We start from the raw sequence: 52,889 nt of genomic DNA on the forward strand, positions 1-52,889 counted from the left end.
CGTCGTCGCCAAGATCGTCGAGTAGTCAACACGACGGCCCGAATGGGCTGACTGAACGAGGCCCCGGAGCAATCCGGGGCCTTTTTCTTTGCCCTTCTCCCCCTGCGGGAGAAGGTGGCCGAGCGAAGCGAGGTCGGATGAGGGGTCACGCTGACGTCAGATGTCAGCGCTGCTCAGGCCCATTCCAGCCTCTGTACGACCCCTCATCCGTCAGCCCCCCGATCAAGTCGGAGGGCTGCCACCTTCTCCCGCAAGGGGAGAAGGGAACCTGCCATACCCATCAACGGATCGTCCGAATTCCCCAATCGAAACAACACTCGGCTCTATTGAGAGCCCTTATACCCATCACCCCCTGAAACGGCCTCACACTGTCCGGTCCTTGAGCGGAGGCGCGGATATGGATGATCAGGCGACAAACACCGGCCGACAGGTCGTTCCTGAGGAGGTCTGGGAGACGGTGAAGGCGGACTATCTCGCCGGTCTGTCTGGGCCCGACTGCTGCCGGCGGCACGGTGTGAGCCTGTCGGCCTTGCGCAACCGGGCGGCTCGCGAGGGTTGGCGGCGCTCGGACCAGCCCTGGATCCCGCCTCAGTCGCTCGATCCCTGGGACGAGGGCCGTATTCTCGAAGAGCGTATTTGCGGAAATCTCGACCTGATCGAATGGGGCGAACTGTCGGGCGTCGCCGAGGGGCGGATGATGCGCGCGGTCCTGCGCGGGGATTCGGCCGAGTTCATGCGCTGGCACAAGGTTGCCGAGATCATCGACGTGCGCGAGGCCGAACTGCGCCATCGGGCCGAGGAGGAAGAGGTCCGCAAATACCAGATCCGCCAGCGCGCCCGCGATATCGAGGCCGAGGAGGCCGAACCGGACTCTTGGGACTATCTGGACTCTGAATTCGCGGAGAGCCTGGAAGACCAGGGCCCGGTGAGGGGTTTCCACATTACCCGGGATGGCGAGTTGGTGCGCGTGAAGCCACGCGAAGTGGACGACGCGGATCTCTCCTCCCCATCGCTGCGCGACGAGGAGGAGACAGGGCCCGGGTAACGCCATCAACCGTTCGGCTTGCCCGTCGCAGGGTCCGTCGCCGTCTCGCCGGAGTTGCTCGATCCCTTCGATCCCACGGGTTCGGTCGCCGGACGCGGCGGCTGGCCGTCGCCGGCGGGGCGCTGGTTCTCGTTCTCGGTCTCGCGCGGCGGTCGGGCGGGGTTGGTCATGCTCAAGCTCCTGATGGCCGACACAACGCGCCAGACGCGCGGCGGCTCCAGGGCAGGCTTTTGTTCACCATGCCATTACACCGTCGCGAAACGGGAGGTGGGCTAGACCTGAGACAGGAACGCGCCTTGCTCATGGGCGTGGGTCGGAGACTTGCATGCCCGGAACGCTAAAGATCGAGGTCGTCAAGGCGGACCAGTTGACGGTCGCGGACCGGGTGCTGTGGCGCGCCATGGTCGAGGCCAACCCCGATCTCGCCAGCCCCTATTTCCGCTGGGAGTTCACCGAGATCGCCGCCCGGATCAGCCCCAACGCCGCCGTGGCGATCTTCAGCCGGGGCGGGCGCACCATCGGCTATTTCCCGCACCAGCGGCGCGGATCGGCGATCCAGCCGCTCGGGGCGCCCATGAATGACTATCACGGCGTCATCGCCATGCCGGGCGAGGCGCCGTCGCTGGCGACTGTCGCGGCCCTGCTGAATGCGCCCAGGCTGAACGTCTCGGCCTGGGTCGGACCGTCGGGCGCCGGTGAGCCGCGCGACACCCTGATGACGGTCACGCCCGAGGAGGGGTTCGACGTCTGGTACGTCGAGCGTCGCCAGACCTGGGGCAAATATTTCAAGGACAAGGAACGAGCGCGCCGCAGCCTCGAGGCCGAGCTGGGGCCGATCCGGGTCCAGCGCGGCCTGACCGATCCGGCCCTGCTGGATCAGCTGATCGGGCTGAAGCGCGACCAGTATGTCCGCACGGGTCGGCACGACATCTTCGCCTGCGGCTGGACGCGTGATCTGCTGAACGCCCTGATGGCCTCGAAGCATGAGGATTTCGGCGCCTCGATGGCGGCGCTGTGGGCCGGGGACAGGCTGACCGCCATTGAATATTCGCTGCACGCCGGCGACCGCTACCATTTCTGGTTCCCGGCCTATGAGCCTGCGCTGGCGCGCTGCTCGCCCGGCATCCTCCTGACCATGGACACCATGCGGCTGGGCTGTGACGCCGGGTTCCGGGTCTTCGACTTCGGCTTCGGCGGCGAGGGCTACAAGAAGTATTTCTGCAACGCGACCCAGACGGTGCGCGAGGCGGTGATCCTCAAGCCAGGCGTCGGCTCCATGCTGTCTGACGCGGCCGTGGGCCTTTTGAACACCGCGGCGGGCGGCAAGGGCGAGCGCCTGCGCACCAGCGTGCGGCGTCGCTGGGCCGCCATCGAGGCCTGCGAGACTACATCCGCCAACCGCCTGATGGGTGCGGTCGCCGCCGCTGGCGCGGCCATGAAAAAAGTTACGAGCGCCCCCCAGGCCGCCTGATCGAGATGAGCATGAGCCAGACCCCCAGCCAGACCCGGCGCACCCGCTATCCCGGCCCGATCGATCAGGCGAAGAAGCACCCGCACGCCCTCGTCGATCAGGGCTTCGCCACCGACGAGGCGCTGGCGGAGATCCTGCACCGCTATCCGGCCGAACTGTTCGACATCAATCTGTACGACTACGACGACGAGGGTCAGGTCAGCCTTCGCACCGGCGCGCGCGGCGGCCTGTCGGGCGACCAGCTTCTGGCGGCGATCCAGGCCGGGCGTCTTTGGGTCAACCTGCGTCAGGCCCAGGCCGGCTGTCCCGACCTGTGGAAGGCCGCCATGGGCGAGTTCGCCAGGATCCAGGCCACCTATCCCGGCATGAAGGCCGTGACCAACGCCGGCCAGCTGATCATCTCGTCGCCGGTCGCCAGGGTGCCCTATCATTTCGACGCCGCCGGGGTGGTGCTGTTCCACCTGCGCGGCAGGAAGCGCCTCTTTATATACCCGGGCGACGAGGCCCATCTGCCGGAGACGGCGATGGAGCAGGTCGTGGCCCGCCAGACGACCGAGGAACTGCCCTACACCCGCGCCTTCGAGGCGGACGCCCAGGTCATGGACCTGGAGCCGGGCGAGGCCCTGACCTGGCCGCTCTATGCGCCGCACCGGGTCGAGAATCTCGACAGGTTCTGCGTCAGCCTGTCCATGGATTTCCAGACCTGGCCGACGCGGTTCCGCAACGGCGCCATCTACACCAATGCCGTGATCCGCAGCCGGGGAGGGCGTCCGCGCTTTACCGACGCCATGTCCACGCCGGAACTGGCCGCCCGCTGGGCCGCCTCTCTGGCCCTGCGTCGCGTCGGTGGCCTCAAGAGCCGGATCGAGCATTTCGAGCGCGATTTCACCCCTGAAGTCGGCGCGGCCGACGGGGCGGGGGCCTTGCTGGCGTGACAGACTTCTCCCTCCCACTCGGGGGAGGGAAACCTTGGACCCGGATTAATTCGAGGTCATGACGTCGAGTTAAAATGACTTCCGTTCATCGCGGGATCAGGTTCGCCTCAACTTCAGGAGAGGAACCCACGTCATGAAAGCTTTCGTCACCGCCGCCGCATCCGTCGCCCTGCTGGCCGCCCTAGGCACCGCAGCCCCGGCCTCGGCCAAGGCCGACCGCGAAGTCCGCATTCGCTACGCCGCCGCCCGCGTGGTGGTGATCGTCGAGAACCGCACCGACATCGCCGTCGAGATCGAGCCGGGCTCTGGCGGCCTGCCCCTGCCGACCGTGACCCGCGCCGGCGACGAGGTCCGCATCAACGGCAACCTCGGCCGTCGCGCCTTCCGCCGCTGCGAAAGCGGCCCGGCGACCGCCCGTCAGCCGGGGGAGGGCGCGTCCGTGGAGGTGCGCGAGCACGGCCGGGTCAACCTGTCCGCCGCTCCGCTGATCGTCGTCCGCACCCCGCCGGCCGTGGACATCTCCATCGAAGACTCGGCTGTGTTCGGCTCGATCGGTCGCGGCGCCACCTCGATCGAACTGGGCAGCGGCGGTTGCGGCGACTGGACCGTGGCCAACACCGCGGGCTCGGCCGACCTGTCGATCGGCGGATCGGGCAGCATCCGCGCCGGGACCTCGACCAGCCTGGAAGCCTCCATCGGCGGCTCGGGCAACATCACCGCCGGCGCGACCGGCTCGCTCGACGCCTCCATCGGCGGTTCGGGCACGATCACCGTCGCCAGCGCCACCGGCGAGGTTGATGCGGCCATCGCCGGCTCGGGCGACATCTGGATCAACGGCGGCAGGCCCTCGTCGGTGGATGGCTCCATTGTCGGCTCGGGCGACATCACCATCACGGGCGATGCCGGCCCGCTGGACGCTTCCATCGCCGGCTCGGGCAACATCACGGTCACAGGCACGGTCGCCAGCCTGGACGCCAGCCTGTTGGGCAGCGGCGACGTCCGCGTGGGTCGGGTCACCGGCTCGGTCTCCCAATCCGTCAGGGGTGGAGGCCGGGTGAGAATCGGCAACTGAGCCTCCTGAACTCAGTCTGCTGAAAGCGACGGCCCGGGCGAGTGGAACCGCCCGGGCCGTCATACTGTCCAACGGGAGCTGACCGGCGAGAACTGCTCGTCTCCGAAACGAGAGAAAGTCGCCCGGATCGCCCCGAGCCGCTTGACCAAAACGGAATCAATCGTCATACACACCAACTCTTGTTGGACTGGCTGTGCGGGAAACCGCAGACGCAGTCCGCAGGAACGACCTCGGACCTGTTCTTTGCAGCGACCTGGGACTTTAACGGCTCTCGCGGGCGACTGCGTGGGCCGATCGTTTTTGCGGACGTGCGTACTCTGAAGGCATTCGTGCCTGAAGGCCTCCGGTCTTTGAAATGGTTCACAGGGACGCAGGTTCGCCTGCTTGGGAAACACGACCGATATGGATCAAAGCATCCGCATCAGGCTCAAGGCCTTCGATCACCGCGTCCTCGACTTTTCGACGCGCGAGATCGTGAATACGGCCAAGCGCACGGGCGCCACTGTACGTGGTCCGATCCCGCTGCCGACCCTGATCGAAAAGTTCACCGTGAACCGCTCGCCGCACGTCGACAAGAAGTCGCGCGAGCAGTTTGAAATCCGCACGCACAAGCGTGTCCTCGACATCGTCGACCCCACCCCGCAGACCGTGGACGCGCTCATGAAGCTCGACCTGTCCGCCGGCGTGGACGTCGAGATCAAGATTTAAAGAAACAAAGGCGGGATCCGATATGCGCACGGGCGTGATCGCCAAGAAGCTGGGCATGACCCGCGTGTTCGCCGAAGACGGCGCGCACGTTCCGGTCACTGTGCTTCAGCTCGACGACTGTCAGGTCGTCGGCCAACGCACTCAGGAGCGGGACGGCTACGTCGCCCTGCAACTGGGCGCCGGGGCCAAGAAGGCAAAAAATACGAATAAGGCTCAACGCACGACCTTCGCCACGGCGGAAGTCGAGCCCAAGCACGTTGTCATGGAGTTCCGCGTGTCGGACGACGCCATGATCGACGTCGGAGCGACCCTCACGGCGGACCACTTCGTGGTCGGCCAGAAGGTCGACATCCAGGGCGAGACGATCGGCAAGGGCTTCCAGGGCGGCATGAAGCGCTGGAACTTCAGCGGTCTGCGGGCGTCGCACGGTGTGTCCGTGTCGCACCGGTCGCTGGGTTCCACCGGCCAACGCCAGGACCCGGGCAAGACGTTCAAGGGCAAGAAGATGGCGGGTCAGCTCGGTAACGAGACGATCACCACACAGAACCTGACCATCGTCCGTGTCGACGCCGAACGCGGCCTGATCCTGGTCAAGGGCGCTGTCCCGGGCCACGAGGGCTCGTGGGTCAAGGTTCGCGACGCGCACAAGAAGCCGTCCGCCGACCTGCCGTTCCCCGGCTCGTTCAAGACCAAGGGCGGCGCTGCAGCCGCTCCGGCCGAAACGCCTGCTGAAGAGCCGGCAGCGGTCGAGACCGTCGAAGGCGGTGAAGCATGAAACTTTCGAGCATCAACCTCGACGGCAAGGCCTTGGGCGACGTTGAACTGTCGGACGCCGTTTTCGGCATCACCGACATTCGCGGCGACCTTCTGGCCCGTTACGTCAACTGGCAGCTGGCCAAGCGCCGCGCCGGCACCCACAAGGTTCAAACCCGCAACGAGAACTCTCGTACGGGCAAGAAGATGTACAAGCAGAAGGGCACCGGCGGCGCTCGTCACGGTTCGCGCCGCGCCCCGCAGTTCGTCGGTGGTTCGCGCGCCTTCGGCCCGATTGTCCGCGATCACGGCTTCGACCTTCCCAAGAAGGTTCGCGCCCTGGCCCTGCGTCACGCCCTGTCCTCCAAGGCGAAGTCGGGCGATCTGGTCGTCGTCGACGCCCTGACGGTCAAGGACGCCAAGACCGCCGCCCTGCGCGAGACCTTCGGCAAGCTGGGCTGGACCCGGACGCTGATCATCGCCGGTCCCGAAGTCGACGCGAACTTCGCGCTGGCCTCGCGGAACATCCCGCAGATCCACGTGCTGCCGAACGCCGGCCTGAACGTTTATGACATCCTGCGCGCCGACAAGCTGGTCCTCTCGAAGGCCGCCGTCGAAGCCATCGAAGCCCGCTACGCCGACTTCAAGCCGTCGCGTCGCGAGCAAGCCGAGAAGGACGCCGCGTAATGGCTGCCCAACCCACCGCCAAACACTACGACACCATCCTATCGCCGATCATCACCGAGAAGGCGACGATCCTGTCGGAGCAAAACAAGGTCGTGTTCCGCGTTGCCGGAACCTCGACCAAGGACGAGATCGCCGCTGCGGTCGAAAGCCTGTTCAAGGTCAACGTCCTGAAGGTCAACACCCTGGTTCAAAAGGGCAAGACCAAGCGCTTCCGCGGCATTATGGGCCGTCGGGTCGACATCAAAAAAGCGATCGTGACGCTGGCCGACGGCCAGTCGATCGACGTCACCACGGGGCTCTGATCAGATGGCCTTGAAAACATACAATCCGACTTCGCCGGGCCGTCGCGCCCTTGTGCTGATCGACCGTTCGGAGCTCTTCAAGGGCCGTCCCGAAAAGTCGCTGACCGAAGGCCTGACCAAGTCGGGCGGACGTGGTCAGGGCGGTCGCATCGCTGTCCGCTTCCGCGGCGGCGGCGCCAAGCGCCTGTATCGCAAGATCGACTTCAAGCGTCGCAAGTTCCAGACCGCGACCGTCGAACGGCTGGAGTATGACCCCAACCGCACCGCCTTCATCGCCCTCATCACCTATGAGGACGGCGAAAAGGCCTACATCGTCGCGCCGCAACGCCTGAAGGCTGGTGACACGATCGTGGCCGGCGAAAAGACGGACGTTAAGCCTGGCAACGCCATGCCGCTGCGCTCCATCCCCGTCGGCACTATCATCCACTGCGTGGAGATGAAGCCAGGCAAGGGCGCACAGCTGGCCCGTTCGGCCGGCGCCTATGCCCAGCTGGTGGGTCGCGATCAGGGCTACGCCCAGATCCGCCTCGGCTCCGGCGAGCTGCGCATGGTTCTGGACGGCTGCATGGCCACGGTGGGCGCCGTTTCTAACGCCGACCACATGAACCAGAACATGGGCAAGGCCGGTCGCGTCCGTCACATGGGCTTCCGTCCGCACGTTCGCGGCGTCGCCATGAACCCGGTCGATCACCCCCACGGCGGTGGTGAAGGCAAGACCTCTGGCGGTCGTACCCCGGTTACGCCGTGGGGCAAGGACACCAAGGGTTCGCGCACCCGCAAGAACAAGTCTACGGATCGTTTCATCATCCGTAGCCGTCACCTCAAGAAGGCTCGCTAAAGATGGCTCGCTCCTCCTGGAAAGGCCCGTTTGTCGACGGGTATCTGCTCAAGAAGGCCGACGCCGTTTCGACGTCGGGCCGCAAGGACGTGATCAAGACCTGGTCGCGCCGCTCCACCATCCTGCCGCAGTTCGTGGGCCTGACTTTCGGCGTCCACAACGGTCACAAGCACGTCCCCGTGCATGTGAACGAGGACATGGTTGGCATGAAGCTGGGCGAGTTCTCGCCCACCCGTTCGTTCCCCGGCCACGCCGCGGACAAGAAGGCGAAGCGGAAGTAAGATGCCAAAGACGAACAACACACGCCGCGTCGGTCCGACCGAAGCCCGCGCCAAACTGGTGAACGTCCGGATTAGCCCTCAGAAGCTGAACCTGGTTGCCCAGTCGATCCGTGGTCTGCCGGTGCAAAAGGCGCTGAACGAACTCGAGTTCAGCCGCAAGCGCATCTCGGACGACGTCCGCAAGGTCCTGTATTCGGCGGTTTCGAACGCCGAGAACAACCACAACCTCGACATCGACAACCTGATCGTGTCCGAGGCCTTCGTGGGCAAGAACCTGGTGATGAAGCGTTTCGCGAGCCGTGCTCGTGGCCGCTCGTCGCGTATCCTGAAACCGTTCAGCGAGATCACTATCGTGGTCCGTGAAGCCGGCGAGGCTGCCTGATATGGGTCAGAAAATCAATCCGATCGGTTTCCGCCTCGGCGTGAACCGTACCTGGGACAGCCGCTGGTTCGCCGACGGCCCGACCTACGCCCGTCTGCTGCACCAGGACCTGAAGCTGCGCACGTGGCTCAAGGAACGCCTGAACGCCGCCGGCGTGTCGCGCATCATCATCGAGCGTCCGCACAAGAAATGCCGCGTGACGATCTACGCCGCCCGTCCGGGTGTCGTGATCGGCAAGAAGGGCGCTGACATCGAGAAGCTCCGCAAGGACATCTCGGCCCGTACCGAAGGCGAAGTTCACCTGAACATCGTCGAGGTCCGCAAGCCCGAAACCGACGCCCAGCTGATCGCCGAGAACATCGCCCAGCAGCTGGAACGCCGGATCGCCTTCCGCCGCGCCATGAAGCGCGCCATGCAGTCGGCCATGCGTCTCGGCGCCAAGGGCGTCCGCATCAACGTGTCGGGTCGCCTCGGCGGCGCGGAAATCGCGCGGATGGAATGGTATCGCGAAGGCCGTGTGCCGCTGCATACCCTGCGCGCCGACATCGACTACGGCTTCATTCAGGCCAAGACGACCTACGGCATCATCGGCGTGAAGGTCTGGGTGTTCAAAGGTGAAGTGCTCGAGCACGATCCGATGGCCCAGGACAAGCGCTGGGCTCTGGAAGCCGCCGGTCCGTCGTCCAACGAAGGCCGCGAACGTGGTGGCCCGCGCGGTGACCGTGGTCCCCGCCGTGGCCGTGAGGGCTAGGGAAAATGCTGCAGCCTAAGAAAACCAAGTACCGGAAGGCCTTCAAGGGCCGTATCCACGGGGCCGCCAAGGGTGGCTTCTCGCTGAACTTCGGTTCGTATGGCTTGAAGACGCTTGAGCCGGAACGCATCACCGCGCGTCAGATCGAGGCGGCCCGCCGCGCGATCACCCGTCAGATGAAGCGTCAGGGCCGCGTCTGGATCCGCGTTTTCCCGGACGTTCCCGTCTCGGGCAAGCCTGCCGAAGTCCGAATGGGCAAGGGCAAGGGCGCCGTGGATCACTGGGCGGCGCGCTGCCACCCGGGCCGGATCCTGTTTGAAATCGACGGCGTCGCCGACGACGTGGCTCGCGAAGCCCTGCGTCTGGGCGCCGCCAAGCTGCCGGTCCGCACCAAGGTGGTCACCCGCCTTGACGCCGGCGTCGCCCATGTGGAGCACGTAGGCGCATGACCAAGATCGCCGACCTCCGGGTCCAGACCCCCGATCAGCTGGGCGACCAGCTGCTGTCCCTGAAAAAGGAACAGTTCAACCTGCGCTTCCAGGCCGCCACCGGCCAGATGGAAAAAACTCACCGCGTTGGTGAAGTGCGCAAAGACATCGCCCGCATCTCGACGCTTCTGCGTGAGAAGCGGTCGGCCTCGTAAGGAAACACTATGCCCAAGCGAATTCTCGAAGGCGTGGTCGTGTCCGACAAGGGCGACAAGACCGTCGTCGTCGTCGTCCAACGCACGCTGCTGCACCCGGTCATGAAAAAGATCGTGCGCCTCTCCAAGAAGTACCACGCCCACGACGAAGCGAACGCCTTCAAGGAAGGTGACATCGCCCGCATCCGTGAGTGCGCCCCGAAGTCCAAGCTGAAGCGTTGGGAGGTCCTCTCGAAGGACACCCCGGCCTCGGCGTCGTAATCAGAGGGATCTGACACTATGATCCAGATGCAAACTAACCTGGAGGTAGCCGATAATTCGGGTGCTCGCCGGGTCATGTGCATCAAGGTGCTCGGCGGCGCTAAGCGTCGCTACGCCTCGGTGGGCGACACTATTGTCGCCTCGGTCAAGGAAGCGATTCCTCGTGGCCGCGTCAAAAAGGGTGAAGTGGTTCGCGCCATCGTCGTGCGCACCGCCAAGGACATCCAGCGCAAGGACGGTTCCGTCATTCGCTTCGACAAGTCCGCCGCCGTCATCGTCAACAAGCAGAACGAGCCGGTCGGCACGCGGATCTTTGGCCCTGTTCCCCGTGAACTGCGCGCCAAGAACCACATGAAGATCATCTCTCTGGCTCCGGAGGTCCTGTAGTCATGGCCGCCAAGATCAAAAAGGGCGACCGCGTCGTCGTCCTCGCCGGCAAGGACAAGGGCCGCACCGGTGAAGTCACCAAGGTGCTGCCGACCGAAAATCGCGTCCTGGTCCAGGGCGTGAACATGGTCCAGCGCCACACGCGTCCGACCCAGGGTGACCCCCAGGGCGGCATCAAGAACAAGGAAGCCACGCTTCACCTGTCGAACGTCGCGATCGCCGATGCCAACGGCAAGGCGAGCCGCGTCGGCTTCCGCATGGAAGGCGACAAGAAGGTTCGCTTCGCCAAGACGACGGGAGACGTCATCTGATGGCCGAGACCAAATACACACCTCGTCTGAAGGACGAGTTCAACACCCGCATCAAGGGCGTGATGACCGAGAAGTTCGGTTACACCAACCCGATGCAGATGCCGCGTCTGGACAAGATCGTCCTGAACATGGGCATCGGTGAAGCTGTCGCCGACTCCAAGAAGGCCAATGCGGCCCTCAAGGATCTGACGGCCATCGCCGGCCAGAAGGCGGTGCCGACCAAGGCCCGCAACTCCATCGCCGGTTTCAAGCTGCGCGAAGGCATGGTCATCGGCGGCAAGGTCACCCTGCGCGGCGACCAGATGTACGAGTTCCTGGACCGTCTGATCACGATCGCCCTGCCGCGCGTGAAGGACTTCCGTGGTCTCAAGCCGACGTCGTTCGACGGTCGCGGCAACTACGCCATGGGCCTCAAGGAACACATCGTGTTCCCCGAGATCAACTACGACCAGATCGACCAGATGTGGGGCATGGACATCATCGTCTGCACCACGGCCAGGACAGACGACGAGGCGCGCGCGCTTCTGACCGAGTTCAAGTTCCCGTTCGTGAAGAACTGAGCGGGAAGGGAAAAGCAAAATGGCAAAGAAAAGCGCCGTAAACCGCAACGAGATGGTGAAAGCCCTTGTTGCGAAGTATGCCGCGAAGCGGGCCGCCCTCAAGGCGACCGCTAACGACGAGAGCCTGCCTCTGGAAGAGCGTTTCGACGCCCGCCTGAAGCTGGCCGAGCTGCCGCGTAACTCGGCGGCCGTCCGGATCCGCAACCGCTGCGAAGTGACGGGCCGTCCGCGGGCCTTCTACCGCAAGCTCAAGATGAGCCGGATCGCGCTGCGCGAACTCGGCAACCTGGGACAGATCCCGGGCCTGACGAAGTCCAGCTGGTAAGGGGAGCGACAGACATGATGATCAACGATCCCCTGAGCGACATGATCGCTCGCATGAAGAACGCGGCCATGCGCAAGCGTTCCAAAGTGCTCACCCCGGCCTCCCGTCTGCGCCAGCGCGTCCTCGACGTGCTGCAGGACGAGGGCTATATCCGCGGCTATTCGCTGGTTCAGAACCCCGGCGAATTCCCGCAGTTCGAGATCGAGCTCAAGTACTTCGACGGCCAGCCGGTCATCGCCGAGATCGCTCGCGTGTCCAAGCCGGGCCGCCGCGTCTATTCGGCGATCACTGACCTGAAGCCGGTCAAGAACGGCCTGGGCATCTCGATCCTTTCGACTTCGAAGGGTGTCATGTCCGACACCGCAGCCCGCGACGCGAACGTCGGTGGCGAAGTCCTCTGCAGGGTCTACTAAAGATGTCCCGTATCGGAAAACGCACCATCACGGTGCCCAAGGCTGTCACGGTCACCATCGACGGCCAGACCGTCTCGGTGAAGGGTCCCAAGGGCGAGCGCTCCTGGACTGTCGCCGACGAGATCGAGGTCAAGTTCGAAGACGGCGAGATCAACCTGGTCGCCCGTAACGACTCGCAACGCGCCAGCGCGATGTGGGGTCTGTCGCGCACCCTGGTCGACAACATGGTCGTCGGCGTCACGGACGGTTTCGAGCGCGTGCTCGAACTGGTCGGCGTCGGTTATCGCGCCGCCCTGAAGGGTTCGGACCTGTCGCTGCAACTGGGCTTCTCGCACGAAGTCGACGTCAAGGCCCCGGCCGGCGTCACCTTCACCGTGCCCAAGCAGACCGAAATCCGCATCTCCGGCAACGATAAGCAGGTCGTCGGCGAACTGGCCGCCAACATCCGCAAGCTGCGTCCCCCCGAGCCCTACAAGGGCAAGGGCGTCCGTTATTCGGGCGAGAAGGTGCGGCGCAAGGAAGGCAAGAAGAAGTAGGTCATGGCAACGACTCTCAAGCAAAAAGCCGTCCGCCGCACCGATCGCAACCGTCGGCGGCTCAAGGCGATGGGCAACGGTCGCCTGCGTCTGTCCGTGCATCGTTCGGACAAGAACATCTCGGCCCAGATCATCGACGATCTCAAGGGGATCACCGTGGCTTCCGCCTCGTCGCTGGAAGGCGACAAGGCCGGGACGTCAAAGGGCTCCAACGTCGAGGCGGCTGCCGCGATTGGCAAGCTGGTCGCCCAGCGCGCCATCGAGAAGGGCGTCACCGATGTGGTCTTCGACCGCGGTGGCTACATCTATCACGGACGGGTGAAGGCGCTGGCGGATGCCGCGCGTGAAGCCGGCCTGAACTTCTAAGGACCGCACAGATGGCGCAAGCACCTCAACGCGGCGGCGGCGGTAACGACCGCAATCGTCGTGACAACCGCAACGGCCCCGCCGCCGACGGTCCGGATTCGGACATCGTCGAAAAGCTGGTCCACATCAACCGCGTCGCGGCCACCGTCAAAGGCGGCCGTCGCTTCTCCTTCGCAGCCCTGATGGTCGTCGGTGACGGCAAGGGACGCGTGGGCTTCGGTCACGGCAAGGCGCGCGAAGTGCCGGAAGCCATCCGCAAGGCGACCGAAGAAGCCAAGAAGACGATGATCCGCGTTCCCCTGCGCGAAAACCGCACCCTGCACCACGACGGCAACGGCCGTTGGGGCGCCGGCAAGATCATGATGCGCGCGGCTCCTCCGGGAACCGGCGTGATCGCGGGTGGTCCGATGCGTGCAGTCCTGGAAACCCTCGGCGTCGCCGACGTGGTCGCCAAGTCCACGGGCTCGTCGAACCCCTACAACATGATCCGGGCGACGTTCGAGGCGCTGAAAGTTCAGTCCTCGCCCCGCCAGGTCGCTTCGAAGCGTGGCAAGAAGGTCTCCGACCTGATGGGCCGCCGCAACGACGGCGCCTCGACGCCCGAAGCCGTGGAGTCCTGAGCATGGCCAAGTCAGAAGCCAAGACGGTCACCGTCAAGCAGACCGGTTCGCCGATCCGCCGCAAGAACGACCAGCGCGCCACCCTGGTGGGCCTGGGTCTGAACCGTATGGGTCGCGAGTCCACACTTGAAGACACCCCCTCGGTTCGCGGGATGATCGCAAAGGTCGCCCACCTGACCGAGATCGTCGAAATGTAAGCCGTTTGTATCTCCCTCCCCCTCGGGGGAGGGCAGGTCGCCCTCGGGCGGCCGGGTGGGGGCGGCTCGGCGAGCCGCCTTTACTGGTGTCGGGGGAGCCGTTATAGCGCGCGTCCCTTAGAGATTCGGGTCCGGCTCGCCTTGCCGGTCCCACCCGGTCGGCTTCGCCGACCACCCTCCCCGGACGGGGAGGGAGACGACCGAGACCAACAAGCCGAGTCCGCTGATACAGCGGGCGCTAGAACCCGAAAGGATCAGGCACATGAAACTGAATGAAATCCGCGACAACGAAGGCGCCCACAAGAAGCGTATGCGCGTCGGCCGCGGCCCGGGTTCGGGCAAGGGCAAGACCGCCGGTCGCGGCGTCAAGGGCCAGAAGTCCCGTTCGGGCGTCGCCATTGGCGGCTTCGAAGGCGGCCAGATGCCCCTGTACATGCGTATGCCCAAGCGAGGCTTCAACAATCCCAACGCCCTGAAGCTGGCCGAAGTGAACCTGTGGCGCCTGCAGGACGCCATCGACGGCGGCAAGCTGGACATCAAGGGCGAGATCAAGGGCGACGCCCTGGTCACCGCCGGCGTGATCCGTCGCGTCAAGGACGGCGTCCGTCTGCTGGGTACCGGCGAGGTCAAGTCCAAGCTGAACCTGGTTGTCTGGTCGGCCTCGGCCGGCGCCGTGAAGGCGATCGAAGCCGCCGGCGGCTCGGTCGTTCAGGAGCGGATCGCTGCTGAAGCCAAGGCCGCTGCTCGCGTCGAGAAGCGCAACCTCGCCAAGGGCAAGGTTCCGGCTGCCAAGGCCCCGCGCGGCGACGCCAACAAGATCTCGGCTCGCACGACCCGCACGGCCGCCAAGGCTTAATCCAATAAAGCGTGGGGGGCGGTCTCGCTAAGGGGCCGCCCTTCGCCTATCTGGACAACGGCGTCGGATTCGAAAGCGGATCAGACGCCGCGTACTGACAAGTCGGGGTAACGACATATGGCTTCGGCCGCCGAACAACTCGCCGCCAATATGAACATGGGCTCGTTCGCGAAAGCGACCGAGCTCCACAAGCGTTTGCTGTTCACGCTTGGCGCGCTTCTCGTCTATCGCATCGGCACCTATGTGCCGATCCCGGGCATCAACTCCGCCGCCTTCCTGCAGTTCTTCCAGGATCCGGACGGACAGCGCGGCGTCCTCGACATGTTCAACATGTTCTCGGGCGGCGCCGTGGAACGGATGGCCGTCTTCGCGCTGAACGTGACGCCCTACATCTCGGCCTCGATCATCGTCCAGCTGATGGGCAGCGTGTATCCGCCGTGGGAGAAGCTGAAAAAAGAAGGCGGCGAAAGCGGCCGCAAGCAGCTGAACCAGTACACCCGTTACCTGACCGTGTTCCTGGCTCTGGCCCAGTCGTTCGGCATCGCGGCGGGCCTCAACGCCCAGCCCGGCCTGATCGACGAGCCCGGCATCTTCTTCATCGCCACCACGGTCGTCTCCCTGACGGGCGGCACCATGTTCCTTATGTGGCTGGGTGAGCAGGTGACGGCGCGCGGCGTCGGCAACGGCATCTCGCTGATCATCTTCGCCGGTATCGTCGCGGTTCTGCCGGGCACCGTCGCCCGGATGCTGGGACTGGCCCAGCAGGGTCAGATGTCCGCCTTCGCCCTCCTGTTCCTGGCCGTCCTCGCCGTGGCCACGATCGTCTTCATCGTCTTCATGGAACGCGCCCAGCGCCGTCTTCTGATCCAGTATCCGAAGCGCCAGGAAGGCAACCGGATGGCCGGGGGCGAGCGTTCGTTCCTGCCGCTGAAGGTGAACACCGCCGGGGTCATCCCGCCGATCTTCGCCTCGTCGCTGCTGCTGCTTCCGACCACGGTCGCCCAGATGACTGCCACGGCCGACCTGCCGGCATGGATGAGCTGGCTGCCCTTCGTGACTGCCCAGCTGACCCATGGCCAGCCGCTGTTCATGCTGCTGTACGCCGGCCTGATCATCTTCTTCTGCTTCTTCTACACCTCGATCACCTTCAACCCTGAAGACACGGCCGAGAACCTGAGGAAGTACGGAGGCTTCCTGCCGGGCATCCGTCCGGGCAAGCGCACGGCGGAATATCTGGACTACGTCCTGACCCGTCTGACCGTGATCGGCGCTGCCTACATCACGGCCGTCTGCCTCCTGCCGGAGTTGATGGTCGCCCAGATGGGCAACAGCCTGTATTTCGGCGGCACCTCGATCCTGATCGTCGTGTCGGTGACCATGGACACCGTGGCTCAGATCCAGTCTCAACTGCTGGCTCACCAGTACGAAGGCCTGATCAAGAAGGCCCGACTGCGTGGTCGTGGCGGCCGCGGCGCGCCCACGCCCGTTCGCCGCTAGGCCTGCATTGTGATGGGCTGTCGCGCGTTGCGTGATTTGAGCCCGAGCGCCCGGGGAGGGGCCTGAACATGAACCTGATCCTGTTCGGGCCCCCTGCGGCCGGCAAGGGCACCCAAGCCAAGCGGCTGGTCGAGCAGCGCGGCATGGTCCAACTGTCGACCGGCGACATGTTGCGCGAGGCGATCGCGTCCGGCTCGGAACTGGGTCAGCAGTGCAAGGAGATCATGGCGCAAGGCGGTCTGATCGCAGACGACATCGTCATCGCCCTGATCGAGGCCCGGCTGAAGGAAGCCGAAGACGCCGGCGGCGCCATTTTCGACGGCTTCCCGCGCACGATCGCCCAGGCTGAGGCGCTCGACGCCATGTTGGCCAAGATGGGCAAGCAGATTGATCGGGTCGTCCGCCTCAAGGTCGATGACGCAGCACTGACGGCTCGGATTTCCAAGCGCTTCGCCGAACAAGGCCGTCCGGACGACAATCCGGAGAGCTTCAAGGTTCGTCTGGACGCCTACAACCGCAACACCGCGCCCCTGCTGCCCTACTACGGCGACAAGGGATTGCTGACCGAGGTCGATGGCATGGGCTCGATCGAGACGGTGGCTATTGCCATCGACACCGCACTCGACGCCTCCTGATCTGAACCGGAGCTGAGCCTTCGGCACTCCTGCGCGTTCAGCCGGGCATGGTAGAAGCGGCCGTGTTACATCCTCCATCCTCTCCGCGAGCCCGCCGTGTGGCCCGGGCCGGCGCCGTGGCGCTGGTCGTCCTGGTCCATGCTGGTCTGTTCGTCGCCGTCGGCATGGGACAGGTTGAGTCGATCGATGTGCCAGTGCGCACGCCAATCGACGTCGAGCTGTTCCGCCCCTTCACACCTCCGCCGCCTCCGCCTCCCGCGCTTGTCGAAGTCGCTCCCGGAGGCGGCGCGCCCGCCGCGCCGTCCCGCGTCCACGTCACGCCCAAGCCTCCCGAGGTTCCGCCCGAACTGCCCGCCGCCCCGCCGACGCCCGCGCCCGTGCCGACGTTGGTCGTCGGGGCCTCGCCGACCGCCAGTCTGAACTCAGGCCTCGGTCAGGGCGGGCAGGGGACTGGCACGGGATCAGGGACGGGCGAAGGCGACGGGCCGGGCTCGGGCTCGGGGCCGATCATCCTGCGAGGCGCCTCGAATGGTGAGATCCTGGCCTTCGTGCCGCCCGAAGCCCGGCGACAGCGGCGCTCGGGCCGGAGCGCGGTCAACTGTGTGATCCGGGCCGACACCCGTCTCGAGGGCTGCCGGGTCGTCGATGAATCTCCCGGCGGCTTCGGCTTCGGTGAGGCAGCCGTCCGGATCGCCGAGACCCATTTCCGCTTCCGCCCGCCGACGACGGCGTCGGGACGACCGGTGGACGGGTTCCGCGTGACGGTCACCGTCAACTTCGGGCGGCAGTAAGCGCGGGTTTTCGAACCGTTCTGGGCTTTCCAGATCCGTGCATCCCCGCCTTCGCGGGATGCACGGAAGAACACGGAGAGGTTTGACACCCGCCCCTCAATCACCCCCAGATGCCGCGCAGATTTTGCGTTGGGGGCGACCATGACTTTCAGGTTCGGCGGGACGGCGACGGCGATCGCCCTGGTGTTGGCCATGGGCGGCATGGCCCCTGCGGTCGCGATCGCCCAAACGACCCCCGTGAGCTATGTCCAGAGCGTCGAGGGCCTGACGCGGCAGGACGGCCTCCTGACCCTTTTCACCGATGCGGCGTCCGGCAAGCTTCTGCTGCAACTGCCCGCGCCCGGAGCGGACGGGACCCTGGCGCGCCTTATCCATCACACGGCGCTGCGAACCGGCGTCGGCTCGGCTGTAACCGGGCTGGACCGGGCGCAGATCGGGGCGACCAACATCCTGGTCTTCCGCCATCTCGGCAAACGCGTCGTCGCCGAATTCGAGAACCCCCGCTATCGCGCGCCGGCGGGCTCGGCCGAGGAACAGGCGGCGGCGCGCGACGCCTTCGTCGGCTCGACCATCTGGGCGGGGGACGTGGTCGCCACGGCACCCGACGGTTCTGTCCTCGTCGACATTTCCGGTTTCGTGACCCGCGACGCCCACGGGATCGTCCAGGCGCTGGCGGGGCAGGGGACGCTGCGTCCCGTCGCCGACCTGACGATGGTCGATGCGTCGCAGGCGAAGTCCTTCCCCGACAATGTCGAGCTGGAGGCCCGGCTGACCTTCTCCGTCGATGGCCCCGGCCCGGTGCTGCGCCAGATCGCGCCGGATGCCCGGCTGGTGACCTTCACCGTGCGCCACAGTTTCATCCGCCTGCCCGACGCTGGCTATGCGCCGCGCCCCTATGATCCGCGCACCGGCGCGATCAGCACCATCGTGACCGACTTCTCCGCGCCGCTGGACGAGCCGATTGTCAGCCGCTTCGCCAACCGCTTCCGGCTGGTGAAGACCGATCCGTCTGCGGCCCGCTCGACCGTGGTCGAGCCCATCGTCTTCTACGTCGACCGCGCCGCGCCCGAGCCGATCCGCTCGGCCCTGGTCGAGGGGGCCATGTGGTGGGCCGACGCCTTCGACCGCGCCGGCTATATCGACGCCTTCCGCGTCGAGGTCCTGCCCGAGGGCGTCGATCCGCTCGACGCCCGCTACAACGTCATCAACTGGGTCAACCGCGCGACGCGCAGCTGGTCCTACGGTCAGAGCGTCGTCGATCCGCGCACGGGCGAGATCGTCAAGGGCAGCGTCCTTCTGGGTTCGCTCCGCATCCGCCAGGACATGCTGATCTTCGAAGGTCTGGTCGGCGCCGGCCAGACCGGCGCGGGCGGCCCCAACGATCCGCAGGCCATCGCGCTCGCCCGCATCCGCCAGCTGTCGGCGCACGAGGTGGGCCACGCCATAGGCCTGCTGCACAATTTCGCCGCCTCGACCCAGGATCGAGCCTCGGTGATGGACTATCCGGTCCCCCAGGTCGCGGTGAACGGCGACCATCTCGACTTCACGGAGGCCTATGCGGTCGGGATGGGCGGCTGGGACCGGTTCGCCATCGACTGGCTCTACGCCGATGTCAGTCAGGCAGAACTGGACCGTCGGGCCGCAGCGGGGGCCGCGACCTGGCGTTTCGTGTCCGATCCGGACGCCCGTATCGGTGGCGACGCCCAGGCCTGGGGCAGTTTGTGGGACAACGGCGCCGACCCCGTCGCCGAACTGGATCACCTGATGCAGGTTCGCCGCGTCGCCCTGGATCATTTCGGACTGGACAACCTGCCCGCCGGCTCGGCCGTCAATGACCTGAGGCGGCGGCTGGTGCCGATCTATCTGTATCACCGCTACCAGGTCGACGCGGTGGCCAAGCTGGTGGCGGGCATGGACTATGCCTACCCCGTTGTCGGCGACGGGCGTGAAGCGGCGACGGCGGTCCCGGCCGCGACCCAGCGCGCGGCGCTGGCGGGCCTGATCGAGACCCTGTCGCCCGCTGAACTCGACCTGCCTGACCCGCTTCTGGCCCTGCTGGCGGCCCAGCAGTCGGGCGAGAGCGACCCGCAGCACGACATCGAGGTCTTCGCCTCGCGCCAGGGCCGGACCTTCGACGCCGGCAGCGCGGTGGAGGCGGCGGCGGACGTGACCCTTCAGGCCCTGTTCGCGCCCCAACGCGTCGAGCGGCTGACAGACATGGGGCGCCGCGATCCGGCCGCCCTGGGTCTGGCCGAGACGATCGACAGCCTGACCACGGCCGTGTTCGCGCCCGCTCCCGGTCGCCTTGGCGAACCCGCGCGCCGTGTCCAGGCCCGCACGGCCCTGACCCTGGCCGGTCTGCTGCGGTCCAGTGCGGTGTCGGCGACCTCGGCCGCCGTGGTCTCTGACCGGCTGCACACGCTGGCCGGCCGGCTGGCCGCGTCGCGCTCCACGGATCCGGTGCAGCGGGCGCACGACCGCTGGCTCGCGGCCCTGCTGCAGGATCGCGAACGCCTGGATCAACTGCTGGAGGCAAACCGGGTCGAGACTCCCACGCCGCCGGGCAGCCCGATCGGCGCGGAGGCCTGCTGGCACTGCTGACCGGGGACTTGACCGTCCCGCCGCCGCGATCCAGCATCCGCCGTTCTTGGAATTAAGGGACGGGCGCGATGAACGGCGGCGTGGCGGTCAACGGGGCGGTCACTGTCGAGCGTCGCAGGCGGGTCGCCATCGGCGGCGCCGTGACGGCCGTTCATGTCGCTGTCCTGATCTGGCTGGGCGTCAGCGTGGTTCCCGTCCTGCCGGAGATGACGACCCGGGCCTTCGAGGTCGTCCTGATGCGACCCGCGACGAAGCCGAACCCCGATTCTGACAGTCCGATCTCCGGAGGCGGCGCGGCCTCCGCCCCCTCGACCCTCCATCTTGCGCCCGAACCCCGTCTGGATGCGGTGGCGCTGACCGCGCCCATCGAACCCGCGCCCCTCCAACCTCTGGTGTTGGGCGTCGCGCCCCTCATCAGCCCGTCGTCATCCGCCGGGGCAGGGACGGGAAGCGGCGACGGCATCGGGGCCGGAGCAGGGCCGGGTGCGGGCGGGAGCAGGGATGCGGTCCTCACCCAGGGCCCCGCCGGCGCGGTCATCACCCAGGACGTTCAGTCCGCCGCGTTGGTGCGGGCCGGTCAGTCCCATGTCATTCTACGTTGCCGGATACGTCTGGATCAGGGGCTGACGGGTTGCCGCGTGATAGGGGAGCATCCGCGCCCCTCCGGCTATCGCAGAGCCGCCCTCCTGCGATCGCGCGAGTTCCGTTTTCTGCCGCCGCAGCAGGGTGGGCGACCGGTCGATGGCCGCTGGAAAATCGTCGCCATCGCGTTTCCGGCCGCCCCGGAGGCGGAACCCGTCACGGCGCTGGTTGACGGAAGCTGAATCACCTGTATAAGGCCGTCTTCCGCGAAAGACGCGCACGCTCCTGGTCTGTTGACCGGAGCGGTTTCTGCGTCTGATCACGCGCATCTGGAGAGCTACGTGGCCCGTATTGCTGGCGTCAACATCCCGACCAACAAGCGCGTGGAAATCGCGCTTCAGTACATTCACGGCATCGGCCCCGCCGCCGCCAAGGACATCGTGGGCAAGGTGGGCATCGAAGCCGCCCGCCGCGTCAACCAGCTGACGGACGCCGAAGTCCTGCAGATCCGCGAGACCATCGACAAGGATCACACCGTCGAGGGCGACCTGCGCCGCGAGACGTCGATGAACATCAAGCGTCTGATGGACCTGGCCTGCTACCGCGGCCTGCGTCACCGCAAGGGCCTGCCGGTCCGCGGCCAGCGCACGCACACCAACGCCCGCACCCGCAAGGGTCCCGCCAAGCCGATCGCCGGCAAGAAGAAGTAAGACAGACACATGGCCAAGGAACCGGGTCGCGTAAAGAAGCGCGAGCGCAAGAACATCACCTCGGGCGTCGCCCACGTGAATGCGTCTTTCAACAACACCATGATCACGATCACCGATGCCCAGGGCAACGCGATCTCGTGGTCGTCGGCAGGCCACATGGGCTTCAAGGGTTCGCGCAAATCGACCCCCTACGCCGCCCAGATGGCCGCCGAAGACGCCGGCAAGAAGGCCCAGGAACACGGCGTCAAGACGCTGGAAGTCAACGTCTCGGGTCCGGGTTCCGGTCGTGAGTCGGCGCTACGCGCGCTGCAGTCGGTCGGCCTGACCATCACGACCATCCGCGACGTTACGCCGATGCCGCACAACGGTTGCCGTCCGCCCAAGCGCCGCCGCGTCTAAGCGAACACCGCCTACGCCGACCCTATTCTCCGCCGGCCCTGGACGCACCTGACGAGGTAGCGAGGGGCCGGCGAACTCCATTCGAGGGACACCCATGATCGAACGAAACTGGCAAGAACTGATTCGTCCCGAGAAGCCGCAAATCGAACTCGGCTCTGACGCCCAGCGCAAGGCGCGCCTGGTGGCCGAGCCTCTCGAACGCGGTTTCGGCGTGACGCTCGGCAACGCCCTGCGCCGCGTGCTCCTGTCGTCGCTGCAAGGCGCCGCGGTGACCGCGATCCAGATCGACGGCGTCGTGCACGAATTCTCGTCGCTGGAAGGCGTGCGTGAGGACGTCGTCGACATCGTGCTGAACATCAAGCAACTGGCGCTGCGCATGCACGCCGAGGGCCCCAAGCGCATGACCCTGCGCGCCACCGGCCCCGGGCCTGTGACCGCCGGTCAGATCGACGTCCCTGCGGACATCGAGGTGCTGAACCCGAACCACGTCATCTGCACGCTCGACGACGGCGCTTCGGTGCGCATGGAACTGACCGTCCAGAACGGCAAGGGCTATGTCGCTTCGGAGTTCAACCGTCCGGAAGACGCCCCGATCGGCCTGATCGCCGTCGACGCCCTGTATTCGCCTGTCAAGCGCGTCGCCTATCGCGTCGAGCCGACCCGTCAGGGTCAGTCGCTGGACTATGACAAGCTGGTGCTGGAAGTCGAAACCAACGGCGCCGTGTCGCCTGTGGACGCCGTGGCCTACGCCTCGCGCATCCTCCAGGACCAACTGCAGATCTTCATCACCTTCGACGAGCCGAAGAAGGCTGTGGAAGCGACGGACGGCAAGCCCGATCTGCCGTTCAACCCGGCTCTGCTGAAGAAGGTCGACGAACTGGAACTGTCGGTCCGTTCGGCCAACTGCCTGAAGAACGACAACATCGTCTACATCGGCGACCTGATCCAGAAGACCGAGGGCGAAATGCTTCGCACCCCGAACTTCGGCCGCAAGTCGCTGAACGAGATCAAGGAAGTGCTAACCTCCATGGGTCTGTCGCTCGGCATGGATGTGCCGAACTGGCCCCCGGAAAACATCGAAGACCTCGCCAAGAAGTTCGACGACCAAATCTAGTTTCAACCCTCCGCCCGGACCGTTTGTTGGTCATCGGAGCGGTTAGAATAATGCGGTCACGGGTCCGGTAAGACGGAAACCAGGGCCGGAGTAGGAGAGACCCCGATGCGCCACGGCGCCGCCTATCGCAAGCTCGGCCGTACGGCCAGCCACCGGACCGCCATGTTCGCCAACATGGCTGCGTCGCTGATCAAGCACGAGCAGATCACGACCACCCTGCCCAAGGCCAAGGAGCTTCGCCCCTTCGTCGAAAAGCTGGTCACCCTCGGCAAGAAGGGCGACCTGCACGCCCGTCGTCAGGCCATCAGCCACGTCCGTGACGTGACCCAGGTCGGCAAGCTGTTCGAAACGATCGGCCCGCGCTATGCCGAACGCAATGGCGGCTATATCCGCATCATGAAGGCCGGCTATCGCCATGGCGACAACGCCCCGATGGCCGTGATCGAGTTCGTCGATCGCGACGTTGACGCCAAGGGTCTGGACTCCGGTCCCGTCTATGCGATCGAGGGCGACGACGAAGCGTAAGCTTCGGCGCCACGGTTGAGCTATTGAAAGGGCGGCCCGAGCGATCGGGCCGCCCTTTTGCTTTTTCGCGCGCCGGTGCACGGTAAGGCTGATGAGCATCGAAATCCTCCCTTACCGCCCTGATCACGCCACCGCCTGGACGGCCCTCAACGAAGACTGGATTCTGGCCGGCGGCTATGCGCTGGAGGCCAAGGACCGGCTGGTGCTGGACGATCCCGACGGGTCGATCCTGTCGAAGGGCGGCGTCATCTTTATCGCCGAGCGGGATGGTGAGGCGATCGGCTGCTGCTCGCTGATGCTCATGCCGGACGGCGGCTACGAGGTCGGCAAGATGGCTGTGGCGGCAGACGCCCAGGGCCTCGGCCTCGGACGCCGGCTGCTGGAGGCCTGCGAGACCCATGCCCGCACCGCCGGAGCGCCGCGGCTCTATCTCGAAACCAACGGCGCCCAGACGCATGCCATCGCCCTGTATGACCGGTTTGGTTTTGTCGATCTGCCGCCGCAGCCGACGCCCTATGCCCGCTGCAATGTCTGGATGGAGAAGCGCCTGTGAGCCTTGTTCTCTACAGCCACCCGTTCTCGTCCTACTGCCAGAAGGCCATCGTCGCCTTCTATGAGAAGGATCTGCCGTTCGAACAGCGGATGCTGGAAAGCGAGGGGGCGATGGCGGAACTCCTCTCCCTGTGGCCCTTCGGCCAGTTCCCGGTGCTGAAGGACGGCGACCGCCGCTTTGCCGAGGCCTCGATCATCATCGAGCGGCTGGACCAGATCGCCCCCGCAACCCCTTTGATCCCAGCTGATCCCGCCCTGGCGCTGGAGACGCGGTTCATGGACCGGGTGTTCGACAATCACATCCAGTCGAACCAGCAGAGGATCATCTACAATGCCCTGCGGCCCGAGGCTGATCGTGACCCCATCGCCGAGGCCGAGGCGCGGGCGAAACTGGAGACCGCCTACACCTGGCTCGACGCCGTCATGGCCGACCGGACCTGGGCGGCGGGCGAGGTTTTCACCCTGGCCGACTGCGGCGCGGCGCCGGGCCTGCTCTACGCCCACTGGACCCACGCGATTCCGAAGGACCACGTCCATCTGTGGGCCTATCGCCTTCGCCTGCTGGCGCGGCCGTCCTATGCGCGGGCGCTCGATGAGGCACGGCCATATCGCGACTATTTCCCTCTCGGCGCACCCGACCAGGACTAACCCAGGGCGCTATAGAGGACGGCGGCCCAGATCGCGACGGCGGCCATGACATAGAGGATTCGGTCCCAGAGGGTCCGGCGCGGCGGGGGCGGGTCTTTGTCGAACTGCAGCATCAATCAGCTTCAATCCGAATTGCCTGAGAGCCGAAATCGATTAACCCGGCGGCAGTCTGTGAGCTGAGATCACATGAAGTCCATCGCCCCGCCGCCGCTCAACGCCCTTCGCGCCTTCGCGACCATCACCGACGCCGTCGACGCGGCCCGGCGGGACGAACGGCGCGAGATCGAGATTTCCTGCCTCGGCACCTTCGCGCTGAAATGGCTGATCCCGCGCCTGCCGGGCTTCATGGCCCTGCGTCCCGAAATCCGCGTGAAGGTGTCGGAGTCCTACGCCGCCGTCGACTTCGCCAAGGACCGGATCGACGGCGCGATCCGCTTATTCAACCCGGGTCAGGAGGCGAAGCGACAGGAGATCACACCCTTCCTGCCCCAGTATCAGGGCCCGATCGGCGCGCCTGACGTGACACCGCCCGGGATGACGATCGAGGCCATGGGGCAGCTGCCGCGCCTGCACGCCTCGACCTTCCGCGAAAGCTGGATGGTCTGGAGCGACCTGGTCGGGGTGCGGCTGCCGACCACTCACCAGTCGCGGGAGTTCCAGCACAACAACTCGATGATCGAGGCGGCCGCGGCCGGCATGGGTGTGGCCATCGCGCCCTGGGCCTTCGTCGCGCCGGACATCGTGACGGAACGGCTGGTCGCCCCGTTCGGCTTTGCCGAGCGCCCGTCGAAGTTCGTTTTCCTGAGGCCGGAGGGTCGGCCCGACGCCTCGGTCGACGCCTTCCGCGACTGGCTGGTCGCGGAAGGGTCGGTCAGTCCGTCGCCGCCTATTCCTTCGACAGGTCCTGCCGGTTGAACCAGGCGAGCGCCCCCGCGAGGGGAACGATCGTCCACAGAGCCAGGCTGACAATCGCCTTCAGCATCAGGCCGTCGGGCGCGGGCGGGGCGCCGACGCCGGCGGTCACCATGGCCTTCAGGGCGTCGAAGGCGAGGCCCGGCAGGAGCAGTTGTGATTGCCAGGCCGTCGGCTCCCACTGCAGGATCGCGAGGCCGGGCCCTCCCAGCAGGGTCTGGCCAAAGCCCAGCACCACCGGGACGAACAGGGTGGCCAGCAACGAGCGGGTAAGCACTGCCGTCAGCAGGGCGACCATCGCGTACTGGATGATGCGGATGTAGCCGAGCAGGAGCAGCAGACCGAAGTCGGCCGCGTCGCCTCCGTCGAAGCTGAAGGTAATGCTGTGACCGTTGATCAGGGCTCCGCTCGTTGAGAAGATCAGGCCCGCGATCAGGAAGACCACCATGGCCGCCAGGGTCAGGACCTTGAAGGCGCCGACCTTGCCGAGGATCAGGTTGAGCCGGCTGTTGCGCGCGCTGATCAGCCGCCACGTCTCCCAGCGGTAGTCGCCCGCATAGAGGGTCGCCGCGCCGATGAGCATGAAGACGAGGATGGCGCCGTTCGCGACGATGCCCGCACCCTGGACGAGGTCGTGACCCAGGTTGGTGACGGCGAACGAGGCGGCCGCGCCGGGCGCCAGATCGCCGGTCATCTCCGCCATCTTCGACTTCGTGATCAGGTGGAAGGCGGTCCCGCCGACGACGAAGAGCAGCGGTACGAACAGGGCCGACCAGAAGACGGCCATGCGGTTGCGAGACAGGCGGTACAGCTCGGAGCGGACGGAATCAGCCAGCATGTCCGACCTCCTGAATGATGCTCTCCGGATGTTGCACGGAGCCGGTCTCGGACATGAAGACGCTCTCCAGATCGGCGCCGATCCAGCGAGCCTCGTCGATGTCGACCCCGGCCTCGATCAGGGCGCGCAGCAGGGCGGGGGTGTCGGCGCGGGGCAGTGTGGCCATGACGGCGTCGCCTTCCAGCACGCCCGACGCGCCGGGCAGGCTGGACATGATCTCCAGCGTCTTCGAGATCGGCGTCACCGACAGGCGCAACCGCTCGCCCGTGGCGGTCAACTCGCTGACGGCGCCTTCGCGCACGAGCTTGCCCCGGTTCAGGATGGCGACGCGGTCGCAGACCCGCTGGACCTCCAGCAACTGATGGCTGGCCAGGATGACGGTGATCCCGTCGCGTTCGGCCAGCGACCGGATCAGGGCGCGCATCTCCTGGATGCCGGGCGGGTCCATGCCGCTGGTCGGCTCATCCAGAATGACCAGTTCGGGATCGGTGATCAGGGCGCCTGCGACGCCGAGTCTCTGCATCATGCCGACGGAAAAGCCGCGCACCTTGCGGTCGGCAGCCTCGGTCAGGCCGACGCGCTCCAGCCAGCCGGAGACGCGCGCCGCGTCAGGCGTCAGCCCGTGGGCGGCCGACAGCCAGACCAGCACCTGGCGCGCAGTCATGAAGGGCGGGAAGCGCGGGGTCTCGATCATCGAGCCCATCCGCCGCGACGCCGCGACGTCGCCGATGCGCCCGCCCATCACCGAGGCCTCGCCGTCGGACGGCCGGATCAGGCCCAGCAGGATGCGAAACAGGGTCGACTTGCCGGCGCCGTTCGGCCCCAGCACGCCATAGACCCCGCCGCGCGGAATGGAGAGGCTGAGCCCGTCCAGCGCACGGACTGCGCCGTAGGTCTTGGTCAGGTTCCGGGATTCGATCACTGCGGTCATGCCCGACCATCGCCCGGCCAATCGCGCTCGGCAAGCGTGTGGAGGATTAAGCTTCTGACAGGATCGGCGGGTCGCGTCCTGTCCCTCGGGCGATCGAAATAAGGGCGCCCGGCAACGCAAAACACGGGCCGGGACGGTTACGGGAAGGCCCATCCTCGTATAGGACCCCACCCAACGCGTCGATGTGACGGGTTTCAGGCGGTGCAGACTTCAGGAGTGCATGAGATGAGCAGGGTTCTCGTAATCGGGGCGGGGGGCGTAGGCTCCGTCGCCGTCCACAAGATGGCGATGAACGCCGACATCTTCTCCCACATCACATTGGCCTCGCGGACGAAGTCCAAATGCGACGCCATCGCCGCCTCGGTGAAGGAACGCACCGGCGTCGTCATCGACACGGCGGCCATTGATGCCGACGACGTCGCCGCGACCACGGCCCTGATCAAGGCCGTGAAGCCCGCGCTCGTCGTCAATCTGGCCTTGCCGTACCAGGACCTGAACATCATGGATGCCTGCCTCGCGGCTGGGGTCCACTACATGGACACCGCCAACTACGAGCCGCGCGAGGAAGCGAAGTTCGAATACAGGTGGCAGTGGGCCTATCAGGACCGCTTCAGGGAGGCCGGTCTGATGGCTCTTCTGGGTTCGGGTTTCGATCCCGGCGTGACCTCGGTGTTCACGACGTACACGAAGAAGCATCTGCTGGATTCGATCGAGACGCTCGACATCCTGGACTGCAACGGCGGCGATACCGGCCTGCCGTTCGCGACCAATTTCAATCCCGAGATCAACCTGCGCGAAGTGACCGCCCCGTCGCGTCACTGGGAGAACGGCCAGTGGATCGAGGGCCCGGCCCTGACCCGCAAACAGGTGTTCGACTTCGACCAGGTGGGCGAAAAGAACATGTACCTCATGTACCATGAGGAGCTGGAATCGCTGGCGAAATTCTATCCGGAAATCAGCCGCATCCGCTTCTGGATGACGTTCGGCGACTCCTATCTGAAACACCTCGAGGTGCTCGAGAACATCGGTATGACCTCGATCGAGCCGATGATGTTCCAGGGCCGCGAGATCATCCCGATCGAGTTCCTCAAGGCGCTGCTGCCCGAGCCCTCGTCCCTCGGTCCGTTGACCAGGGGCAAGACCAACATCGGCACCATCGCCACCGGCCTGAAGGACGGCGTGCAGAAGACGGTCTACGTCAACAATGTCTGCGACCACGAAGAGGCCTATGCCGAGACCGGCAACCAGGCCGTCAGCTACACGACCGGCGTGCCGGCCATGATCGGCGCCGCAATGATCCTGACCGGCCAGTGGAAGGGCGCGGGCGTGTTCAACATGGAGCAGCTGGATCCCGACCCCTTCATGGACATGCTGAACAAGCACGGCCTGCCCTGGAAGGTGCGGGACCTGGACGCGCCGCTCGCGTTCTGACGGGGACAGTCCGATGCACACGCCCTCCGGCGCCATGGAAACGAAGGCGGGCGGGCCCGGCGCCTTCGCCCGCTTCGATCTCGGCCGCGTGCCGTCGCCCTGTTTCGTCGTCGACGAGTCGGCGGTGCGTCGCAACCTGTCGATCCTGAAGGGCGTCGGGGCGGCCGGTGGCGCACGGGTCCTGCTGGCGCTCAAGGCCTTTTCGATGTGGTCGCTGGCCGACCTCATCGAAGACTATCTGGACGGCGTCTGCGCCTCGGGCCTGTGGGAGGCGCGGCTGGCGCGGGAATTCTACAAGGGCCACCTGACCACCTATTCCCCCGCCTACAAGGCCGGGGATCTACCTGAGATCCTGCGCCTGTCCGACTCGGTGATCTTCAACACCCCGACCCAGATCGCGCGCTTCGCCGACCTGATCGCCGAGGCTCGCGCGGCCGGCGAGACCTTCGACATCGGCCTGCGCCTCAACCCCGAACTCTCCGAGGCCGAGGTCGCCAAATATGACCCCTGCCAGTTCGGGTCGCGGCTGGGATTCCCCGTGTCGCAGCTCAGGCCCGAACATCTGCAGGGCGTCGACGGCCTGCACCTCCACGCCCTGTGCGAGCAGGGCTTCGAACCGCTGCAACGCATCTGGGCGTCGCTGGAGCCGAAGATCGAGGGCTCCTTGGCCTCGCTGAAATGGCTGAACCTCGGCGGCGGCCACCACGTCACCCGTGCCGACTATGACCGCGAGGGCCTGGGCGCATTGCTGCGCGGCATCGGCGAACGCCACGGCATCGAGGTCTATATCGAGCCCGGCGAGGCCATCGCCCTCGACGCCGGCATTCTGGTCGGTGAGGTGCTGGACACCTTCGAGAACAGCCTGCCGATCGCGATCACCGACATCTCGGCCACCTGCCACATGCCGGACGTCATCGAGGCCCCCTACCGCCCGGCGATGCTGGGAGAGGCTGACGGGGGCGTCACCTTCCGCCTCGGCGGCCCGTCCTGTCTCGCCGGAGACATCATCGGCGACTACCGCTTCGCCAAGCCGCCGACCCCGGGGACGCGCATCGCCTTCCTCGACCAGGCCCACTATTCGATGGTCAAGACCACCACCTTCAACGGCGTGCCCCTGCCGGCCATTGCTCTCTGGAACAGCGACACCAACGCCTTGCGTCTGATCCGCCAGTTCGACTACCCGGACTTCCGCGATCGTCTGTCCTGAGCGGCTTTTCCCTGTCGACCCTGCAGCCCGCGGCGGGGCGAGGGGAAGGTCGAGGGCGCGGACGCCGCCGCCCGCCTTGATCGGATGCCTTGATCCGGCCCGAAAGCGGGACAGATATAGCGGCCTGACATGGCTCACTTCCGGACTGCAATGAAGACCTCGACGATCGCCCTCATGGCCTGCCTGACGCTGGCCGCCTGCGGCAACGCCAATTCCACCAGGGCCCAGGACGGCGTCTTCGCCGAACCGACCGGGCGCCAGACGCCCACCGACTCCACGTCGATGAAGCAGAGCTTCGCCCCCGTGGTGCGCGAGGCGGCGCCCGCCGTGGTAAACATCTCGGCCCGGTCGATCCAGCGGGTCCAGGCCGACCCCTTCTTCCAGTTCTTTGGCGGCGGCATGCCGCAGCAGCGGGTCGCGGAATCGGCCGGCTCCGGCGTCATCGTCCGCTCCGACGGAATCGTCGTCACCAACAACCACGTCATCGAGGGCGCGACCCAGATCCGCGTGGTCCTGAACGACCGTCGTGAATACCCGGCCGAGGTCATTCTGGCCGATGCGCGCAGCGACATCGCCGTGCTGAAGCTTCAGGGGGTCACCGAACAGCTCCCCGTCCTCGCCATCGACGACCGCGAGGAACAGGAAGTCGGCGACCTGGTCCTGGCCATCGGCAACCCCTTCGGCGTCGGGCAGACGGTGACCAACGGCATCATCTCGGCCCTCAACCGGACCGAGACCGGCATCTCGGACTCCGGCTCCTTCATCCAGACCGACGCGGCCATCAATCCGGGCAACTCCGGCGGGCCCCTGGTCGACATGGACGGCGACCTCATCGGTATCAACACGGCCATCTTCTCCCGCTCGGGCTCGTCCTCCGGCGTCGGATTCGCGGTCCCGGCATCGATGGTCCGTCGCGTGGTCGACTCGGCCCTCGGAGGCGAGACGGCCGTCGTGCGCCCCTGGCTCGGCGTGAAGGGCGACACGGTCTCGGCCGACATCGCCCGTTCGCTCGGCATGGCGCGGCCGCAAGGGCTGATCGTCACCGACGTTTACGACGGCGGCCCGGGCGCGCGCGCGGGTCTGCGCGAAGGCGACGTCATCACCGCTGTCGACGGCGCCGAGGTCCACGACCAGGCCGGTCTGAACTTCCGCGTCGGAACCAAAAGCCCGAACGAGGCTGTGGCGTTGAACGTGCTGCGCGACGGCCGCACCCAGACCATCAACGCCCGCGTCCAATCCCTGCCGGGTGACGCGAAGACTGACGGCCTGCTGATCCAGCAGGGCGCCTTCTCGGGGTCGCAGATCGCCGCGCTGAACCCGGCTCTGGCCGATCGTCTGGGCGGCGATCCCTTCGCCCAGGGTCTGCTGATCACCAATGTCGCACCCGGCAGCTACGCGGCCCGCGCGGGCCTGCGTCCCGGGGATCTGGTGCGCGAGATCAATGGTCGCCCGGTCCGCTCGCCGGACGCCTTGCAGCGCATCGGGCGCTCCGAGATCACCATTGAGCGTCAGGGCCGCCGGATGACGGGCGTCGTCGGCTAGAGCGATCGGTGGTCGAAAACACTTAAAGGAGCGCGGACCTCCAGGTCCGCTCTTTTCGCCGTCGAAGAGCGGACCTGGAGGTCCGCGCTCCAAGGGCGCCGCAACTCGCGCTTCGAATACTCTAGTCCTTGATCGGCGACCCGACGGACCAGCAATGGCCGAACGGGTCTTTCAGGACGCCGTAGCGGTCGCCCCAGAACTGATCGGCAATGGGATGGACAGGCGCCCCTCCGGCGACGATGGCGCGGTTCCACCATTCGTCCGCATCGTCGACATGGAGGTGCAGCGTCACCGACTTCGGCACGACATCGACCTCGCCGCCCATTTCCGGGAACTCGTCCGACAGCATCACGCTGCCGCCGTTGATCTGCAGATGGGAGTGCATAATACGTTCGCCGTCATCCGCCAGCATCCGCCGCACCTCGACCGCTCCAAAGGCGCGGGCGTAGAACTCCACCGCCGCCTGGCCGCCGCGCGAGGCGATGCTGAGATAGGGCGTGATGCCGGTCAGCGGCCGGGGCGCATCGACCTGTCCCATGTCATCTCCTCCGTTCAGGGCCATTGTAACGCGTGAAATCGCCCGTGCGAACGCCTACACCTCACCGTCCATGACCGATCTGTTCGAAGCCTCCGGCATCCATCCCCCCGACGCGCCGCTGGCTGACCGCCTGCGTCCGGCCACGCTCGACGAGGTGGTGGGTCAGGATCATCTGCTGGGCGAGGGCGGGCCGATCCGGCGCATGGTCGAGGCCGGCCGTCTGGGCTCGATGATCCTGTGGGGCCCGCCTGGCACCGGCAAGACCACCATCGCCCGCCTGTTGGCCAAGGCCGCCGGCTACCAGTACCAGCAGATCTCGGCCGTCTTCTCCGGCGTCGCCGATCTGAAGAAGGCGTTCGAACAGGCCCGCGTCCGTCGCGCCGCCGGTCAGTCGACCTTGCTGTTCGTCGACGAGATCCACCGCTTCAACCGCGCCCAACAAGACGGCTTTCTGCCGTTCGTGGAGGAGGGGGTCATCACCCTGGTCGGGGCCACGACGGAGAATCCGTCGTTCGAGCTGAACGGGGCTCTTCTCTCGCGCAGCCAGGTCTTCGTGCTGAAGCGGCTCGACGACGCGGCGCTCGATCAATTGTTGACGCGGGCCGAGGCGCAGGAGGGTCAGGCCCTGCCTCTGACGCCGGAGGCGCGTCACGCGCTGACCGCCCTGGCCGATGGCGACGGCCGCTATCTGCTGACCATGGCCGAGACCCTGTTCGCCCTGCCGGCCGAGCCGGTGCTGGACGTCCAGGCCTTGGCGGGAACCCTGCAACGCCGCGCCCCCGCCTACGACAAGAGTCGAGAAGAGCACTATAACCTCATATCGGCGCTCCATAAATCCGTGCGCGGCTCGGACCCGGACGCGGCCCTCTACTGGCTGGCGCGGATGCTGAACGGGGGCGAGGATCCCCTCTATCTGGCGCGCCGGATCGTGCGGATGGCGGTCGAGGACATCGGCGAGGCGGACCCCCTGTCCATCATGGTCGCCAACGCGGCGAAGGACACCTACGACTTCCTTGGCAGTCCCGAGGGCGAACTGGCTCTGGCCCAGGCGGTGGTCCACCTCGCGACCGCGCCCAAGTCGGTCGCCGTCTACGAAGCCTTCAAGGCGGCGAAGAAGGCGGCCGCCGAGACGGGCTCCCTGATGCCGCCGGCCCATATCCGCAACGCCCCGACCAAGCTGATGAAACAGCTCGGCTACGGCAAGGGCTACCAGTACGACCCGAGCACGGAGGAAGGCTTCTCCGGCGCGAACTTCTTCCCCGACGAGATGGAGCGGCGGACCTTCTATTCGCCCAGGGGCGAGGGCCACGAGGAGAAGATCAAGGCGCGGCTGGAACGCTGGGCGCAGATGCGGGCGGAGATGCAGTCGAAGGCTGAGTGATCAACGTTCATTGTCGAAATCGCCGACGAGTCATAGCGTGTCCGTTCACGCGATCCTTGGGAGGGGACGATGGCTGACGGAACGAAGACGCCCTGGCATCTGTGGCTGGTGGGAGTGGTGAGTCTGCTTTGGAACGGGTTCGGCGGCTACGACTTCATCATGAGCACGACCCAGGGCGAGACCTATTGGCGCGCCTCGGGCATGACCCAGCCGATGATCGACTACTACAACGCGATGCCGACCTGGATGTACGGGTCGTGGATCATCGGTGTCTGGGGCGCGGTGATCGGGTCGATCCTGCTCCTTCTGCGTAACAAGCTGGCCGTGCCGGCCTTCGCCCTGTCGCTGCTGGGCGCAGCGGGTAGCCTTATCTACGGACTGATGAACCCGATGCCGGGCCTGCCGCCGGCCATGGCGATGATGGCGTATATGCCGTGGGTCATCCTGGTGATCGCCGCCCTTCTGCTCTGGTATGCCTGGACGATGCGCAAGAAGGGCGTGCTGTCGTGAGCGGCTTGGGGCAGACCATCAAGACGCCCTGGCACCTCTGGGTCGTCGGCGTCGTGGCGCTGCTGTGGAACAGCTTCGGCTGCGTCGACTACACCATGACCCAGACACAGGGGGACGCCTGGCTGACCAGTATGGGCATGACCGAGGCGCAGATGGCGTATTTCCACGCCATGCCGGCCTGGACCCACGGCGCATGGGCCATCGGCGTCTGGGGCGGCCTGCTGGGCGCGCTTCTGCTGCTGCTGCGCCGCAAATGGGCGACACCGGTCTTCGTGGTCTCCTTCCTCGGCTGGCTGGCGGGCGCGGTCTATGCGTTCGGCATGTCTGACGGGATGGAGGCCATGGGCTCCATGTGGCCGATGCAGGTCGTCATCGGTGCGGCCTGCGTCTTCTTCATCTGGTACGCCTGGACCATGGGCAAGAAGGGCGTGCTGCGTTGACCGGCATGGGCGGACGGCTTCGCACGCCCTGGCATCTGTGGCTGGTCGGGGTGGTCGCCCTGCTGTGGAACGGCCTTGGCTGCCTCGACTACACCATGACTCAGGTCCAGGGGGACGCCTGGCTGGCCAACATGGACCCGACCGAGCTGCAGATGGCCTATTTCCACGGCATGCCGGCGTGGACGGACGCCGCCTAGGCGATCGGCGTCTGGGGCGGCCTGCTGGGCGGGCTGCTGCTGCTGCTCCGCCGGAAATGGGCGCTGCACGCCTTCGTCGCTTCGTTCCTCGGCTGGGCCGCCGGCGCCGTCTACACCTTCGGCCTGTCGAACGGCATGGAGGCGATGGGCCCCTGGTGGCCGATGCTGCTCGCCAAGGGCGCGATCTGCGTCGTCTTCGTCTGGTACGCCCTGAGCATGGGCAGGAAGGGCGTCCTGCGCTGAGGGGCTGACGGACGGTCGGTCTTTCGCCTATGCAGGCGCGGTGACCGACCGTTTCCCCGTTTCCCTGTCCGATCAGGACATCGCCGCCGTCCGCTCGTGGGTCATCCACGAGGACGCCTCGACGATTGCGTTTGCCAAGCCCGCCGGCCTGTCCAGCCAGGGCGGCCGCATCCAGGCGCACACGCTGGACGACCTGCTGTGGGCCTTCGCCCGCTCGAACGGGAAGCGGCCGGATCTCGTGCATCGTCTGGACCGCGACACCTCCGGCGTCATCCTCGCCGCCAAGACCAAGCCCGCCGCCGGCTTCCTCGGCAAGGCGATCCAGGCGCACAAGCTCACCAAGACCTATCTGGCCCTGGTCTCGGCCGCGCCCGGGCCGCCCAGCGGCGACATCAACGTCCCCTTGGTCCGCCAGGAGATCGGTCGCGAAAGCTACATGCGGGTCGCCGCCTTCGACGCGAAAGGCGCGCAGGGGTCGCGCAGCAAATACCGCACCCTATCGTCCAGCGAGGAAGGCGCCCTGGTCGAGCTCCAGCCCTTCACCGGCCGTATGCACCAGCTGCGCGTCCACATGGCCCACATCGGACGGCCTCTGGTCGGGGATGTCCGCTACGGCGGCGCTCTGACAGCGGCGGGCCGGGGCGCGCCCCGGTTGATGCTGCACGCCGCGTCGTTGAAGTTCCCGCACCCGGACGGTGGCGAGCGCACGGTGACGGCTGAACCGCCGGAGGATTTTAAGTCGCTGGCGGAAGCGATGGGGCTCAAGATCTAAACCCTTCTCCCGTTGCGTGAGAAGGTGGCCGAGCGAAGCGAGGTCGGATGAGGGGTCATGCTGACGTTTGAAATCAGCCTCGCCAACCCTCACTCCAGCCATCGGCGTGACCCCTCATCCGTCAGCCTTCGGCTGCCACCTTCTCCCGCAGGGGGAGAAGGAATACAGGCGATACCCATCAACGGACGCGTCGATTCGCTCAATCAAATCAAGGCTCGGCCCTAACGGGAGGCCTTTTATCCATCACCCCCTGAAACGCCCCCATACTGATCCCTTTCGTGCGGAAAGGATCACCATGGGCGAACGCTACGGACGCATCGGACGCTTCGGACGCTTCGGACGCTTCGGACGGTGTTTTCGGGTTCGGGCCAGCCAGACTCAACGGACTATCCAGACTCCATTTCCCGGAGTCTGGATCATCGGGAACGCCTAACCCGCCCGCTGCGCTTAACCTTGTGAAACGACTACGCCCATGATCCGCACCCTCATCATCGCGACTGCCGCCCTGAGCGGCCGCCTGCGCCAGCCTCGCCCCTTATGGAGCCCAGCGGGGCCCGAACGGGCAGGGCTATTCGGAACAGCGGATCGAGAGCGACCGCTATCGCGTCACCTACAACGGCGTCGGCGCGCCCGCACCCGTCGCGGACATGGCCCTGCTGCGGGCTGCCGATCTGACCGTCGAGCAGGGCTATGACTGGTTCGAGGTGACCCAGCGTTATATCGACGGGCGGCCGGACAGCGCCGGCGGCTTCCGTCCCAACGTCTCGGTCGGCTACGGCGGCAGCTCGGGCCGCTACGGCGGTCACCGCTACTCGTCTTCCGGCGTGGGCGTCGGCGTGGGCCTGAATTTCGAAGGGCCGTCGGCGACCTCGACCGTTCTGGAAATCCGCCTGGGCCGAGGCGCCCGCCCTGATCGGGGCGAGGCTTATGAGGCGCGGGAGGTGCGTGACTCGCTCAGCGGCCGCGAGTGAGGGCGCGGTATTCGACGAGGCGTTCCTTGTCGCGTCGCACCTGGTCGCCGATCGTGTTGTCGACGTCCAGCGAGGCGTAGCGGACCCATCCCTCGACCCCCAGCTTGTCCTTCACCGCCGCAGTCGGGGTCCGCCAGTTGAAGTAGGACAGCCAGGACACCAGCAGCCCCATTCCCAGCGCGACCAGCTGCAGGATCCGGAAGCCCGCTTCATTGGCTGCAGGGGCGGGCCAGAAGGCGAAGATGGCCAGCCAGACCAGCAGTACGAAAGGCGTCGTGATCCGCGCAACCCAGCGCATCCAGTAGCGTTCGCGGCGCACGCGCCACAGCTCCATCTGGGCGAATTTCTCGAGATATTCCATGCGTGCCGCGATCCACATCACCAATCGTGTGAGGAACAAGGCGCGCTGGCCCCAACCCTTGCCGTCCATCTGGAACTGGGTCTCGGCCTGATCTGACAGGGCCCGGGCATTGGTGAACAGGTTCTGCAGCTCGCGCGTCCGCTGAACCACCTCGCGCGACAGTTCGTAGGAGTCGTTCTCCAGCCGGAACCTGTACTGGACGAACAGGATCGAGGACACGCCGAAGAAGATGCCGACGGTGATCAGCATGCCCAGAACTGCCAGGCCCAGACCCTGGGGCTGGCCTCCGGTCCAGTCTGCGAAGATCCCGGGGCCCAGGACCGCCATGGCCGCGAATGCGATCAGGGAGAGCCCTTGAGTCAGGCGTTTGGTGATCACATGCACGCGCAAGGCATTGAAAACGCGACGACCATAGCCGTGGATACGGCCCCGGATATCCTCGTCGGCGGGGAAGCGTTCCTCGATCTGACGCGTGAACAGGACGTGGAACCGGTCCGGCTTGTTCTCGGTCTCCCAGAACGGGAAGATATCGAGCGCCTGGTTGAAATACTGGTCGATATTGGCCGAGATGATCCGGATCGCCTCCGGATCCAGGGTGAAATAATCGCTTTCCTGGATCGGACGCAGGATGCCTTCCTGGGCCGTGATCGGCTCGGGCGCCGGGGCGGGCGTGGCCGCCGGAATCGGGCGGTCGGGAATATCGGCCGCGCCCGACGGCGGCGCCGACGGCGACACCGGGATCGTCAGGCCGGGACCCGGCTCTGGGGTATGATGATCGTCATGCGACATGGCGGACGGTGTAACCCTTGCGACCTTGACCCGGCACTATGGCAGAACCCGTCGCCGGACCGACCGGGTTCTCTCCCAACGCGAAGCTTGGGTATCGCCGTTAACCCTGTAACGCGGCAAGTGAAGTTTCGGTCAGGTGACGCAGGCGTCTGTGAAGGTATAAGGCCCCGATCATGACAAGACTTCTGCTCGTCGCCATCGGCGGGGCCCTCGGCTCCATGGCGCGCTATGGCGTGGGACTGGGCGCCGCGCGCCTGTTTCCAGCCTCCACCTGGCCGTGGGGCACGCTGATGGTCAATGTCGTCGGCGGCCTCGTCATGGGGCTGCTGGTCGGCTGGATGGGGCTGAGGGCCGGCTCCGGGCAGGAGACGGTGCGCGTCCTCGCGGCGGTCGGCGTGCTGGGCGGCTTCACCACCTTCAGCGCCTTCTCGCTGGAGACGGCGCTGATGATCGAGCGGCGTGAATACGGTCTGGCGGGCGCCTATGTCCTGCTGTCGGTGGTGCTGGCCGTCGCGGCCCTGATGGCCGGATTGATGCTGGCCCGCCGCGCATTCGGAGACGCCCTGTGAGCTACGACCCCAAGGAAGACACAGCCGAGGCCCCTGCGCCCAAGGGCCCGGTCGGCGCCCGCGAGGCCCAGATCCTCTATGTCGCCGAGGCCGAGGACGGAATCCGGCTGGACCGCTGGTTCCGCCGACGCTGGCCGCACCTGTCGAACATCCAGGTGCAGAAGATGGCGCGCGGCGGCCAGATCCGCGTCGACGGCGCCCGAATCAAGCCGGAAGGCCGCCTGACCGCAGGGGCCGCTGTGCGCGTACCGCCGATTCCCGAACCGATCGTCCGTGCGCCCGGCGAGCACATGGCCCTGACGCCCGCAGAGATCGCCTTTGCCAGGTCGATGGTGATCTATGAGGACGACCTGGTCATCGCCCTCAACAAGCCTTGGGGCCTGGCGGTGCAGGGCGGGACAAAGACGACACGCCACGTCGACCGACTGCTGTCGGCCTGGGGCGAGGGGATGGATCGGCCGCGGCTGGTCCACCGGCTGGACCGGGATACGTCCGGCGTCCTGCTGCTCGGCAAGGGACCGGAGGCGGCCAAGCGGCTGGCGGGGGCGTTCGCGCGACGTCAGGCCAAGAAGACCTACTGGGCCATCGTCATGGGCCTGCCCAAGCCGAACGCGGGCCAGATCGACATGCATCTGAAGAAGTCGGGCATCAACGACTACGAGATCATGCGCCCGGCCGATTCGAAGGAGAACGGGGCGGAGCCGGCCGAAACCGCCTTTGCCCTGATCAGCCATGCGGGCCAGCGAGCGTCGTGGATGGCTCTGCGGCCGTTCACCGGGCGAACGCACCAATTGCGTGCACACCTGAAGGCGATCGGTCATCCCATTCTGGGTGATCCGAAATACGGCGACGAGAAATCGACCGAACTGAGCGGCCCGCTGAAGCTGCAACTGCATGCGCGACGGATCGAGCTGGACCATCCGGCGGGCGGAAAACTGATCGTCGAGGCGCCGATCAGCGCCGAACTGCGCGCCGGCTTCCAGCATTTCGGCTTCGACGAGGGCGAGGCGGACTACGATCCGTTCGAAGGCGTGAAGCGTCAGCGATGAGCCGTCCGCTCGCAGTCTTCGACATCGACGGGACGCTGGTCGATAGCCGCGCTTCGATCCTTCAGGCCGCGACGGATGCGGCGCGGGAGCTCGGGCTGCCCGATCCCGAATACGACAGGGTCCGTCAGATCGTGGGGCTGTCGCTGCCGCATGCGCTGGCGGTGCTCGAGCCAGGCCTGACGCCGTTGGAGTTGGAGCGGTTCACCGCCGCCTTCCGCGCCAGCTTCGCCCGGATGTTCGATGCGGGTCACGAGGAGCCGTTGTATCCCGGCGCGATGCAGACCCTGCGTCGACTGCACAAGGACGGCTGGCGGCTGTCGCTGGCGACAGGCCAGAACCGGCGCGGCGTGGCGCGGAACCTGGCCCGAGCCGGGTGGGCGGAGCTGTTTGTGTCATCACACTGCGCCGAGGATGGTCCGGGCAAGCCGGACCCGGCGATGCTGCACGCCGCCATGACCGCCGCGTTGGCCGAGCCCGCCTCGACGGTCATGATCGGCGACACGGCTCACGACATCTCAATGGCGGTGGCGGCGGGGGTCATGCCTCAGGGCGTGGCCTGGGGCTTCCATACGCCGCAGGAACAGACCGCAGCCGGCGCCGCTCACGTGGCCATGGACTTCGACGATCTTGAAGCCGCCCTCGACCGTTTCGCCGCACGAGCTTTCGCATGAGCCACATCCCACCGCTGGACCCGATGGTCGCCGCCAGGAAGGGCTTTCGCGAATCCGAAGAGCGGCTGAAGCGCTTCTGGAAGGACGCATCCGTCGCCGCCGGGGACGCAGGCGGCTGGATCGTACTGCTGGACGGCCGCGCGCCCAAGACGCCGGCGCACAACCGCTTCCTGTTGCCGACCGAGGCCGCCGCCCGGATGGTCGCCGACGAATGGGCGGCCCAGGGGGAGTTCCTCGATCCCGGGACCATGCCGGCGACGCGGATCGCGGCCACGGCCATCGACCGGGTGGCGGTGACGCGCGAGCCGGTGGCCGAGGAGATCGCCGCCTACGTCGGGTCGGATCTCCTCTGCTATCTCGCCGAACACCCGACTCCGCTAGTCGCGGAACAGACCCGCGAGTGGACACCGTGGCGCGGGTGGGCCGAGCAGGAACTGGGCGTCGTCGTCGTGGCGACGCAGGGCATCATCCACCGTGCGCAGCCGCCGGAGAGCATCGCCCGGGTGCGCGACCTGGCCCTCGAACTGGACGACTTCGGCCTGACGGCCCTGGCCATGGCCGTGCCCCTGCTGGGCAGCGCGCTCCTCGGCCTGGCCGTACAGCGCGGCGCGCTGGGCGGGGATGCTGCGTTCGAACTGAGCCGGCTCGACGAAGCCTTCCAGGAGCGTCAGTGGGGCGTAGACGCCGAGGCCGAAGAGCGGACCGCCGCGCGTCGCGCCGAGGCCGTCCTGATCGACCGCTGGTTCCGGGCTCTGGACTGAGCCGCACCGGGCCGGAAGCGGCTAGACTTCGACCTTCGCCTGAGTGATTCGCAGCCCCATGACCATCCACACCCCACCGCCCGAAGGCGGCCGTATCGTCGACGAACCGATGGCCGAGGCGCTGTCGCGCCGCTATCTGGCCTACGCCCTGTCGACGATCACCAACCGGGCCCTGCCGGACGTGCGCGACGGGTTCAAGCCGGTGCACCGGCGGATCATGTACGCCATGCACCAGATGCGGCTGAACCCGCAGGCCGCGGCGCGGAAATGCGCCAAGGTCGTCGGCGAGGTCATGGGCACTTATCATCCTCATGGCGACGCCTCGATCTATGACGCTCTGGTCCGCCTGGCCCAGGACTTCGCCCAGCGCTATCCGCTCGTCGACGGGCAGGGGAACTTCGGCAATATCGACGGCGATAACGCCGCAGCCATGCGCTACACCGAGTGCAAGCTGACGGCGGCGGCGGTGCTGCTGATGGACGGAATCGATCAGGATTCCGTGGACTTCCGCCCCACCTATGATGACCAGGACGAGGAGCCGGTGGTCCTGCCGGCCGGGTTCCCGAACCTGCTGGCCAACGGATCGTCCGGGATCGCCGTCGGCATGGCGACCTCGATCCCGCCGCACAATGTCGGCGAGCTGGTCGATGCCTGTCTGCTGCTGTTGGACCGGCCGGAGGCTACGACGGCTGAACTGGCCGAGATCGTCCCGGGGCCGGACTTCCCGACCGGCGGCGTGGCCGTCGAGGGCCATGTCTCGATTCTGGAGGCCTATGAAACGGGGCGGGGTGGGGTGCGTCTGCGGGCGCGCTGGGAGCGGGAACCGCTGGAGCGCGGCGGCTATCAGATCGTCATCACCGAGGTCCCGTATCAGGTCCAGAAGGGCAAGCTGATCGAGGCCCTGGCGGAGCTGATTGAACAGAAGAAGGCCCCGCTGCTGGGCGATGTGCGCGACGAGTCGGCCGAGGACATCCGCGTCGTCATCGAGCCCAAGAGCCGAAACATCGACGCCGACAGCCTGATGGAGAGCCTGTTCCGGCTGTCGGACCTGGAGATCCGCTTCCCGGTCAACATGAACGTGCTGGATGCGACCGGCACGCCGCACGTCATGGGTCTGAAGCCTTGTCTGCAGGCCTTCCTGGATCACCGGCGCGAGGTGCTGAACCGCAGGTCGCAGTGGCGGATCGAGCGGGTCGAGAAGCGGCTGCACCTGCTGGAAGGGCTCAGGATCGTCTTCCTGAACCTGGACGAGGTGATCCGGATCGTGCGTGAGGAGGAACAGCCGAAGGCTGTGATGATCGCCCGATTTGGCCTGACCGAGATGCAGGCGGACTACATTCTTGACACCCGACTGCGTCAGCTGGCGCGGATCGAGGAAATGGCGATCGAGAACGAATACAAGGCTCTGGCCGAGGAACTTGCGAACCTGCAGGCACTGTCATCCTCGCCCGCCAAACAGTGGAAGAAGATCGGACAGGAGCTGGCCGCGACGCGCAAGGCCATGGTCTCACCGCGCCGGACGACGATCGCCGAGGCCGTGGATGCCTCGGCCTTCGTGACCGCCGAGGCCTTCATTCCCAGGGAAGCGATCACGGTGATCCTCTCCGAGCGGGGCTGGATTCGCGCTGTAAAAGGCAAGGTCGACGATCCTTCCGAGCTGAAGTTCAAGGAGGGGGACAGCCTCGGCTTCTTCGTGCCAGCGTTCACGACCGACAAGCTGCTGGTGGCGGCTTCGGATGGCCGGGTGTTCACGGTCGGGGCCGACAAGCTGGCCTCCGGGCGTGGGCATGGCGAGCCGCTGAGATTGATGATCGAGCTGGAGGAGAGCGCGGGCATCATCGCGGTCCTGGCGCACCAGCCGGGCTCGAAATTGCTGATGGCGTCCAGGGCCGGTTACGGCTTCATCGCGCCGGAAGACGAGCTGCTGGCCCAGAAGCGCGGCGGGAAACAGGTGCTGAACGGCGACCTGCTGGCTGTGATCCGGGTTACCGGCGACCATATCGTCACCATCGGCGAGAACCTGAAGACCCTGATCTTTAAGGCCGAGGAACTGCCCGAGATGGGCCGTGGCAAGGGCGTGAAGCTGCAATCCTTCAAACAGGGCGGCCTGACCGACATCGCGGTCTTCACCGGCGACGTCGGGCCGGAATGGGTCGACGGCGGCGGACGCCGTCGCAACTGGCCGGACTGGAAGGACTGGCTCGGCAAGCGCGCCGGGGCGGGGCGGATGGGACCGCGCGGCTTGAGGAAGTTCCGGTGATCCCGACCCTCTACGGCATCCCCAACTGCGACACGGTGAAGAAGGCGCGGGTCTGGCTGGATCAGAACGGCCGGGCCTTCCTGTTCAATGACTACAAGAAGGCCGGGATTGATCGGGCGTCGCTGGAAGGCTGGGTCGCCGAGCATGGCTGGGAGACGGTTCTGAACAGGAACGGCACGACCTTCAAGGCGCTGGGTGCGTCCGACAAGGAGGGGCTGGATGCCGCGAAGGCCATCGCCCTGATGCTGGCGCAGCCGTCGATGATCAAACGGCCGGTGCTGGACCTGGGGGACCGGACGATCGTCGGATTCAAGTCCGCGCTCTATGAGGCGGCGTTCCTAGCCTGAGCCGTGTCCGGTCGGTCCGGACGAAAAACACCCTGACAAAACGGACGCAACGGGCGAAATCGGAAGAATTCGTCTGGAAAATCAGAGGTGGCTTGCGGATGGGGCCGATCGGATTTGTCCGAACGGCGGGCGGATGCTGGACGTGTCAAAGACCGGCCTGCGGAGATGGTGGGCGTTCTTCGCGAGCGCAAGGCATGAATAGGAAATAAATCCTCTCCGCCTCCAGAATCCCGATCATCTCCGCAGAGGCGGGGACCCAGTGCTTTCGTTGGGCACGGTGCGTGGGATCAATACCAGTGCAAAGTCCGGCCGGCGCCGAGCGCCCACAGAACTGGGTCCCCGCCTCCGCGGAGATGATCGGAGGGTGGGGACGTTACCCCTCGACGTCCGTCGCCGGGCGGTCGTGGCCGTCGGCGCGTTCGGTGACCCAGTCGCCGTTGCTGTCGGCGTATTCGATCATGGCGTTGTCGTCGGACACCTTCTGCTCGCGGGCGGCGCGGACGGCGGCGGCCTTGGCGGCGTCGTGGTCGGGGAAGGTCTCGGAGAAGGTGTCGCCGACCTTGTAGGCCCAGCCGCCGTCATGCTCGACGATGCGATAGGTGACGTGGCTCATGATGCGACTCCGGTGGGGGGATTTCGATCTGGATCGTAGCTCCGCTAGTCCGGCGCTGCGATCCAGCTTTTTGCTTTTTCGCATTCTTTGCTGCGAACCGGTGTCCACTTCGCTGGCGAATGCTCCAGATGGCATTTTCTTCGCCGACGTGCATCCATTCATCCGGTCGGCGCCGACCACTCATCGAAAGCGCGGGCGATGGGCCGGCGCCCAAGGGGTGAATGACGATGGTCGAACTGTTCCAATCCTTCTGGTGGCTTCTCTTCCCGCTCGGTTGGTTCATCTTCGGCGGCTTCAACGCCATGGTGAACTACTACCGCCAGAAGAACGTGCTGAAGATCATCAAGACCTACGCCGACCGGGGCGAACAGCCGCCCGAGGCGCTGCTGAAGATCGTCGAGCAACCGATCGACGATCGCCACGAGTACACGCAGAACAGGCGGATGGACGACGGCAACGGTTTCTCGGTCGTGCTGTTCGGGATCATGGCCGTGGGCTTCGGCTACGCCAGCTGGTCGAACATGTACGGGGCCGGCGACGCCTTCCTGATCGTGGCCTTTGTGATGGGCGCCCTGGCCGCGGCCTCGCTGGTCTCGAGCCTGCTCGGCCGTCGACGCCGCCGGGACTGAATGTCGGTCCGTGGGGGGCAGGAGGATGGACGGCGCCTCAGTGGATGTGGGGCTGGTGGCGGCCGCGCGCGCCGGTTCGGACGCCGCCTTCGCGCGGCTGGTCGAGCGGCACCAGGCGCCGGTGCGGGCCTTTCTCAGGCGGCTGCTGGGTCGCAATTGGGACGAGGCGGACAACCTGGCCCAGGATGTATTCGTGGCGGCCTGGGGTTCGCTGGGGCGGCTGAAGGATCCGGCCGGTGTGCGGTCCTGGCTGTTCGGCATCGCCTGGCGCAAGGGGCAGGACCGGATCCGGTCGGGCCTGCGATCGCAGGCGCGCGACCGGTCGTGGCTGGACGAAACGGCCCCGACGGGCGGGATCCCGGAAGAGGACCGGCTGGCCCTGGCCGATGCGATGGCCGGACTGCCGGCGGACCAGAGGGCCTGCGTCGCGCTTTGCCTCGCAGACGGCTGGTCGCATTCGGAGGCGGCCGAGGCGCTGGGCCTGCCGCTCGGGACCGTAAAGTCCCATGTCGCGCGGGGCAGGGCGCGATTGCTGGCCGCGCTGACGGGAGGGTCCGATGACGCCTGAGGAGCGGCTGAACGCATTCTTCGCCGAGGCGATGCCGGCGACGCGCGACCTGGGCTTTCAGGCCGGGGTCGCCGAGCGGGTCGCCCGTCGGCGCGCGGTCGCCACCGTCGTAGCCCTGATCCCGTGGACCATCGCGGCCATGGTGCTGTGCTGGGCCGTCGGACCGATGATGGCGCCCGTGGTCGAGGGCATGGGCCAGACCCTGGCGCCCGCCGCCGCCATCCTGATGCTGACGGGGCTGGGCGTGGTCGTGCTGACGGCGTCGGCGCGGCGGCTGAGGCCGCTCTAGGCGGCTTCGAGAGCCTCAAGCTCCTGCTCGTCGGCGTCCATATACTGGAGGCAGCGGTCGCGTGACGCCCGGAGAGATCGTTCGGTGATTGCGGCGACCAGCGGGCGCGCCGCCTCGTGGTCAGCGTCGGCGCAGACGAAATAGTAGCTGCCATGCTCGGGGATCAGGGCGAGGACGCCCGCAGCGTTGTGCACCAGGGCCTGGCTGAGAGCGTAGTTGAGGCCCTCCGCATATTCGCCGTCGGTCTCGGGGGCGATCGCGGGAACGAGCGCCAACCATGCCGGATCGCCGGTGGCCATGCCGTCGAACACCTTCTGAATACCGGTAGGGTCCGCAGGACCGGTGAGTACGGCGACGGTGTGGGCCGCTCCGTCGGCTGCGATCAGGTCGGCGACGTGTGCGGCGGTCAGGGCCTGCGGCTCGGCCGTCTCGGTCTCGGCCGTTGCTTTGGTCCTCGGAGAACAGGCGGCCGCGAGGGCTGCGCAGAAGACGAAGGTCAGAAGCTGAGGGCGACGAATCATACGAAGTATCCTGCGATCTGATTGATCTTGAAGAGACGCTACGGGGTTCGCCGAGGGTTCGCCATGCGCGGATGCGACCTGTCAGGATGGGTCAGACGTCACCTTACGAAGATTTCACGTCGTCAATCGCATCCGTTGAGCCTCGCCGGCGCCTCTTGTGATCAGAAGGTTCGGGCATCAGGCTCCGGCCCATCATCGAAAGAGGGGATATCCCATGGAAGACTTCATTCCGATCTTCGCCATCTTCGCCGTCTTCGGCTCCATCACGGCCATCATCGTCGGCCCGACCTATTTCAAGAGCCGTGAACGCCGCGAGATGCAGGCGACTGTCCGCGCCGCCATCGACAAGGGACAGCCCCTGCCGCCGGAGGTCATCGACGCGCTGAGCACGGAAGCGACGAAGAACATCCCGTCGCGCAGCCGCGACATCCGCCGGGGCATCATCTGGCTGGCCGTCGGCATCGGCATGGCCGCCTTCAGCCTGATCAACGACCTGCGGGGCTTTGGTGACGACTGGAACGACGGCCCCAACTTCGATGGCGGGCTGCTGGGCATGGCGGCGATCCCGATCACCATCGGACTGGCCTTCATCGTCCTCAGCTTCTTCAACAAGAACAAGGACTGAGCGCGGTCAGGCATCTCCAGGAAAGTTGGGGGGAACTGTCATGCCCAAGGCCCTAATGGATCACCACGACGTCGAACTCGCCGCCCTCGCGGCGGCGGGGGGACGGCGGGAGTTCGGTGAACTGGTCCGCCGCCACGGCTCGGCCGTGCGGTTCCTGCTGCGCCGCATGGGAGCTCAGGTCGCCGAGGCCGACGACGTCGCCCAGGACGCCTTCCTGCAGGCGTTCGAGAAATGCGCCGAGTTCCGGGGCGAGGGCACCTTCGCCGCCTGGGTCAAGCGGATCGCCGCGCGCCTCTATCTGAAGCGCAAGGCCAGGGACGCCCGCTACGTCGCGGAAGTCGAACCGGGCGAGGACGATGCGGCTCCCGCACGCGATCAGGCGGGGCTGGTCGACCTCGACGAGGCGTTGAAGGGGTTGAACGAAACCGAACGTCTTTGCGTCTCCCTGTGTCATGGCGCGGGGCTGTCTCATCCCGAGATCGCCACGGCCATGAATCTGCCGCTTGGAACGGTGAAGTCTCATGTCAAACGTGGTCTGGATAAACTCCGCGCCCGGCTTTCGCCGGATGTCGGACAGTCGGGGAGGTCGACCCATGTCGGCTGATGAATTCGATCCGATGATCGAGCGGCTTTTCGCCCGCTCGCCCCAGATGGCCGACGCCGGCCTGTTCGTGGCCGAGGTCGAGACGAAACTGCATTCGTCCAGCCGGGTGCGCACCCTGGCCCTGACCATCGCCGGCCTGATCGGCGGGGTCATCGCGGTCAGGGAATCGGTGAACCTGAACCTGCATCTGTCGAACGATCAGGCCCCCGTGGCCGGCCGGATGATCGGACAGGGGTTGGAGGCCGCCAGCCTGAACGTCCAGGACGCGGTGGGCTCCGGCCTGTCGCAGCTTGGCCTGTCGGAGCTCACGCTGGGCTCGATGGGCGGGATGCAGTTGTTCTGGATCGCCGCCGGGGCCTTGATCGCCTTCGCGGCGGCGGGCGTGGTGAGGCTGTCGCAAGACGTGTGATTGAGGACATGCCGGCAAGGGGGCGGGTCGACGGAACCGGCCCGACCCCCAATCTCTCCGCCGCCATCAGCGGAGCATCCATGTCGAGCCAGAAACAGGAAGTCGTGAAACGGATCACGGTCCCGGAGATCACCGCTCGCAAGGGCGGCAAACCGATCGTGATGCTGACCGCCTAGGATGCGCCGACGGCAGAGATCATGGATCCTCACTGCGACGTGCTTCTGGTCGGCGCTAGCCTGGGCATGGCGGTGCACGGCATGACCTCGACGGTCGGGGTGACGCTGGAGACGATGATCCTGCACGGCCAGGCGGTGATGCGGGGCTCGAAACGGGCCCTGGGGGTCATCGACATGCCGTTCGGCAGCTATGAGGCCGGGGTCGAACAGGCCTACGCCAACTCCGTCCGCATCCTCAAGGAGACCGGCGCCCAGGCGGTGAAGGTCGAGAGTGGCCCGGAAGTGCCCGCCACCATCGAATATCTCGTGAAGCGCGGCGTGCCGGTGATGGGTCACGTCGGACTGGTGCCGCAGTCGATCAACATCGACGGGTCGTTCAAGGCGAAGGGGCGGGAAGCGGCGGAGCATGAGCGAATCCTGCAATCCGCGCATGACACGGCCGACGCCGGGGCCTTCTCCGTGGTCATCGAGGGCGTGGCGGAAGGTCTGGCTCGCGAGATTACCGAGGCGATCGCCAAGCCCACCATCGGCATCGGCATCGGCATCGGCGCCTCGGCGGCCTGCGACGGACAGGTGCTGGTCACGCCCGACACGCTGGGGATGTTCGACTGGACCCCGAAATTCGTACGGAAATACGCCGATCTGCGCACAGAGATCGGCCGCGCGGTCGAAACCTATGCCGCCGATGTGAGAGCCCGCCGTTTTCCTGCCGAAGTCGAGACCTACTTCTCCAAAAAGGCCGGCTCTGCCGTAGCCCCCGTCTTGTCTTCAAGAGGCGTTGCGAGGGCGAGGGGGACCCTCTAGGGTCCGCGCCGATTGGCTTTTCAGCGTTTTTTGGGGCGGCTCCGCTAGTGACTGATGTCTTCGAAGAGGTCGAGGAGGAGATTCGCTCCGAACGCCTCAAGCGCCTGGCGCGCAACTGGCTTCCCATTCTGGGCGGCGTCCTGCTCGTCGCGCTCATCGCCGCCCTGGCCTGGTGGGGCTGGCAGAGCTTCCAGACCAGCCGCGCGAATGCGGGCTCGATCGCCTATCAGCGCGGCCTGGAGTCCCTGCAGACCGGCAACTCCGCGGGGGCCGAGACCGCCTTCGCCGAGGCCGAGAAGGCCGGCAACGGCGCCTACAAGGCTCTGGCCCTCCAGCAGCGCGCCGGCCTGGCCGTCGCCGCCAACCGCATTCCGGACGCCATCCAGCTGTTCGACGACGCCGCCAAGGCCTCGGGCGATCCGATCCTGCACGATACGGCCGTCTACAAGTCGGCGCTGCTGATGATGGACAACGGCGCCACCCTTGAAACGCTGGAAGCGAAGCTGGAGCCCCTGACCAGGGAGGGCCGGCCCATGCTGGCCTTCGCCCAGGAAGCCCTGGGCATGGCCCGCCTGCAGTTCAACAAGCCCGCCGAGGCCCGCGAGGTCTTCGTGCTGCTGACGCTCGGCCAGGACGTTCCGGATTCGGTGCGCCAACGCGCGCAGGCCGCCATCGGCATGATCGATACGGGCGTCGCCGCAGGCCTGCCGGCCATCGTGGCGGCGCAGGCCGTGACGCCGCCGGCCCCTCCCGCCCCGACGGCCGAACAACTCGCCCAGGCCGCGCAAGTCCAGGCCGCCCAGGCTGCCCAACCGTGAAGACCCGCCTGATGACGACCGGAGTTCGGATGACGACCGTAACGCGCGTGCTGAAGACCGCCATCGTCCTGGGGCTCGCCGCCTCGCTGGCGTCCTGCGCCTCGGCGCGGCGCATCCTGCCGTTCGGGCTGGGTGAGGACAATGAACCCCAGGCGACGGCGAGCGAAGGACAACGCGTCTCCATCCTGGCCTTCGATCAGCAACTGGCTCCAGCGGCCGGGCTGGCCGGTCGCGACTTCTTCCTCCCGGGGCCCGTGGCCGCGACGTCCTGGCCGATGCCGGGCGGCAACGCCGAGGCCTCGATCGAGCATGTGATCGCCGCGCCGCAGTTCACCATAGGCTGGCGGCGGCGCATCGGCTCCGGCTCGACGCGCACGCGTCAGGTCATGGCGCCGGTCGTGGCCGACGCCGGCAAGGTCTTCGTCATGGATGGCGAATCGACGGTCACGGCCGTGGACGCCGCCTCGGGCGACGTGGTCTGGAAGGTCGATGTGAAACCGACCGGACGTGAGGCGGCCGGTGGCGTCTCCGCCTTCGGCCTGCCCATTCCCTTCGTCAGCGAGGGCGGCGGATCGCTCAGCGGCGGGTTCGGCGGCGGCGTGGCCGTCAGCGGCGGCAAGGTCTTCGTCGCGTCCGGCTATCGCACCATGACGGCGCTGGACGCCGCGACGGGCGCCGTGGTCTGGACCCAGCCGGTCGATGTGCCGATCCACGGCGCGCCGACGGTCGCGGGCAGCCGGGTCTATGTCATCGACGTCGACAACCAGATCATCGCCTTCAACACCACGACCGGGCTGCAGGACTGGTCCTATCGCGGCATCGTCGAGCCGGCCCGCGTCATGCGCGCGTCCAGCCCGTCGGTCAGCGGCGACACGGTCATCGCGCCCTTCTCGTCCGGTGAAGTCGTCGCCCTGCGCGCCACCAACGGCCAGCCGGTCTGGAACCAGGTCCTGTCGCGCACCAGCCGCACCAGCGCCCTGTCGGAAATCCGAGACATTGCCGGTCGCCCGGTGATTTCGCGCGGCTTCGTCTATGCCGTCAGCCACTCCGGCGTGCTGCAGGCGATGGACATCCGCACCGGCCAGCCCAAGTGGACCCTGCCGGTCGCGGGCGTCAACGCGCCCCTGCCGGCCGGCGACGTCGTCTATGTCGTGTCCAAGTCGGGTGAATTGACCCTGATCAACCGCGACTCAGGCGCCGTCTACTGGACGCGCGACCTGAACGAGGGTCGCGTGCGTCAGGAGGGCGGATTCCTGGGCTTCTTCGACCGCACCGTGCGACCGGAATGGTCGGGTCCGATCCTGGCGTCGAACCGGCTGGTTCTGGTCAATTCGGACGGCGAGGCCGTGGCCTTCGATCCGAAGACCGGCGCCCTGACGGCCACGCTGAACCTCGGCGCACGCGCCTATATCGCTCCGGCCGCCTACAACGGCGCGCTTTACGTCCTGACCAACGACGGCGAACTGATCAGCATTCGCTGACCAAAGACCGCAAAATACGCTAGAAGGCCGACATGGCACTGAAGCTCGCCATCGTCGGCCGCCCCAATGTGGGCAAGTCGACACTGTTCAACAGGCTGGTCGGCAAGCGCCTAGCGCTGGTCGACGATCGCCCGGGCGTGACCCGTGATCGTCGCTACGCCGACGGCAATATCGGCGACATGGACCTGACGCTGATCGACACGGCGGGTTACGAGGACGTCAACGACGACAGCCTCGAATCGCGGATGCGCGAGCAGACCGAGCTGGCGCTGGAAGACGGCGATCTGATCCTGTTCATGATGGATGCGCGCGAGGGGGTGACCTTGCTGGACCAGATCTTCGCCGAGCGGCTGCGCAAGCAGCACAAGCCGGTCATCCTGCTGGCCAACAAGTCCGAGAGCCGCGAGAGCGGAGGCGGTGTCGGCGAGGCCTATTCTCTGGGCTTCGGAGAGCCTGTCGCCATCTCCGCCGAGCACGGCGAGGGCATGGCCGACCTCTATGCCGCGATCCGCGACGCCTCGGTCGACATGTACATCGAGGAGGTCGACGAGCCCGACAAGCCGATCCGCATCGCCATCATCGGCCGCCCGAACGCCGGCAAGTCGACCCTGATCAACCGTCTGATCGGCGAGGACCGGCTGCTGACCGGCCCCGAGGCCGGGATCACGCGCGATTCCATCTCGGTGGACTGGGAATACGATGGCCAGAACATCCGCCTGGTCGACACGGCCGGGATGCGTCGCAAGGCCAGGGTCCAGGAGAAGCTGGAGAAGCTGTCGGTCGCCGACACCATCCGCGCCATAACCTTCGCCGAGGTCGTCGTCCTGGTCATGGACAAGGACAACGCCTTCGACGTCCAGGATCTGCAACTCGCCGACCTGGTCGAGCGCGAGGGCCGGGCGCTGGTGTACGTAGCCGCCAAATGGGACCTCGAAGAGGATCCCCAGGCGCGCATGGCCGAGTTGAAGCATCTGGCCGACGACAAGCTGCCTCAGTTGAAGGGTTCGCCTTTCGTCGCCCTGTCGGCCCACTCAGGCCGCGGCGTCGACCGGCTGATGCCGGCGGTGCTGAAGGCGCACGAGACCTGGTCGGTCAAGGTCAAGACCAAGGACCTCAACGACTGGCTGTCCCTGGCGACCCAGAGGCACCCGCCGCCCGCCGTCGACGGCAAGCGGATCAAGACCAAATACATGGCCCAGACCAAGGCCCGCCCGCCCACCTTCGTGCTGTTCGCCAGCCGGGGCGGCAATCTGCCCGAGCACTACATCCGCTATCTGACCAACTCGATCCGCGAGAGTTTCGACCTGCCCGGCGTGCCGATCCGGCTGACGGTCAAGGGCGGGTCGGAGAACCCCTATGCGACCGGCGGCGCCAAGTCGGGGCCGGAACGCTACAAGGGCGACGCCAAGACCGCGCCGCGCGCTGTCCGCAAGAAGGCGGAAGAGGAATCGCATCTGCCCGGCAAGGCGCTGGAGCAGAAGAAGACCCGCGTGGCCAAGCCGCGCATCATCGGGGCGGTGAAGAGCAGCGCATCGAAGAAGGCCGGGTCATCGGTCGCCGTGCAAAAGGGCGCGCGCGGCGGGGCGAGGCAGGTCTCGCGGTCGGGACGTGTGCGGACCGGGCAGAAACACGCGCCGAAGAAGTAAGGGGGTAAGCCGGGGTTTGTGCCGGAATCGCCTGACGTTCCTCGACATGTAGTGTCCGGTATTTGACCGCAACCCGCTGACCGCTTTCGACCCTTTGCGGTCATTCGGTAGGCCCGACCGACAGCTGGCTGACAGGTCCGGTGAGGCCGATCAACTTGACGCGCACTTTTCGGGCAATCAGTCTGACTTAACCAAGCGACCCCTCGACGGGTCAGACCTCTATGGCGCATTC

67 protein-coding genes and 2 pseudogenes are annotated in these 52,889 nt (G+C 66.5%); 62 read left to right on the forward strand and 7 right to left on the reverse strand.

Going from position 1 to position 52,889, the window contains the following annotated elements; translation table 11 throughout:
* Positions 1–397: 397 nt before the first annotated feature.
* Complete coding sequence (locus ACP7A5_RS10885) at positions 398–1,045, forward strand: hypothetical protein (RefSeq protein WP_426041950.1); 648 nt, start codon at positions 398–400, stop codon at positions 1,043–1,045.
* Between the two features lie 5 nt (positions 1,046–1,050).
* On the opposite strand, the gene ACP7A5_RS10890 is transcribed toward ACP7A5_RS10885, so the two are convergent.
* On the reverse strand, positions 1,051–1,215 hold the full coding sequence (locus ACP7A5_RS10890; protein ID WP_426041951.1) for a hypothetical protein: 165 nt from the start codon (positions 1,213–1,215) through the stop codon (positions 1,051–1,053).
* Between the two features lie 155 nt (positions 1,216–1,370).
* Between ACP7A5_RS10890 and ACP7A5_RS10895 the strand changes: the two genes are divergently transcribed.
* The 36 genes from ACP7A5_RS10895 (at position 1,371) to ACP7A5_RS11070 (ending at position 25,669) form a co-directional block, all read left to right on the forward strand.
* Positions 1,371–2,516: a GNAT family N-acetyltransferase gene (locus ACP7A5_RS10895; protein ID WP_426041952.1), complete on the forward strand. Its 1,146-nt coding sequence runs from the start codon at positions 1,371–1,373 to the stop codon at positions 2,514–2,516.
* An 11-nt stretch (positions 2,517–2,527) separates the two neighbouring features.
* Positions 2,528–3,451, forward strand: coding sequence for a cupin-like domain-containing protein (locus ACP7A5_RS10900; RefSeq protein ID WP_426041953.1), 924 nt, complete (start codon positions 2,528–2,530; stop codon positions 3,449–3,451).
* 133 nt (positions 3,452–3,584) lie between these two features.
* Positions 3,585–4,523 (forward strand): GIN domain-containing protein, encoded by a 939-nt coding sequence (locus tag ACP7A5_RS10905; protein WP_426041954.1) that lies wholly within the window; start codon positions 3,585–3,587, stop codon positions 4,521–4,523.
* A 402-nt stretch (positions 4,524–4,925) separates the two neighbouring features.
* The gene (gene rpsJ / locus ACP7A5_RS10910) at positions 4,926–5,231 is read left to right on the forward strand and encodes a 30S ribosomal protein S10 (protein ID WP_003164367.1); all 306 of its coding nucleotides are present in this window, start codon (positions 4,926–4,928) and stop codon (positions 5,229–5,231) included.
* 22 nt (positions 5,232–5,253) lie between these two features.
* Positions 5,254–6,006: a 50S ribosomal protein L3 gene (gene rplC, locus ACP7A5_RS10915; RefSeq protein WP_426036021.1), complete on the forward strand. Its 753-nt coding sequence runs from the start codon at positions 5,254–5,256 to the stop codon at positions 6,004–6,006.
* Entirely contained in the window at positions 6,003–6,671 is a 669-nt protein-coding gene (gene rplD / locus ACP7A5_RS10920; protein ID WP_426036019.1) for a 50S ribosomal protein L4, read from the forward strand. Before rplC ends, rplD begins: the two co-directional genes overlap by 4 nt.
* Positions 6,671–6,973 (forward strand): 50S ribosomal protein L23, encoded by a 303-nt coding sequence (locus ACP7A5_RS10925; protein ID WP_298158548.1) that lies wholly within the window; start codon positions 6,671–6,673, stop codon positions 6,971–6,973. The genes rplD and ACP7A5_RS10925 overlap by 1 nt, the downstream gene beginning before the upstream one ends.
* A gap of 4 nt (positions 6,974–6,977) precedes the next feature.
* On the forward strand, positions 6,978–7,811 hold the full coding sequence (gene rplB, locus ACP7A5_RS10930; RefSeq protein WP_303697160.1) for a 50S ribosomal protein L2: 834 nt from the start codon (positions 6,978–6,980) through the stop codon (positions 7,809–7,811).
* Positions 7,812–7,813: 2 nt separating this feature from the next.
* Positions 7,814–8,092 (forward strand): 30S ribosomal protein S19, encoded by a 279-nt coding sequence (gene rpsS / locus ACP7A5_RS10935; protein WP_013268924.1) that lies wholly within the window; start codon positions 7,814–7,816, stop codon positions 8,090–8,092.
* A gap of 1 nt (position 8,093) precedes the next feature.
* On the forward strand, positions 8,094–8,474 hold the full coding sequence (rplV, locus tag ACP7A5_RS10940) for a 50S ribosomal protein L22 (protein WP_303697161.1): 381 nt from the start codon (positions 8,094–8,096) through the stop codon (positions 8,472–8,474).
* A gap of 1 nt (position 8,475) precedes the next feature.
* Positions 8,476–9,225, forward strand: a complete 750-nt coding sequence (rpsC, locus tag ACP7A5_RS10945) for a 30S ribosomal protein S3 (protein ID WP_303697162.1) — start codon at positions 8,476–8,478, stop codon at positions 9,223–9,225.
* A 5-nt stretch (positions 9,226–9,230) separates the two neighbouring features.
* Positions 9,231–9,674 (forward strand): 50S ribosomal protein L16, encoded by a 444-nt coding sequence (gene rplP, locus ACP7A5_RS10950; RefSeq protein WP_303697163.1) that lies wholly within the window; start codon positions 9,231–9,233, stop codon positions 9,672–9,674.
* The gene (gene rpmC / locus ACP7A5_RS10955) at positions 9,671–9,868 is read left to right on the forward strand and encodes a 50S ribosomal protein L29 (protein WP_303697164.1); all 198 of its coding nucleotides are present in this window, start codon (positions 9,671–9,673) and stop codon (positions 9,866–9,868) included. Before rplP ends, rpmC begins: the two co-directional genes overlap by 4 nt.
* A 9-nt stretch (positions 9,869–9,877) precedes the next feature.
* Positions 9,878–10,129 (forward strand): 30S ribosomal protein S17, encoded by a 252-nt coding sequence (gene rpsQ, locus ACP7A5_RS10960; protein ID WP_303697165.1) that lies wholly within the window; start codon positions 9,878–9,880, stop codon positions 10,127–10,129.
* Between the two features lie 18 nt (positions 10,130–10,147).
* Positions 10,148–10,516, forward strand: coding sequence for a 50S ribosomal protein L14 (gene rplN / locus ACP7A5_RS10965; protein ID WP_077354965.1), 369 nt, complete (start codon positions 10,148–10,150; stop codon positions 10,514–10,516).
* A gap of 2 nt (positions 10,517–10,518) precedes the next feature.
* Positions 10,519–10,827 (forward strand): 50S ribosomal protein L24, encoded by a 309-nt coding sequence (gene rplX, locus ACP7A5_RS10970; protein ID WP_425990986.1) that lies wholly within the window; start codon positions 10,519–10,521, stop codon positions 10,825–10,827.
* On the forward strand, positions 10,827–11,387 hold the full coding sequence (rplE, locus tag ACP7A5_RS10975; RefSeq protein WP_426041955.1) for a 50S ribosomal protein L5: 561 nt from the start codon (positions 10,827–10,829) through the stop codon (positions 11,385–11,387). The genes rplX and rplE overlap by 1 nt, the downstream gene beginning before the upstream one ends.
* Positions 11,388–11,406: 19 nt before the next feature.
* A complete protein-coding gene (gene rpsN, locus ACP7A5_RS10980; RefSeq protein ID WP_131249458.1) occupies positions 11,407–11,712 on the forward strand; it encodes a 30S ribosomal protein S14 in 306 nt (101 codons plus the stop codon).
* A 14-nt stretch (positions 11,713–11,726) separates the two neighbouring features.
* Positions 11,727–12,125: a 30S ribosomal protein S8 gene (gene rpsH, locus ACP7A5_RS10985; RefSeq protein ID WP_303697169.1), complete on the forward strand. Its 399-nt coding sequence runs from the start codon at positions 11,727–11,729 to the stop codon at positions 12,123–12,125.
* 2 nt (positions 12,126–12,127) lie between these two features.
* A complete protein-coding gene (gene rplF, locus ACP7A5_RS10990) occupies positions 12,128–12,661 on the forward strand; it encodes a 50S ribosomal protein L6 (RefSeq protein ID WP_426036016.1) in 534 nt (177 codons plus the stop codon).
* A gap of 3 nt (positions 12,662–12,664) precedes the next feature.
* Entirely contained in the window at positions 12,665–13,027 is a 363-nt protein-coding gene (rplR, locus tag ACP7A5_RS10995; RefSeq protein ID WP_303697171.1) for a 50S ribosomal protein L18, read from the forward strand.
* A gap of 11 nt (positions 13,028–13,038) precedes the next feature.
* Positions 13,039–13,647 (forward strand): 30S ribosomal protein S5, encoded by a 609-nt coding sequence (rpsE, locus tag ACP7A5_RS11000; RefSeq protein ID WP_303697172.1) that lies wholly within the window; start codon positions 13,039–13,041, stop codon positions 13,645–13,647.
* Positions 13,648–13,649: 2 nt separating this feature from the next.
* Positions 13,650–13,844: a 50S ribosomal protein L30 gene (gene rpmD, locus ACP7A5_RS11005; RefSeq protein ID WP_426041956.1), complete on the forward strand. Its 195-nt coding sequence runs from the start codon at positions 13,650–13,652 to the stop codon at positions 13,842–13,844.
* 262 nt (positions 13,845–14,106) lie between these two features.
* A complete protein-coding gene (gene rplO, locus ACP7A5_RS11010) occupies positions 14,107–14,700 on the forward strand; it encodes a 50S ribosomal protein L15 (protein WP_426041957.1) in 594 nt (197 codons plus the stop codon).
* A 117-nt stretch (positions 14,701–14,817) separates the two neighbouring features.
* Complete coding sequence (secY, locus tag ACP7A5_RS11015; RefSeq protein ID WP_426041958.1) at positions 14,818–16,197, forward strand: preprotein translocase subunit SecY; 1,380 nt, start codon at positions 14,818–14,820, stop codon at positions 16,195–16,197.
* A gap of 68 nt (positions 16,198–16,265) precedes the next feature.
* Positions 16,266–16,832, forward strand: coding sequence for an adenylate kinase (locus tag ACP7A5_RS11020; protein ID WP_426041959.1), 567 nt, complete (start codon positions 16,266–16,268; stop codon positions 16,830–16,832).
* Positions 16,833–16,930: 98 nt separating this feature from the next.
* Entirely contained in the window at positions 16,931–17,623 is a 693-nt protein-coding gene (locus ACP7A5_RS11025) for a TonB family protein (RefSeq protein WP_426041960.1), read from the forward strand.
* Between the two features lie 141 nt (positions 17,624–17,764).
* Positions 17,765–20,224: a zinc-dependent metalloprotease gene (locus ACP7A5_RS11030; protein ID WP_426041961.1), complete on the forward strand. Its 2,460-nt coding sequence runs from the start codon at positions 17,765–17,767 to the stop codon at positions 20,222–20,224.
* A gap of 68 nt (positions 20,225–20,292) precedes the next feature.
* A complete protein-coding gene (locus ACP7A5_RS11035) occupies positions 20,293–21,048 on the forward strand; it encodes a hypothetical protein (RefSeq protein WP_426041962.1) in 756 nt (251 codons plus the stop codon).
* 99 nt (positions 21,049–21,147) lie between these two features.
* Positions 21,148–21,516, forward strand: a complete 369-nt coding sequence (gene rpsM / locus ACP7A5_RS11040) for a 30S ribosomal protein S13 (protein ID WP_425991014.1) — start codon at positions 21,148–21,150, stop codon at positions 21,514–21,516.
* 9 nt (positions 21,517–21,525) lie between these two features.
* A complete protein-coding gene (gene rpsK / locus ACP7A5_RS11045; RefSeq protein WP_013268944.1) occupies positions 21,526–21,915 on the forward strand; it encodes a 30S ribosomal protein S11 in 390 nt (129 codons plus the stop codon).
* Positions 21,916–22,009: 94 nt separating this feature from the next.
* Complete coding sequence (locus ACP7A5_RS11050) at positions 22,010–23,029, forward strand: DNA-directed RNA polymerase subunit alpha (protein ID WP_425990967.1); 1,020 nt, start codon at positions 22,010–22,012, stop codon at positions 23,027–23,029.
* Between the two features lie 105 nt (positions 23,030–23,134).
* Positions 23,135–23,554 carry a 50S ribosomal protein L17 gene (gene rplQ / locus ACP7A5_RS11055; RefSeq protein WP_303695910.1) on the forward strand — a complete coding sequence of 140 codons (420 nt, stop codon included), beginning with the start codon at positions 23,135–23,137 and terminating at the stop codon, positions 23,552–23,554.
* Between the two features lie 91 nt (positions 23,555–23,645).
* The gene (locus ACP7A5_RS11060) at positions 23,646–24,107 is read left to right on the forward strand and encodes a GNAT family N-acetyltransferase (RefSeq protein WP_426041963.1); all 462 of its coding nucleotides are present in this window, start codon (positions 23,646–23,648) and stop codon (positions 24,105–24,107) included.
* Positions 24,104–24,754 carry a glutathione S-transferase family protein gene (locus ACP7A5_RS11065; RefSeq protein WP_426041964.1) on the forward strand — a complete coding sequence of 217 codons (651 nt, stop codon included), beginning with the start codon at positions 24,104–24,106 and terminating at the stop codon, positions 24,752–24,754. Before ACP7A5_RS11060 ends, ACP7A5_RS11065 begins: the two co-directional genes overlap by 4 nt.
* Positions 24,755–24,940: 186 nt before the next feature.
* Entirely contained in the window at positions 24,941–25,669 is a 729-nt protein-coding gene (locus ACP7A5_RS11070; protein ID WP_426041965.1) for a LysR substrate-binding domain-containing protein, read from the forward strand.
* On the opposite strand, the gene ACP7A5_RS11075 is transcribed toward ACP7A5_RS11070, so the two are convergent.
* Positions 25,641–26,504, reverse strand: a complete 864-nt coding sequence (locus ACP7A5_RS11075) for a hypothetical protein (RefSeq protein WP_426041966.1) — start codon at positions 26,502–26,504, stop codon at positions 25,641–25,643. The two genes, ACP7A5_RS11070 and ACP7A5_RS11075, sit on opposite strands and share 29 nt — an antisense overlap.
* Entirely contained in the window at positions 26,494–27,435 is a 942-nt protein-coding gene (locus ACP7A5_RS11080) for an ABC transporter ATP-binding protein (protein ID WP_426041967.1), read from the reverse strand. Before ACP7A5_RS11080 ends, ACP7A5_RS11075 begins: the two co-directional genes overlap by 11 nt.
* Before the next feature lie 225 nt (positions 27,436–27,660).
* On the opposite strand from ACP7A5_RS11080, the gene ACP7A5_RS11085 reads away from it, so the two are divergent.
* The 3 genes from ACP7A5_RS11085 (at position 27,661) to ACP7A5_RS11095 (ending at position 31,615) form a co-directional block, all read left to right on the forward strand.
* A complete protein-coding gene (locus ACP7A5_RS11085) occupies positions 27,661–28,866 on the forward strand; it encodes a saccharopine dehydrogenase C-terminal domain-containing protein (protein ID WP_426041968.1) in 1,206 nt (401 codons plus the stop codon).
* 13 nt (positions 28,867–28,879) lie between these two features.
* Positions 28,880–30,073, forward strand: a complete 1,194-nt coding sequence (locus ACP7A5_RS11090; protein ID WP_426041969.1) for a carboxynorspermidine decarboxylase — start codon at positions 28,880–28,882, stop codon at positions 30,071–30,073.
* A gap of 150 nt (positions 30,074–30,223) precedes the next feature.
* Entirely contained in the window at positions 30,224–31,615 is a 1,392-nt protein-coding gene (locus ACP7A5_RS11095; protein ID WP_426041970.1) for a Do family serine endopeptidase, read from the forward strand.
* A 121-nt stretch (positions 31,616–31,736) separates the two neighbouring features.
* Here ACP7A5_RS11095 and ACP7A5_RS11100 read toward each other — a convergent pair whose 3' ends face one another.
* Positions 31,737–32,153, reverse strand: coding sequence for a VOC family protein (locus tag ACP7A5_RS11100; RefSeq protein ID WP_426041971.1), 417 nt, complete (start codon positions 32,151–32,153; stop codon positions 31,737–31,739).
* Between the two features lie 70 nt (positions 32,154–32,223).
* Here ACP7A5_RS11100 and ACP7A5_RS11105 point away from each other — a divergent pair, with 70 nt between their 5' ends.
* The 6 genes and pseudogenes from ACP7A5_RS11105 to ACP7A5_RS11130 form a co-directional block, all read left to right on the forward strand.
* Positions 32,224–33,534, forward strand: coding sequence for a replication-associated recombination protein A (locus ACP7A5_RS11105; RefSeq protein ID WP_426041972.1), 1,311 nt, complete (start codon positions 32,224–32,226; stop codon positions 33,532–33,534).
* Positions 33,535–33,603: 69 nt separating this feature from the next.
* Positions 33,604–34,044 (forward strand): hypothetical protein, encoded by a 441-nt coding sequence (locus ACP7A5_RS11110; protein WP_426041973.1) that lies wholly within the window; start codon positions 33,604–33,606, stop codon positions 34,042–34,044.
* On the forward strand, positions 34,041–34,484 hold the full coding sequence (locus ACP7A5_RS11115; RefSeq protein ID WP_426041974.1) for a hypothetical protein: 444 nt from the start codon (positions 34,041–34,043) through the stop codon (positions 34,482–34,484). Before ACP7A5_RS11110 ends, ACP7A5_RS11115 begins: the two co-directional genes overlap by 4 nt.
* On the forward strand, positions 34,481–34,681 hold the full coding sequence (locus tag ACP7A5_RS11120; protein ID WP_426041975.1) for a hypothetical protein: 201 nt from the start codon (positions 34,481–34,483) through the stop codon (positions 34,679–34,681). Before ACP7A5_RS11115 ends, ACP7A5_RS11120 begins: the two co-directional genes overlap by 4 nt.
* Positions 34,682–34,964: 283 nt before the next feature.
* On the forward strand, positions 34,965–35,696 hold the full coding sequence (locus tag ACP7A5_RS11125; RefSeq protein WP_426041976.1) for an RluA family pseudouridine synthase: 732 nt from the start codon (positions 34,965–34,967) through the stop codon (positions 35,694–35,696).
* Between the two features lie 524 nt (positions 35,697–36,220).
* Positions 36,221–36,667: pseudogene (locus ACP7A5_RS11130) on the forward strand (CC0125/CC1285 family lipoprotein); the annotation flags it as partial.
* Here the strand turns inward: ACP7A5_RS11130 and ACP7A5_RS11135 are convergent.
* Entirely contained in the window at positions 36,651–37,817 is a 1,167-nt protein-coding gene (locus ACP7A5_RS11135) for a hypothetical protein (protein WP_426041977.1), read from the reverse strand. The pseudogene ACP7A5_RS11130 and the gene ACP7A5_RS11135 overlap by 17 nt on opposite strands.
* A 173-nt stretch (positions 37,818–37,990) precedes the next feature.
* On the opposite strand from ACP7A5_RS11135, the gene crcB reads away from it, so the two are divergent.
* From crcB to ACP7A5_RS11165, 6 genes are read left to right on the forward strand one after another with little or no spacing between them, the layout of a single operon-like run.
* Positions 37,991–38,386: a fluoride efflux transporter CrcB gene (crcB, locus tag ACP7A5_RS11140; protein ID WP_426041978.1), complete on the forward strand. Its 396-nt coding sequence runs from the start codon at positions 37,991–37,993 to the stop codon at positions 38,384–38,386.
* Entirely contained in the window at positions 38,383–39,435 is a 1,053-nt protein-coding gene (locus tag ACP7A5_RS11145; RefSeq protein ID WP_426041979.1) for an RluA family pseudouridine synthase, read from the forward strand. The genes crcB and ACP7A5_RS11145 overlap by 4 nt, the downstream gene beginning before the upstream one ends.
* Positions 39,432–40,106, forward strand: a complete 675-nt coding sequence (locus tag ACP7A5_RS11150; RefSeq protein WP_426041980.1) for an HAD-IA family hydrolase — start codon at positions 39,432–39,434, stop codon at positions 40,104–40,106. Before ACP7A5_RS11145 ends, ACP7A5_RS11150 begins: the two co-directional genes overlap by 4 nt.
* Positions 40,103–40,867 (forward strand): ATP12 family chaperone protein, encoded by a 765-nt coding sequence (locus ACP7A5_RS11155; protein WP_426041981.1) that lies wholly within the window; start codon positions 40,103–40,105, stop codon positions 40,865–40,867. Before ACP7A5_RS11150 ends, ACP7A5_RS11155 begins: the two co-directional genes overlap by 4 nt.
* Positions 40,868–40,925: 58 nt before the next feature.
* Complete coding sequence (gene parC / locus ACP7A5_RS11160) at positions 40,926–43,127, forward strand: DNA topoisomerase IV subunit A (protein ID WP_426041982.1); 2,202 nt, start codon at positions 40,926–40,928, stop codon at positions 43,125–43,127.
* Entirely contained in the window at positions 43,124–43,474 is a 351-nt protein-coding gene (locus tag ACP7A5_RS11165; RefSeq protein WP_426041983.1) for an arsenate reductase, read from the forward strand. Before parC ends, ACP7A5_RS11165 begins: the two co-directional genes overlap by 4 nt.
* Before the next feature lie 373 nt (positions 43,475–43,847).
* Here ACP7A5_RS11165 and ACP7A5_RS11170 read toward each other — a convergent pair whose 3' ends face one another.
* Positions 43,848–44,087: a hypothetical protein gene (locus ACP7A5_RS11170; protein WP_426041984.1), complete on the reverse strand. Its 240-nt coding sequence runs from the start codon at positions 44,085–44,087 to the stop codon at positions 43,848–43,850.
* 227 nt (positions 44,088–44,314) lie between these two features.
* Between ACP7A5_RS11170 and ACP7A5_RS11175 the strand changes: the two genes are divergently transcribed.
* Genes ACP7A5_RS11175 through ACP7A5_RS11185 form a run of 3 tightly spaced genes read left to right on the forward strand, consistent with a single transcriptional unit; the run spans position 44,315 to position 45,573 of the window.
* Complete coding sequence (locus ACP7A5_RS11175; protein WP_426041985.1) at positions 44,315–44,716, forward strand: hypothetical protein; 402 nt, start codon at positions 44,315–44,317, stop codon at positions 44,714–44,716.
* 25 nt (positions 44,717–44,741) lie between these two features.
* Positions 44,742–45,284: an RNA polymerase sigma factor gene (locus tag ACP7A5_RS11180; RefSeq protein WP_426041986.1), complete on the forward strand. Its 543-nt coding sequence runs from the start codon at positions 44,742–44,744 to the stop codon at positions 45,282–45,284.
* A complete protein-coding gene (locus ACP7A5_RS11185; RefSeq protein WP_426041987.1) occupies positions 45,274–45,573 on the forward strand; it encodes a hypothetical protein in 300 nt (99 codons plus the stop codon). The genes ACP7A5_RS11180 and ACP7A5_RS11185 overlap by 11 nt, the downstream gene beginning before the upstream one ends.
* Here ACP7A5_RS11185 and ACP7A5_RS11190 read toward each other — a convergent pair.
* A complete protein-coding gene (locus ACP7A5_RS11190; RefSeq protein WP_426041988.1) occupies positions 45,570–46,094 on the reverse strand; it encodes a hypothetical protein in 525 nt (174 codons plus the stop codon). The genes ACP7A5_RS11185 and ACP7A5_RS11190 overlap by 4 nt on opposite strands.
* A gap of 214 nt (positions 46,095–46,308) precedes the next feature.
* Here ACP7A5_RS11190 and ACP7A5_RS11195 point away from each other — a divergent pair, with 214 nt between their 5' ends.
* The 7 genes and pseudogenes from ACP7A5_RS11195 to der all read left to right on the forward strand — a co-directional run bounded on the left by ACP7A5_RS11195 (position 46,309) and on the right by der (position 52,657).
* Positions 46,309–46,719: a DUF6249 domain-containing protein gene (locus tag ACP7A5_RS11195; RefSeq protein WP_426041989.1), complete on the forward strand. Its 411-nt coding sequence runs from the start codon at positions 46,309–46,311 to the stop codon at positions 46,717–46,719.
* A gap of 40 nt (positions 46,720–46,759) precedes the next feature.
* A complete protein-coding gene (locus ACP7A5_RS11200) occupies positions 46,760–47,323 on the forward strand; it encodes an RNA polymerase sigma factor (protein WP_425990921.1) in 564 nt (187 codons plus the stop codon).
* Positions 47,313–47,732, forward strand: a complete 420-nt coding sequence (locus ACP7A5_RS11205) for a hypothetical protein (RefSeq protein ID WP_426041990.1) — start codon at positions 47,313–47,315, stop codon at positions 47,730–47,732. Before ACP7A5_RS11200 ends, ACP7A5_RS11205 begins: the two co-directional genes overlap by 11 nt.
* Before the next feature lie 80 nt (positions 47,733–47,812).
* Positions 47,813–48,712: pseudogene (gene panB / locus ACP7A5_RS11210) on the forward strand (3-methyl-2-oxobutanoate hydroxymethyltransferase).
* A 47-nt stretch (positions 48,713–48,759) separates the two neighbouring features.
* Positions 48,760–49,530: a tetratricopeptide repeat protein gene (locus tag ACP7A5_RS11215; RefSeq protein WP_426041991.1), complete on the forward strand. Its 771-nt coding sequence runs from the start codon at positions 48,760–48,762 to the stop codon at positions 49,528–49,530.
* Positions 49,531–49,559: 29 nt separating this feature from the next.
* Positions 49,560–51,011: a PQQ-binding-like beta-propeller repeat protein gene (locus ACP7A5_RS11220; protein WP_426041992.1), complete on the forward strand. Its 1,452-nt coding sequence runs from the start codon at positions 49,560–49,562 to the stop codon at positions 51,009–51,011.
* A gap of 32 nt (positions 51,012–51,043) precedes the next feature.
* Positions 51,044–52,657 carry a ribosome biogenesis GTPase Der gene (gene der, locus ACP7A5_RS11225; protein WP_426041993.1) on the forward strand — a complete coding sequence of 538 codons (1,614 nt, stop codon included), beginning with the start codon at positions 51,044–51,046 and terminating at the stop codon, positions 52,655–52,657.
* Positions 52,658–52,889: the final 232 nt, after the last annotated feature.

The sequence above is a fragment of the Brevundimonas sp. TWP2-3-4b1 genome (assembly GCF_049897665.1).
In the GTDB taxonomy this organism is placed as follows: Bacteria; Pseudomonadota; Alphaproteobacteria; order Caulobacterales; family Caulobacteraceae; genus Brevundimonas; species Brevundimonas subvibrioides_B.

Bases quoted from the DNA above. Each gene is read 5' to 3' on its own strand.
- ACP7A5_RS11060 (WP_426041963.1), top strand. From the start codon at position 23,646: ATGAGCATCGAAATCCTCCCTTACCGCCCTGATCACGCCACCGCCTGG.
- ACP7A5_RS11090 (WP_426041969.1), top strand. From the start codon at position 28,880: ATGCACACGCCCTCCGGCGCCATGGAAACGAAGGCGGGCGGGCCCGGC.
- ACP7A5_RS11085 (WP_426041968.1), top strand. From the start codon at position 27,661: ATGAGCAGGGTTCTCGTAATCGGGGCGGGGGGCGTAGGCTCCGTCGCC.
- ACP7A5_RS11220 (WP_426041992.1), top strand. From the start codon at position 49,560: ATGACGACCGTAACGCGCGTGCTGAAGACCGCCATCGTCCTGGGGCTC.
- ACP7A5_RS11050 (WP_425990967.1), top strand. From the start codon at position 22,010: ATGATCGAACGAAACTGGCAAGAACTGATTCGTCCCGAGAAGCCGCAA.
- ACP7A5_RS11185 (WP_426041987.1), top strand. From the start codon at position 45,274: ATGACGCCTGAGGAGCGGCTGAACGCATTCTTCGCCGAGGCGATGCCG.
- ACP7A5_RS10905 (WP_426041954.1), top strand. From the start codon at position 3,585: ATGAAAGCTTTCGTCACCGCCGCCGCATCCGTCGCCCTGCTGGCCGCC.
- rplE (WP_426041955.1), top strand. From the start codon at position 10,827: ATGGCCGAGACCAAATACACACCTCGTCTGAAGGACGAGTTCAACACC.
- rpsE (WP_303697172.1), top strand. From the start codon at position 13,039: ATGGCGCAAGCACCTCAACGCGGCGGCGGCGGTAACGACCGCAATCGT.
- ACP7A5_RS11070 (WP_426041965.1), top strand. From the start codon at position 24,941: ATGAAGTCCATCGCCCCGCCGCCGCTCAACGCCCTTCGCGCCTTCGCG.
- ACP7A5_RS10895 (WP_426041952.1), top strand. From the start codon at position 1,371: ATGCCCGGAACGCTAAAGATCGAGGTCGTCAAGGCGGACCAGTTGACG.
- ACP7A5_RS11190 (WP_426041988.1), bottom strand. From the start codon at position 46,094: ATGATTCGTCGCCCTCAGCTTCTGACCTTCGTCTTCTGCGCAGCCCTC.
- ACP7A5_RS10885 (WP_426041950.1), top strand. From the start codon at position 398: ATGGATGATCAGGCGACAAACACCGGCCGACAGGTCGTTCCTGAGGAG.
- rpsS (WP_013268924.1), top strand. From the start codon at position 7,814: ATGGCTCGCTCCTCCTGGAAAGGCCCGTTTGTCGACGGGTATCTGCTC.
- rplR (WP_303697171.1), top strand. From the start codon at position 12,665: ATGGCAACGACTCTCAAGCAAAAAGCCGTCCGCCGCACCGATCGCAAC.
- ACP7A5_RS11030 (WP_426041961.1), top strand. From the start codon at position 17,765: ATGACTTTCAGGTTCGGCGGGACGGCGACGGCGATCGCCCTGGTGTTG.
- rplD (WP_426036019.1), top strand. From the start codon at position 6,003: ATGAAACTTTCGAGCATCAACCTCGACGGCAAGGCCTTGGGCGACGTT.
- rpmD (WP_426041956.1), top strand. From the start codon at position 13,650: ATGGCCAAGTCAGAAGCCAAGACGGTCACCGTCAAGCAGACCGGTTCG.
- ACP7A5_RS11100 (WP_426041971.1), bottom strand. From the start codon at position 32,153: ATGGGACAGGTCGATGCGCCCCGGCCGCTGACCGGCATCACGCCCTAT.
- rplX (WP_425990986.1), top strand. From the start codon at position 10,519: ATGGCCGCCAAGATCAAAAAGGGCGACCGCGTCGTCGTCCTCGCCGGC.
- ACP7A5_RS11095 (WP_426041970.1), top strand. From the start codon at position 30,224: ATGAAGACCTCGACGATCGCCCTCATGGCCTGCCTGACGCTGGCCGCC.
- ACP7A5_RS11195 (WP_426041989.1), top strand. From the start codon at position 46,309: ATGGAAGACTTCATTCCGATCTTCGCCATCTTCGCCGTCTTCGGCTCC.
- ACP7A5_RS11135 (WP_426041977.1), bottom strand. From the start codon at position 37,817: ATGTCGCATGACGATCATCATACCCCAGAGCCGGGTCCCGGCCTGACG.
- parC (WP_426041982.1), top strand. From the start codon at position 40,926: ATGACCATCCACACCCCACCGCCCGAAGGCGGCCGTATCGTCGACGAA.
- rpsK (WP_013268944.1), top strand. From the start codon at position 21,526: ATGGCCAAGGAACCGGGTCGCGTAAAGAAGCGCGAGCGCAAGAACATC.
- rpsN (WP_131249458.1), top strand. From the start codon at position 11,407: ATGGCAAAGAAAAGCGCCGTAAACCGCAACGAGATGGTGAAAGCCCTT.
- ACP7A5_RS11170 (WP_426041984.1), bottom strand. From the start codon at position 44,087: ATGAGCCACGTCACCTATCGCATCGTCGAGCATGACGGCGGCTGGGCC.
- rplN (WP_077354965.1), top strand. From the start codon at position 10,148: ATGATCCAGATGCAAACTAACCTGGAGGTAGCCGATAATTCGGGTGCT.
- rplC (WP_426036021.1), top strand. From the start codon at position 5,254: ATGCGCACGGGCGTGATCGCCAAGAAGCTGGGCATGACCCGCGTGTTC.
- rplO (WP_426041957.1), top strand. From the start codon at position 14,107: ATGAAACTGAATGAAATCCGCGACAACGAAGGCGCCCACAAGAAGCGT.
- rplF (WP_426036016.1), top strand. From the start codon at position 12,128: ATGTCCCGTATCGGAAAACGCACCATCACGGTGCCCAAGGCTGTCACG.
- rpsJ (WP_003164367.1), top strand. From the start codon at position 4,926: ATGGATCAAAGCATCCGCATCAGGCTCAAGGCCTTCGATCACCGCGTC.
- ACP7A5_RS11105 (WP_426041972.1), top strand. From the start codon at position 32,224: ATGACCGATCTGTTCGAAGCCTCCGGCATCCATCCCCCCGACGCGCCG.
- ACP7A5_RS10900 (WP_426041953.1), top strand. From the start codon at position 2,528: ATGAGCCAGACCCCCAGCCAGACCCGGCGCACCCGCTATCCCGGCCCG.
- rplV (WP_303697161.1), top strand. From the start codon at position 8,094: ATGCCAAAGACGAACAACACACGCCGCGTCGGTCCGACCGAAGCCCGC.
- ACP7A5_RS10925 (WP_298158548.1), top strand. From the start codon at position 6,671: ATGGCTGCCCAACCCACCGCCAAACACTACGACACCATCCTATCGCCG.
- ACP7A5_RS11155 (WP_426041981.1), top strand. From the start codon at position 40,103: ATGAGCCACATCCCACCGCTGGACCCGATGGTCGCCGCCAGGAAGGGC.
- ACP7A5_RS11110 (WP_426041973.1), top strand. From the start codon at position 33,604: ATGGCTGACGGAACGAAGACGCCCTGGCATCTGTGGCTGGTGGGAGTG.
- der (WP_426041993.1), top strand. From the start codon at position 51,044: ATGGCACTGAAGCTCGCCATCGTCGGCCGCCCCAATGTGGGCAAGTCG.
- ACP7A5_RS11180 (WP_426041986.1), top strand. From the start codon at position 44,742: ATGGACGGCGCCTCAGTGGATGTGGGGCTGGTGGCGGCCGCGCGCGCC.
- ACP7A5_RS11200 (WP_425990921.1), top strand. From the start codon at position 46,760: ATGCCCAAGGCCCTAATGGATCACCACGACGTCGAACTCGCCGCCCTC.
- rpsC (WP_303697162.1), top strand. From the start codon at position 8,476: ATGGGTCAGAAAATCAATCCGATCGGTTTCCGCCTCGGCGTGAACCGT.
- ACP7A5_RS11080 (WP_426041967.1), bottom strand. From the start codon at position 27,435: ATGACCGCAGTGATCGAATCCCGGAACCTGACCAAGACCTACGGCGCA.
- ACP7A5_RS11205 (WP_426041990.1), top strand. From the start codon at position 47,313: ATGTCGGCTGATGAATTCGATCCGATGATCGAGCGGCTTTTCGCCCGC.
- crcB (WP_426041978.1), top strand. From the start codon at position 37,991: ATGACAAGACTTCTGCTCGTCGCCATCGGCGGGGCCCTCGGCTCCATG.
- ACP7A5_RS11035 (WP_426041962.1), top strand. From the start codon at position 20,293: ATGAACGGCGGCGTGGCGGTCAACGGGGCGGTCACTGTCGAGCGTCGC.
- ACP7A5_RS11150 (WP_426041980.1), top strand. From the start codon at position 39,432: ATGAGCCGTCCGCTCGCAGTCTTCGACATCGACGGGACGCTGGTCGAT.
- rplP (WP_303697163.1), top strand. From the start codon at position 9,231: ATGCTGCAGCCTAAGAAAACCAAGTACCGGAAGGCCTTCAAGGGCCGT.
- secY (WP_426041958.1), top strand. From the start codon at position 14,818: ATGGCTTCGGCCGCCGAACAACTCGCCGCCAATATGAACATGGGCTCG.
- rplQ (WP_303695910.1), top strand. From the start codon at position 23,135: ATGCGCCACGGCGCCGCCTATCGCAAGCTCGGCCGTACGGCCAGCCAC.
- ACP7A5_RS11020 (WP_426041959.1), top strand. From the start codon at position 16,266: ATGAACCTGATCCTGTTCGGGCCCCCTGCGGCCGGCAAGGGCACCCAA.
- rpsQ (WP_303697165.1), top strand. From the start codon at position 9,878: ATGCCCAAGCGAATTCTCGAAGGCGTGGTCGTGTCCGACAAGGGCGAC.
- rplB (WP_303697160.1), top strand. From the start codon at position 6,978: ATGGCCTTGAAAACATACAATCCGACTTCGCCGGGCCGTCGCGCCCTT.
- rpmC (WP_303697164.1), top strand. From the start codon at position 9,671: ATGACCAAGATCGCCGACCTCCGGGTCCAGACCCCCGATCAGCTGGGC.
- ACP7A5_RS11075 (WP_426041966.1), bottom strand. From the start codon at position 26,504: ATGCTGGCTGATTCCGTCCGCTCCGAGCTGTACCGCCTGTCTCGCAAC.
- ACP7A5_RS10890 (WP_426041951.1), bottom strand. From the start codon at position 1,215: ATGACCAACCCCGCCCGACCGCCGCGCGAGACCGAGAACGAGAACCAG.
- ACP7A5_RS11175 (WP_426041985.1), top strand. From the start codon at position 44,315: ATGGTCGAACTGTTCCAATCCTTCTGGTGGCTTCTCTTCCCGCTCGGT.
- rpsH (WP_303697169.1), top strand. From the start codon at position 11,727: ATGATGATCAACGATCCCCTGAGCGACATGATCGCTCGCATGAAGAAC.